Annotated in this window: 47 protein-coding genes and 2 pseudogenes (2 of these 49 cut by a window edge); 17 read left to right on the top strand and 32 right to left on the bottom strand. The window is 57.6% G+C overall.

Translation table 11 applies throughout. The annotated features are described in order from the left end of the window. The 9 genes from M5C01_RS15250 to M5C01_RS15290 all read left to right on the top strand — a co-directional run. Window positions 1-289, top strand: the end of a protein-coding gene (locus M5C01_RS15250) for an SDR family oxidoreductase (protein WP_152739478.1). 725 nt of this gene lie to the left of the window's left edge; the window shows 289 of its 1,014 coding nt (coding positions 726-1,014); its start codon lies off the left edge, out of view; its stop codon occupies window positions 287-289. A gap of 79 nt (window positions 290-368) precedes the next feature. Continuing rightward, window positions 369-1,889, top strand: coding sequence for a class I adenylate-forming enzyme family protein (locus M5C01_RS15255; protein WP_103496054.1), 1,521 nt, complete (start codon window positions 369-371; stop codon window positions 1,887-1,889). Continuing rightward, window positions 1,879-2,490, top strand: a complete 612-nt coding sequence (locus tag M5C01_RS15260) for an HAD-IB family hydrolase (RefSeq protein WP_152739479.1) — start codon at window positions 1,879-1,881, stop codon at window positions 2,488-2,490. Before M5C01_RS15255 ends, M5C01_RS15260 begins: the two co-directional genes overlap by 11 nt. 3 nt (window positions 2,491-2,493) lie before the next feature. Further along, a complete protein-coding gene (locus M5C01_RS15265) occupies window positions 2,494-4,257 on the top strand; it encodes an FAD-dependent monooxygenase (RefSeq protein ID WP_152739480.1) in 1,764 nt (587 codons plus the stop codon). Window positions 4,258-4,374: 117 nt separating this feature from the next. After that, window positions 4,375-5,460 carry an acyl carrier protein gene (locus M5C01_RS15270; RefSeq protein ID WP_152739481.1) on the top strand — a complete coding sequence of 362 codons (1,086 nt, stop codon included), beginning with the start codon at window positions 4,375-4,377 and terminating at the stop codon, window positions 5,458-5,460. 82 nt (window positions 5,461-5,542) lie between these two features. Continuing rightward, complete coding sequence (locus M5C01_RS15275; protein WP_152739482.1) at window positions 5,543-8,971, top strand: beta-ketoacyl synthase N-terminal-like domain-containing protein; 3,429 nt, start codon at window positions 5,543-5,545, stop codon at window positions 8,969-8,971. A 48-nt stretch (window positions 8,972-9,019) separates the two neighbouring features. Beyond that, window positions 9,020-9,496, top strand: a complete 477-nt coding sequence (locus tag M5C01_RS15280; RefSeq protein ID WP_178129842.1) for an SRPBCC family protein — start codon at window positions 9,020-9,022, stop codon at window positions 9,494-9,496. Between the two features lie 84 nt (window positions 9,497-9,580). Further along, window positions 9,581-10,279: an outer membrane beta-barrel protein gene (locus M5C01_RS15285; RefSeq protein WP_103496059.1), complete on the top strand. Its 699-nt coding sequence runs from the start codon at window positions 9,581-9,583 to the stop codon at window positions 10,277-10,279. Window positions 10,280-10,390: 111 nt separating this feature from the next. Continuing rightward, window positions 10,391-10,810, top strand: a complete 420-nt coding sequence (locus M5C01_RS15290; protein WP_152739484.1) for a MarR family transcriptional regulator — start codon at window positions 10,391-10,393, stop codon at window positions 10,808-10,810. A gap of 69 nt (window positions 10,811-10,879) precedes the next feature. Here M5C01_RS15290 and pcaC read toward each other — a convergent pair whose 3' ends face one another. From pcaC to M5C01_RS15320, 6 genes are all read right to left on the bottom strand, one after another. Beyond that, the gene (gene pcaC / locus M5C01_RS15295) at window positions 10,880-11,266 is read right to left on the bottom strand and encodes a 4-carboxymuconolactone decarboxylase (RefSeq protein WP_103496961.1); all 387 of its coding nucleotides are present in this window, start codon (window positions 11,264-11,266) and stop codon (window positions 10,880-10,882) included. A gap of 14 nt (window positions 11,267-11,280) precedes the next feature. Continuing rightward, window positions 11,281-12,642, bottom strand: coding sequence for a 3-carboxy-cis,cis-muconate cycloisomerase (locus M5C01_RS15300; RefSeq protein ID WP_152739485.1), 1,362 nt, complete (start codon window positions 12,640-12,642; stop codon window positions 11,281-11,283). 39 nt (window positions 12,643-12,681) lie between these two features. Further along, the gene (locus M5C01_RS15305; RefSeq protein ID WP_103496963.1) at window positions 12,682-14,031 is read right to left on the bottom strand and encodes an MFS transporter; all 1,350 of its coding nucleotides are present in this window, start codon (window positions 14,029-14,031) and stop codon (window positions 12,682-12,684) included. Between the two features lie 78 nt (window positions 14,032-14,109). Then, complete coding sequence (gene pcaG, locus M5C01_RS15310; RefSeq protein WP_152739486.1) at window positions 14,110-14,712, bottom strand: protocatechuate 3,4-dioxygenase subunit alpha; 603 nt, start codon at window positions 14,710-14,712, stop codon at window positions 14,110-14,112. A 12-nt stretch (window positions 14,713-14,724) separates the two neighbouring features. Further along, complete coding sequence (gene pcaH, locus M5C01_RS15315) at window positions 14,725-15,444, bottom strand: protocatechuate 3,4-dioxygenase subunit beta (protein WP_103496965.1); 720 nt, start codon at window positions 15,442-15,444, stop codon at window positions 14,725-14,727. A 196-nt stretch (window positions 15,445-15,640) separates the two neighbouring features. After that, window positions 15,641-16,510 (bottom strand): helix-turn-helix domain-containing protein, encoded by an 870-nt coding sequence (locus M5C01_RS15320; protein WP_152739487.1) that lies wholly within the window; start codon window positions 16,508-16,510, stop codon window positions 15,641-15,643. A gap of 155 nt (window positions 16,511-16,665) precedes the next feature. On the opposite strand from M5C01_RS15320, the gene pobA reads away from it, so the two are divergent. Both pobA and M5C01_RS15330 read left to right on the top strand, forming a co-directional pair. Then, entirely contained in the window at window positions 16,666-17,850 is a 1,185-nt protein-coding gene (gene pobA / locus M5C01_RS15325) for a 4-hydroxybenzoate 3-monooxygenase (protein WP_152739488.1), read from the top strand. Between the two features lie 398 nt (window positions 17,851-18,248). Then, on the top strand, window positions 18,249-20,981 hold the full coding sequence (locus M5C01_RS15330; protein ID WP_152739489.1) for an AAA domain-containing protein: 2,733 nt from the start codon (window positions 18,249-18,251) through the stop codon (window positions 20,979-20,981). A gap of 204 nt (window positions 20,982-21,185) precedes the next feature. Here the strand turns inward: M5C01_RS15330 and M5C01_RS15335 are convergent. The 11 genes and pseudogenes from M5C01_RS15335 to M5C01_RS15385 form a co-directional block, all read right to left on the bottom strand. Then, a pseudogene (locus M5C01_RS15335) lies at window positions 21,186-21,410 on the bottom strand (RES domain-containing protein); the annotation flags it as partial. Further along, a pseudogene (locus tag M5C01_RS15340) lies at window positions 21,394-21,537 on the bottom strand (late control protein); the annotation flags it as partial. The pseudogenes M5C01_RS15340 and M5C01_RS15335, both read right to left, overlap by 17 nt. 96 nt (window positions 21,538-21,633) lie before the next feature. Continuing rightward, window positions 21,634-21,921: a type II toxin-antitoxin system RelE/ParE family toxin gene (locus M5C01_RS15345; protein WP_152739491.1), complete on the bottom strand. Its 288-nt coding sequence runs from the start codon at window positions 21,919-21,921 to the stop codon at window positions 21,634-21,636. Continuing rightward, on the bottom strand, window positions 21,918-22,175 hold the full coding sequence (locus M5C01_RS15350; protein ID WP_152739492.1) for a type II toxin-antitoxin system ParD family antitoxin: 258 nt from the start codon (window positions 22,173-22,175) through the stop codon (window positions 21,918-21,920). The genes M5C01_RS15345 and M5C01_RS15350 overlap by 4 nt, the downstream gene beginning before the upstream one ends. A 53-nt stretch (window positions 22,176-22,228) precedes the next feature. After that, complete coding sequence (locus M5C01_RS15355; protein WP_152739493.1) at window positions 22,229-22,504, bottom strand: Arm DNA-binding domain-containing protein; 276 nt, start codon at window positions 22,502-22,504, stop codon at window positions 22,229-22,231. Window positions 22,505-22,945: 441 nt separating this feature from the next. Next, on the bottom strand, window positions 22,946-23,272 hold the full coding sequence (locus M5C01_RS15360) for a CopG family transcriptional regulator (protein ID WP_248764342.1): 327 nt from the start codon (window positions 23,270-23,272) through the stop codon (window positions 22,946-22,948). A gap of 95 nt (window positions 23,273-23,367) precedes the next feature. Continuing rightward, window positions 23,368-24,123, bottom strand: coding sequence for a transporter substrate-binding domain-containing protein (locus M5C01_RS15365; RefSeq protein ID WP_178129843.1), 756 nt, complete (start codon window positions 24,121-24,123; stop codon window positions 23,368-23,370). After that, window positions 24,120-24,833: a TerC family protein gene (locus tag M5C01_RS15370; RefSeq protein ID WP_152739494.1), complete on the bottom strand. Its 714-nt coding sequence runs from the start codon at window positions 24,831-24,833 to the stop codon at window positions 24,120-24,122. Before M5C01_RS15370 ends, M5C01_RS15365 begins: the two co-directional genes overlap by 4 nt. 33 nt (window positions 24,834-24,866) lie before the next feature. Then, window positions 24,867-26,093, bottom strand: coding sequence for a lactonase family protein (locus tag M5C01_RS15375; RefSeq protein WP_248764343.1), 1,227 nt, complete (start codon window positions 26,091-26,093; stop codon window positions 24,867-24,869). Between the two features lie 78 nt (window positions 26,094-26,171). Then, complete coding sequence (prpF, locus tag M5C01_RS15380; protein WP_152739495.1) at window positions 26,172-27,320, bottom strand: 2-methylaconitate cis-trans isomerase PrpF; 1,149 nt, start codon at window positions 27,318-27,320, stop codon at window positions 26,172-26,174. 31 nt (window positions 27,321-27,351) lie between these two features. Beyond that, on the bottom strand, window positions 27,352-29,958 hold the full coding sequence (locus tag M5C01_RS15385) for an aconitate hydratase (protein ID WP_152739496.1): 2,607 nt from the start codon (window positions 29,956-29,958) through the stop codon (window positions 27,352-27,354). 348 nt (window positions 29,959-30,306) lie between these two features. Between M5C01_RS15385 and M5C01_RS15390 the strand changes: the two genes are divergently transcribed. The 3 genes from M5C01_RS15390 (at window position 30,307) to M5C01_RS15400 (ending at window position 34,183) form a co-directional block, all read left to right on the top strand. Further along, window positions 30,307-31,623 (top strand): CitMHS family transporter, encoded by a 1,317-nt coding sequence (locus M5C01_RS15390; RefSeq protein ID WP_178129844.1) that lies wholly within the window; start codon window positions 30,307-30,309, stop codon window positions 31,621-31,623. A gap of 118 nt (window positions 31,624-31,741) precedes the next feature. Further along, window positions 31,742-32,629, top strand: a complete 888-nt coding sequence (locus tag M5C01_RS15395; protein WP_152739497.1) for a GntR family transcriptional regulator — start codon at window positions 31,742-31,744, stop codon at window positions 32,627-32,629. 258 nt (window positions 32,630-32,887) lie between these two features. Continuing rightward, window positions 32,888-34,183 (top strand): MFS transporter, encoded by a 1,296-nt coding sequence (locus M5C01_RS15400; protein ID WP_152739498.1) that lies wholly within the window; start codon window positions 32,888-32,890, stop codon window positions 34,181-34,183. A 460-nt stretch (window positions 34,184-34,643) separates the two neighbouring features. Here M5C01_RS15400 and M5C01_RS15405 read toward each other — a convergent pair whose 3' ends face one another. The 8 genes from M5C01_RS15405 to M5C01_RS15440 all read right to left on the bottom strand — a co-directional run bounded on the left by M5C01_RS15405 (window position 34,644) and on the right by M5C01_RS15440 (window position 44,955). Continuing rightward, the gene (locus M5C01_RS15405) at window positions 34,644-35,345 is read right to left on the bottom strand and encodes a hypothetical protein (protein ID WP_152739499.1); all 702 of its coding nucleotides are present in this window, start codon (window positions 35,343-35,345) and stop codon (window positions 34,644-34,646) included. 78 nt (window positions 35,346-35,423) lie between these two features. Further along, window positions 35,424-37,229, bottom strand: coding sequence for a thiamine pyrophosphate-binding protein (locus tag M5C01_RS15410; RefSeq protein ID WP_248764344.1), 1,806 nt, complete (start codon window positions 37,227-37,229; stop codon window positions 35,424-35,426). Between the two features lie 58 nt (window positions 37,230-37,287). Beyond that, window positions 37,288-38,865, bottom strand: a complete 1,578-nt coding sequence (locus tag M5C01_RS15415; protein ID WP_152739500.1) for a GMC family oxidoreductase — start codon at window positions 38,863-38,865, stop codon at window positions 37,288-37,290. Between the two features lie 186 nt (window positions 38,866-39,051). After that, complete coding sequence (locus tag M5C01_RS15420) at window positions 39,052-40,221, bottom strand: Gfo/Idh/MocA family oxidoreductase (protein WP_152739501.1); 1,170 nt, start codon at window positions 40,219-40,221, stop codon at window positions 39,052-39,054. A 66-nt stretch (window positions 40,222-40,287) separates the two neighbouring features. Next, window positions 40,288-41,127: a sugar phosphate isomerase/epimerase family protein gene (locus tag M5C01_RS15425; protein WP_152739502.1), complete on the bottom strand. Its 840-nt coding sequence runs from the start codon at window positions 41,125-41,127 to the stop codon at window positions 40,288-40,290. 165 nt (window positions 41,128-41,292) lie between these two features. Beyond that, window positions 41,293-42,792 carry a CoA-acylating methylmalonate-semialdehyde dehydrogenase gene (locus M5C01_RS15430; protein ID WP_152739503.1) on the bottom strand — a complete coding sequence of 500 codons (1,500 nt, stop codon included), beginning with the start codon at window positions 42,790-42,792 and terminating at the stop codon, window positions 41,293-41,295. A 73-nt stretch (window positions 42,793-42,865) separates the two neighbouring features. Beyond that, window positions 42,866-44,026 carry an iron-containing alcohol dehydrogenase gene (locus M5C01_RS15435; RefSeq protein ID WP_152739504.1) on the bottom strand — a complete coding sequence of 387 codons (1,161 nt, stop codon included), beginning with the start codon at window positions 44,024-44,026 and terminating at the stop codon, window positions 42,866-42,868. 143 nt (window positions 44,027-44,169) lie between these two features. Further along, entirely contained in the window at window positions 44,170-44,955 is a 786-nt protein-coding gene (locus M5C01_RS15440) for an IclR family transcriptional regulator (protein ID WP_152739505.1), read from the bottom strand. Window positions 44,956-45,341: 386 nt separating this feature from the next. On the opposite strand from M5C01_RS15440, the gene M5C01_RS15445 reads away from it, so the two are divergent. Continuing rightward, the gene (locus M5C01_RS15445) at window positions 45,342-46,208 is read left to right on the top strand and encodes a helix-turn-helix transcriptional regulator (protein ID WP_152739506.1); all 867 of its coding nucleotides are present in this window, start codon (window positions 45,342-45,344) and stop codon (window positions 46,206-46,208) included. A gap of 73 nt (window positions 46,209-46,281) precedes the next feature. Here the strand turns inward: M5C01_RS15445 and hisD are convergent, their stop codons facing one another. From hisD to M5C01_RS15480, 7 genes are all read right to left on the bottom strand, one after another. Continuing rightward, window positions 46,282-47,589 carry a histidinol dehydrogenase gene (hisD, locus tag M5C01_RS15450; RefSeq protein WP_152739507.1) on the bottom strand — a complete coding sequence of 436 codons (1,308 nt, stop codon included), beginning with the start codon at window positions 47,587-47,589 and terminating at the stop codon, window positions 46,282-46,284. A 159-nt stretch (window positions 47,590-47,748) separates the two neighbouring features. Beyond that, window positions 47,749-49,413, bottom strand: coding sequence for a GMC family oxidoreductase N-terminal domain-containing protein (locus tag M5C01_RS15455; protein ID WP_152739508.1), 1,665 nt, complete (start codon window positions 49,411-49,413; stop codon window positions 47,749-47,751). Window positions 49,414-49,520: 107 nt separating this feature from the next. Next, window positions 49,521-50,816, bottom strand: coding sequence for an ABC transporter substrate-binding protein (locus tag M5C01_RS15460; protein ID WP_152739509.1), 1,296 nt, complete (start codon window positions 50,814-50,816; stop codon window positions 49,521-49,523). A 162-nt stretch (window positions 50,817-50,978) separates the two neighbouring features. Continuing rightward, the gene (ugpC, locus tag M5C01_RS15465; RefSeq protein ID WP_152739510.1) at window positions 50,979-52,082 is read right to left on the bottom strand and encodes a sn-glycerol-3-phosphate ABC transporter ATP-binding protein UgpC; all 1,104 of its coding nucleotides are present in this window, start codon (window positions 52,080-52,082) and stop codon (window positions 50,979-50,981) included. Window positions 52,083-52,088: 6 nt separating this feature from the next. Then, complete coding sequence (locus tag M5C01_RS15470; protein WP_218586081.1) at window positions 52,089-52,940, bottom strand: carbohydrate ABC transporter permease; 852 nt, start codon at window positions 52,938-52,940, stop codon at window positions 52,089-52,091. Window positions 52,941-52,980: 40 nt separating this feature from the next. After that, a complete protein-coding gene (locus M5C01_RS15475) occupies window positions 52,981-53,928 on the bottom strand; it encodes a sugar ABC transporter permease (RefSeq protein WP_152739511.1) in 948 nt (315 codons plus the stop codon). A gap of 16 nt (window positions 53,929-53,944) precedes the next feature. Beyond that, complete coding sequence (locus tag M5C01_RS15480) at window positions 53,945-55,717, bottom strand: thiamine pyrophosphate-binding protein (protein ID WP_178129845.1); 1,773 nt, start codon at window positions 55,715-55,717, stop codon at window positions 53,945-53,947. A gap of 789 nt (window positions 55,718-56,506) precedes the next feature. Between M5C01_RS15480 and M5C01_RS15485 the strand changes: the two genes are divergently transcribed. After that, complete coding sequence (locus tag M5C01_RS15485; RefSeq protein WP_152739513.1) at window positions 56,507-56,971, top strand: DNA-binding domain-containing protein; 465 nt, start codon at window positions 56,507-56,509, stop codon at window positions 56,969-56,971. Window positions 56,972-57,514: 543 nt separating this feature from the next. Beyond that, a protein-coding gene (locus M5C01_RS15490) for a LasR-specific antiactivator QslA (RefSeq protein WP_152739514.1) crosses the window boundary here: on the top strand, window positions 57,515-57,671 show its beginning. 368 nt of this gene lie beyond the right edge of the window; only the first 157 of its 525 coding nucleotides appear in the window; it begins with the start codon at window positions 57,515-57,517; the stop codon falls past the right edge of the window.

Raw genomic sequence — 57,671 nt, forward strand, 5'->3', positions numbered from 1 at the left:
TATTTTCCAGGTGCTGTCCCGTGTCAGCGGCGTAAAAGCGCCGGAGCGCAAAGTTCCATTGTTCATGCTGCGCTTTATTGCCTTGATGTATGAAGGCTATTATCGGATTACAAAAAAACCGGTACTCATCAGCACCTCCACGGTCAAACTCATGGAGCAAGAGCAAGGGCGGACCCATTTCAGCCATCAGAAAAGCTCAGAGGAACTGGCGTGCAAGTTCCGCCCCGTCGCTGAAACACTGTTCGATACCCTGGACTGGTATCGTAAAAATAACTACATAGATGCCTGACTGAAACAGTTCATCTGTCACCTGCCTCTGCAGTGCTTTTTGTCTAGTTAAAAATTCAAGGATTGAGAGAGGTTGGTCAATGAAAAATCTTTTATGCAAAGAAGGTTTTCTGCATCGCTTCGTCGGTTTTTCAGAGTCTTTTCCCGACCAGATTGCCATCCGTCATCTGGACGCGGAAGAAGATACCGTCACTTACCGTGGCTTGCGAATCAAGGCTGAAGAGTGCAAGGGTGCCCTCAAGGCCCTGGATGTATTGCCGGGCGATAAAGTAGCGCTGGTTCTACCCAATGGCGTGGAATTCATCGCTTATTATCTGGCGATCATCGGCAGCGGGGCAATTCCGGTCATCCTCAACTACAAACTGACGTCATTCGAAATGACCAGCGTCATCAGCAGCGCCAGGCCGACGCTGGTCGTCACCACCGAAACCCTGTTCGAGCAACATCGCGAGCTATTCCAGCCAGCCTACGGCGTTCGTCACTCCTTGGTGTTGAACGCCGGGAGGGAGCCGTCATCGCCCTTGCCCGACAACGCAACGGCCGACTCTCGACTGCCTCGACACGGCGAGCCCTTGTTACTGCCCGAGGGCAATCCGATAGTCTCGGTACAGTTCACTTACCGGGGTATCGGTAGGCCTCTGGCCGTTTCTCACCGCTACCTTGACCTGACGCAATCGAGCGATGGGCTGCATGAGCAGTTTCATCCTCAAGGCATCGGCTCGGTTCATCTGGTGACGCTGCCGCTGTATGCCATCTTCGGACTGTCCGTGATGATGGTTTTTCCATTAAGCGTGGGCGCCACCCTGCTCATGACCAACACCCTGCTCAACAGGGATCTGGCAGAAGTCCTGTCTGAGCATAAGGTCAGCTTTGCCTGCCTGGTGCCCGACGTCATTCGCTACTTCAATACGCGACTGGCCAAACGCAAAGGCGCGCTTTTGCCAATGCACCCTCAACTGATGATTTATTCGGGTGGCAGCCATCTGCCGGCAGACGAAGCCGAGAAACTGGGCAGGCTGCTGGGATGCAATCCGGTACTACAAGGCTATGGATTGACCGAGAGCATGCCGGTGATTGTCCAAAGCTCGATTGGCAAGGTCCACCGCGGCGCCATGGGACAACCGATCAGCGGTGTGGAACTGCGGGTCGTCGATGCCCAGGGCCGGGATGTCGTACCCGGACGTATTGGCGAACTGCTGATACGCGGCTCGATGGTGATCGACGGCTATAACGACGCAGAGGAGGCCAATGCCCGGTTCTTCCGTGAGGGCTGGTTACACACGGGGGATCTGGTCTGGCGGGACGACGATGGACATGTGTTCTTCTATTGCCAACGCCTGCGAATCTCGAAGATCAAAGCGCAAATGGTCGACCTGACGGAAATCGAGTCCGTCGCCCTGAAGCACCCCGGCGTGGTCCGCGCGAAGGCCTTCATCGTCCCTGACAATAAAGAGGTCAACGTATTGCACCTGTGCGTTGAAGGGCACGGCGACCTGACCCAGAACACTGTCTCCACCCTGCTCGCGCGCGACCTCTCGGGCTTCAAGCTGCCCAGAACCATCGAGATTATCTCTCTCAAGGAAGAGACCCATGCAAGCTGATAGCACACAACCGGTACTGGCCGTTTTCGACTTTGACGGCACATTGACCGACAGGCATACCTTCTGGCGCTACATGCGTTTTATCGTTGGAACCCGATCGTTCTGGCTCCGGATCATTCCCCTGCTGCCCAAAATGCTCAGTGTGATCCTGGGAATCACACCGCTGATGCAAGCCCGACTGGCGTTCATTGCCTGTTACCTGGGCGGCTTGTCAGTCGAGCAAGAGCGCGAGCATGCCAAGTATTTCATTACCGAACAGCTACCGCTCTGGCTCAGGCCCGAGGCCCTGCGCCGATTGCAATGGCATCAATCCATGGGGCATGTCACGGCGCTGGTCAGCAATTCGCCGGAGAACTATCTGATTCCCTGGGGCCAGGCGGCGGGTTTCGATTATGTGTGCGGTACCCGCCTGGCGACTGCAAAGAACAAGCTGACCGGTGGGATATCCGGCACCAACTGTGTTGAGAGAGAAAAAGTCACACGGCTGAAAGGCTGTTTGAGCAACCTTGATGACTTTTACATTTATGCCTACGGAGACTCATCAGGTGACGATGCCCTGCTCGGCATTGCCAACTCTCCCTTCTATAGAAACTGGTACTGACAGATGAACACGCTGAGCACTTTGGCCCCCAAGCACTCCAGGCAACCCGATAACACCCCTACCGCCATGATCGTAGGCGCAGGCCCTATCGGTCTGTCCCTGGCTATCATGCTGAAAAAATGGGGTGTCTCTTTTCGCATTATTGAAAAGAATGCCGGCCCTTCGACCGCAACCAAGGCAATGGCCATTCATTCCAGAACCCTGGAAATCTTTCGGGACCTGGGTGTTGCCGATCAAGTCATCGGTGACGGGTTCACGATCAACCAGTTTTCGGTGCAATCGAACAGCAAACGGGTGCTGAACTACAACTTCTCCTACCTGGATGCGACCTATCCCCTGCTCCTCAGCCTGCCACAACCGCAGACAGAGAAGATCCTGCTTGAACGACTGAACGCGTTGGGGGTAGAGGTCGAGTGGAATACCGAACTGGTCGATATAGAAAACCAGCCAGGATCCGTGCGGATGACACTTCATCATGCACAGGGCAGCGATGAAGCCTTTACCTGTCGCTGGGTGGTCGCGTGCGACGGTGCCCGCAGCAACATCAGAAAACGCCTTGACATGACCTTCGAAGGATCGTCCTACGATCGATTCTTCATGCTCGCCGATGCCGATATCGAGTGGTCTGGAAGCAAGGACGAAGGCGCTTTTTTCCTCGGCGCACAGGACGGTTATGTGGCGGTCGCGCCGATCAGCGCACCATCGCGTTATCGACTGTTCATCGAGATGCCCTACAACCTGCCGCCAGAAGGTGAGCGCCCCTCCCTGAGCCTGGAGAGCTTCCAGCGGTTGTGCGAAGGACGCGGGCAAAAAATGACGCTGTCCAATATTTCATCGACCACCATCGCCTCTTTTCAACACCGCCGCGTGCAGTCGCTGCAGCAAGGCTCAGTGTTCCTGGTGGGCGACTCGGCGCATATCGGCAGCCCGATCGGTGGGCAATGGATGAACCTGGGGGTTTCCGAGGCCTATAACCTGGCGTGGAAGATGGCCTATGTCGATCAGGGCCTGGCGGATCCGACATTGCTGGAGAGCTACAACGAAGAGCGCTACCCGGTAGCCCTGGAAGTCGAGAACACGGCACACCGACTGACCGGACTGATTACCGTCAAGCATCGCGCCCTGGTTTGGCTGCGCGACAATGTCCTGCCACTGCTGAGCAACCGGCGCAAGGTTCAGCGCAAGCTGCCCTCGATGATTTCCGGTCATCAGTACCACTATGGCAAAAGTGATTACATTCAAGAAGCGCTGACGAAAAAGCAGCGCAAGAACTGGGACAAAAAAGGGAAAAAACCCGAATTCCAGACATCCGTGCCTCGTGCAGGTCAACTGGCTCCCGATGTTGAGTTATGGCAACTGCAAGGCCGGTCGCCAAAACACTTGATCGACTTGTTCCACGGGACCTTCACGCTGTTGATTTTCAGCGCGGCCGATCAGTTTTCTCCCCTGTTACCGGGCTATTACTCGCTGGCCGAATCGGTGGAAAAAGACTACCCGGGCATCAAGGCTTATTGCGTTATCGATGCCCTCAATAGCGCTGAGCTGCCTGCCTGGCACTCGACGTTGCTGGACCCCGATTGGCGGCTGCACAAGCGTTACCATGCCAAGGCGGGCACGTTGATGCTGATCCGTCCTGATGGCTACATCGCTTTCCAGGGGGTCGATGCAATAACGCTCTTCACGTATCTGAGCGCAAGATCCGGCCTGCTCAAGGGCGCAAAAAAAACAACATCGTCCATGATCGACGCAGTGGAACTCCAACTTTAAGTCTCTCTATGACTACTGTCAGTTTGGTTAATTGATTCACACCAGGCCCAGCCTTGGGTCATGTTTTTTGATTTCTTGCTTATAGAAATATATACCGACTTTGGTTAGGAGAACCTCATGCGCTTGCAACTCAACGATGTTGTGCAGGAATTTATCGTGTCCAATGGAAAAATAGCACACAGCTATTTCTCGCTCTCAGAAAAAATCATTGATTCACTGTGTGAGTCGAACATAGCAAAAGAATCAATATTGATGCGTGTGCTGGAGCAGGCCGAATCCGTCACCGCACATTACTTCAATGCTCATCAACAAGTTCTCGAGGGCGTTTATGCCCATGGGCTTGAAGCCCCTGTCAATAGAAGCCTTCCGGTGCTGGAACCCCTACAGTCGAACTCGGCCATACTGGCCTCGGCCCCCATTGCCGAACATCCCCCGACACTCAGCTACGGGCAATGGTTGCGCGCCGAAATAAGCTCGGTCACTGGTTTCAACAAGGAACACATCGACTTCGATCAGAGTTTCGAAAGCCTGGGCATCGATTCTCTCGGGCTGGTCGATATTTTCGAGTCCCTGGCCCAGCACTTCCCTGAAAAGAAAGACCTCACCTCATTCCTGTTTGATGCCCCGACCCCAACCGCCCTGTTGGCCCGGCTTGAAGCCAATCCGCAGTCCCCTGCCGTGGATGTCGAAGCCTGGGTATTTGAACAACTGGCTCATATCACCGGTTTTGCGGTTGACCAGATCGACCGGAAACAGAGCTATGAAAGCCTGGGCCTGGACTCCCTGGTGCAGTTGGACTTCCTGGAGTCGATCGTCGCCTTGTGGCCGTCACTCAAGGCCAACAGTACCGAGTTGGCCAACGCCAAGTTTCCACAGGACACAATCGCCCTGATACAAGCCGCCCTCGCCAGCCCCGAGTCGACCTCGGCAATACCTTGTGAAGTGCAATCACCTGCCACAACGGACGCTCAAGGGCAGATGAGCCATCTGCTTATCGACGCCCTGTCCCCCCTGATCCCGAACACGCCAGAGTCGATCGACATCGAGGCCCCCTTTACACAGTTGGGACTCAACGGTTTTGCCCGGGAAGCACTCTGCCAATCAATGGCGCAACAGTGCTCTGCCAGCGAGTTTGCCGGTGAAGCGCTGATGTCGCGTCGTACGCCGCAGGAAGCCTTGTCGCTTCTGGCAAGACTGAGCTGAAGCACTGAGCCGCTGGAAAAAAGGCATGGAGTCCGGGTGATCGAGCAGATCAGCCCGCATTTGGGTAATCAGGAGATAGGGTATGAGTGGCGCGGTAACAACAGGGGGCGACTTTTGCTTCAGCGCAATGGCGGGCGAGTTTCCAGGGGCGCCGTCAACGGATGCCCTTTGGCACTTGCTCTCTGAAGGGCGGATAGCACCTATCGATTCGATGCCGGCACGCTGGGAGCTGAAGAAAGCGTCAATCTATTCAGACAAGCCCGGAGAAAAGGATCGCACCTATCTGGATAGTGCTTTTTGCCTGACCGATGACGTATCAATCCCCTCTCGTCATGAGGGACGTCAGGTCGCCATCGGCAAGAAAGTCCTCCAGACGCTCCTCACTCAGCTTGCCGGACAAGGCTCCATGCTGATCAAGGAGCGCACAGCCTTGGTGGTCGCGACGTCCTGGAGTGATGAGAGTTACTTCGTCACGGGCATGTCCGGAAAAGCCGATACACCAAGGAGTTCTTCGTCCCGGGGCTATACGCCGGGTGAACAAGTGGCTGAACTGGCGGCGACTTTTGCCTTGGGCGGCCCGGCGCTATCGGTCGATACCGCCTGCAGTTCGTTCCCCTATGCAATCGATATGGCTCAAGCCCTGATCAACAGTGGACAGGCGGATAACGCGATTGTCATGGCATTGAACACCGTGCTGCCACCGGCGCTGTTCCTGGGGTTCTCGCAGTTGACCGCCTTTTCCTCCCGGGCCCGGATGCAGGCGTTCGGCCAGGACGCTGACGGCATTGTGCCAGGCGAATGTGCGGTCGCCTTTCTGGTCGAGCCCGTAGCGCAGGCCCTGATTGCACAGCGCCGCCCCCTGGGCGTCTTGCGGGCATTGGGGCTTTCCGCCGACGGCGCCGAAGGCTCAGTGTTTGCGCCGGGCAAACAGGCCCAGTACACGGCTTACCAACGGGCCTATAACGGTCTTGATCCCCGCGACGTGGACTACATCGAGACCCATGGCACCGGCACACCCTTGGGTGACGCGACAGAGTTGGACTCATTGAACCGCTTCTTCGCCCCCCATCGCACAGGCGGCAAGAAAATAACCATCGGTTCGATCAAGTCCGTCATTGGTCATCCGTTGGCCGCCGCCGGAGGCGCTTCGCTCGCCAAGGCCCTGATGATATTGCGCCATAAAGGTATTCCACCTCAGCCCAACTACCGACCCAGCGCAAAAGTCGGCGAAACCTGCCTGCAGTTGGCCAGCGGGCAGGTACAGCCCCTTGCTGATCGTCAGTCGGCGCTCCGGATAGGCATCTCCAGCTTTGGTTTTGGCGGCGCCAATGCGCATCTGGTGGTGGATGAATATATTCCTGACAACCGCCCTAGCGCTCCCCAGGTCGCCTCCGGCGTGCTGATGCTGGACCTGGCGATTGTCGAGGCTGAAGCGGCGATCGGCAATCACGGCTCATTGCAGTCATTCAAGCAACAGCTCGATCGGCCAGCAGCCCCCTCAGTCATTTTCCCTTATGGGCGCTTCGTTGATTACATCACGACGCCAGCCCAGCCTTTACTGGGAAAATTCCTGGCGCAGGATCGCATCATCGATATCGACGGTTTCGGCATGGGCCCCAAACCACTGGCCCATGTCGATCCGTTCAAGCTGTTGATCACCGATCGCGTCAACCATTTGCTGCGACGCCTGCCGGGTGTGGCCGGCTCCCCCGGCACGGCGATGGTCATGTGCTGCAACATGGGTGGCGAACGCTTCAGTAACGCGTACAGCAGCGCCCACAACTTCTACTCCCGGGCTCAAGGCAAGCCACCGGGCGTGGAGGTAACAGACGTGGCAACCATGCTGCCGAATATGTTGTCCGGCTACCCGGCGCAGATTTTCGACTTCAAGGGTTTCCATCAGACACTGGTTGGCACCCCGGGCCTGTTCTGGCAAACCCTGCTGGCATCGCAGCAATGGTTCAAGGAAGGCATCAACACCCTCTTGCTCGGTGCAGGGCGCTTTATCAGTGGTGAAATCGAGGTCGAACGCGCCCGACACTCAGCGACCCTGCAAGGTGAAGGATTGGGGCTGCTTGCCCTGCGTCCTTATCGACCAGGCTCCAGCGACAAACCTTTGCTGGTGATTCGCGCCGCGGTCCTGGCCCATGCCGCGAAGTCGCTGGAAGAAGCTTGCCAACGGCTGGGTAAGGAACGCAGTCAATACCAGAACATTGAAGTCTGCGAGCTGCAGCCTGATGCGACTCACGCCGGCGGATCACTGCAGGAGATGACCGGTTTCCTGGCTGAAGCCAGTGGCATTGAAACCCTGTTGGCAGTGATGTTGAGTGCATCGTCTCACACGGTGATCGAGGTGCGCGAAGCCGGCAAGGCCGTGATGTGGCTATTTACGGAAAAGCTTCGGGAGTGGAGCCCGGCGGCCGAACCCAGCCCGGCCATCAAGTATCCCTTCACGTTGCGCTTTGCTCACTCGGCCGCCCACGAACTGCAGCAGGTCATCCCACCTGCCCGCCCTGTCAACCTTGCCCGCGAACGGCAACACGATGGCGTCGATGTGCTGCAACTCAGTGACATGCTGACCAGCACCCTGCTCTCCGGGTTGCGTGTCAGGGTTCGTGCCATGGAGGGCCTGTTCGCCTTGCACCGTGGTGCTGAAGCCCAGCGCCCGACGCACTGGCAACGCGCCCCGGAAAATATCGTGATCGCCAACGTCCGGCGCAGCCCGCAGTCACTGCACGCCCAGCTCGTGGTGAACGAAGCACACCCTTATTTCTTCGATCACCCTCTTGATCACATCCCCGGCATTTTATTGCTTGAGGGTGTGTTGCAACTGATTGAACTGACCATGCCCCCACTGGGTGGGCGAGTCGCCTATGTCAAAACCCTGAATATCAAGTTCCAGCAGTACGTACAAAAAGAGGGTGTGATCGATCTGCATCTGGAACAAGGCAAAGACCCCCACGTATTCAATGCGAAGGTCATGCAAGCCGGAAAACTGATGTGCACCTGCGTACTCGGGATGGCCTACAGCTCGGCGTTCGAGACAGCGCCCGCCGGCGAGTTCACGGCCACCCGCTGCCGCGACAAGGCCTTGCTGCACAAGGCCAGGGAAGAAAACGTCATCGTCAGTGACATCAGCGGCATCGCCCAGGGCTTGAGCGTGGACACGCTCAAGCTGGCGGACGAGCACTTCTTCCAGGAGGGCGACCCCGAGCACTATTCGATGGTGTATTTCCTCGAAGTTGCCCGCCAGTGCTACATGCAGATTGCCCACAGCTATCTGCGGATTCCACTCAACACCCCGATGAACCTGCTGGCCTTGAGTTTCACCCTGGATCGGCCAATCCCCAGGAACAGTCCGTTGTCCTTGGCCCCACAAGCCGGCTTTGACGCGCAGGACCAGCCATTCAAGACCAACCGCGTCTATATCGACCTGTTCAACCGCGGCGAAAAAATCGGCCAAGCCAGTATTACCGCTCAAGTGTTGAGTCGATCAGCGCCCGCTGCCTGAGGCATTGAATTGATCTCAATCTCCACCCCCGACAACCAAGGTGTCGCCGTGAACGATGTGAATGTGCAAGTCCGAGTCAAATCGTCGCCCTCGGAAATATGGAAGATCTGGAGCAATTTTCCAGAAGCCCCGTTATGGGATACCGACGTCAGCCATTGTGAGCTCAATGGTCCGTTCCAACCTGGAACGCGAGGCAAATGCATCCTCAAAAATGGCCTGACCATGCCGCTGAAACTGGAAGCGGTGAAGAAGCATGAAAGCTATCGGAACACGGCAAGGCTGCTTTGGATCGACCTTGAGTTCGATCACCGGATGCACAGGCTTTCCCCGGATGAAACCCAGGTCGTCCATAGCGCGAAGATCTCCGGACGCCTGAGTTTTCTATACCGCGGGCTGCTACGCAAGCTGCTGACCGCGGCCATGACCAGCGCACTGGACAACCTGTGCAGGTTGGCTGAACAACGAGCGAAAGCCAGCAGTCCCCCTGGGCTCGAAAAATCTGGAACGCATTTGCACCCTGTATGAAATATCCCGGGAGAGAGCGTGTTGAACGCTTGCTCCCCAACACGCTGCGCTTACTAATCGATAACGGCACACTTCGGACCGAGCATGAACCTACTAAAAAACACTCAGTATCTTGTGATGGGCGTCATTGGCATGGGCTTTATCGCCCCAGCGTCCAGTTCCGCCGACACGCTCGGCCCCTACATCAGTGCCATGGGCGGCTTGAACTGGGTGGCTCCACAGAACCTTAGCCAGAACCACCTCGACTTTGTCGAGATGGAGTTCAACCAACCGTTACACTCCGGCTACGCCACCGGACTGGCACTGGGCTGGCGATTTCCCGTCGGGCTCCGGCCTGAAGTGGAACTCAGCTACCGCAAAAACACCCTGACCCAGTTCAATCACCGGGTCTACGAAGGCGGCGGGAGCATCAACGGCAAAGGCGAAGAGGAAGCCACCAGCCTGATGGCCAACCTCTGGTATGACGTCTTGAACCTGCCGGCCCCCTTCAGCCGGTTCACCCCCTATATTGGCGGCGGCCTGGGCTACACCACCCTTTCGGTCAGTGGCCTGGAAGCCGGTGGCGTCCAGTTCGGCAACACTCATCGCGACACCGTATCGGCCTATCAACTCGGCGCCGGGGTAGGTTACGAGCTCACCGATCAATGGTCCATGTCCCTGGACTATCGATACCTCAAGACTCGTGATGCGCACTTCGGTGACATTCAAGGCCTGCCCCAAGGCGATGTGCACACTGACTACAGCGCCCAGTCACTGATGCTTGGCCTGCATTACTGGTTCTAAGCGATGGTTGGACTGCGGCCCGTGCCTCGGCAAACTAGATAGTCTTCTTAACCTCCTGCCTGAGGATCCACCCCCGAGTCCCCTGCCGAGAACGCCGAAACCCAAGCGCCACTGGACTCCGCCCTGGACGACCTGATCGGTTATGCCATGCGTCGGGCGCAGTTGAAGCTGTTCCAGAACCTGATCGAGCGACTCTCGGCCCACGATTTGCGGCCGGCGCAGTTCTCGGCCCTGGCGATCATCGACCAGACGCCCGGGCTGATGCAGGCCGACCTGGCCAAGGCACTGGCCATCGAACCACCCCAGGTGGTGCCGCTGCTGAACAAACTGGAAAGCCGGGCGCTGGCGGTGCGGGTGCGCTGCAAGCCGGACAAGCGCTCCTACGGGATTTTTCTCAGCAAGACCGGGGAGACCCTGCTCAAGGAGCTGAAACAGATCGCCACCGAGAGCGATCTGGATTCCACCTCCGCCCTCGACAGTCAGGAGCGCGAAGAACTGCTCAGGCTGCTGAAGAAGGTCTATCAGGCATAAACACCGGCGCCGCGGCTGGCGCCGGGACTGGGCCGGCTCCAGTCGCGCCGGAGATACACAACCACTAGCTTACGCCTGGGCATCCATCTCCGCCCAAACCGCCTCAGCCAGATGAAAGGTGGCGTTGGCCGCGGGAATGCCGCAATAGATCGCGCTCTGCATCAACACCTCCTTGATCTCGTCGCGGCTCACGCCGTTGTTTTTCGCGGCACGCAAGTGCAGGCGCAGCTCCCCTTCGCGGTTCATGCCGATCAGCATGGCGATGGTGATCAGGCTGCGGGTGTGCCGTGGCAACCCGGGGCGGGTCCAGATATCGCCCCAGGCATGTCGGGTAATCATCTCCTGGAACTCGCCATTGAACGGCGTCAGATGTTCCAGACTACGATCCACATGGGCATCGCCGAGCACTTCGCGGCGCACTTTCATGCCGGCTTCATAACGTTGCTGTTCGTCCATTGCAGGATCCTTTTCTAAGGTTTGAAAGCGTGATGTTCGGCCAGCGCGCGTTGGACCCAGCGCTGTGATTGCCCCAGGTAATGAGCCGGGTCCAGCAGGCGGTCCAGCGCCTCGGCGGACAGTTGCGCGGTCACTTGCGGTTCGGCGCCGAGCACCTGGCGCAAGTGCTCGCCCTGCTCCACCGCACGGCGGCAGCATTGTTCGATCAGATGATGCGCCGCATCGCGGCCGATACGCTGGGACAAGGCAATGCTCACGGCTTCCGCCAGCACCAGCCCTTTGGTCAATTCCAGATTCTGCAGCATGCGCCCGGCGTCGACTTCCAACCCTGGCACCACCTGCAAGGCCTGTTGCAGCGAGCCGGACATTAGGCAACAGAGCTCCGGCAGGGTTTCCCATTCGGCATGCCACAGGCCGAGGCTGCGCTCATGTTCCTGCGGCATTGCGCTGAACATCGTCGCCACCAGCCCGGGGGCCCGGGTCGCCGCACCGATCATGACTGCCGCTGCGACCGGATTGCGCTTGTGCGGCATGGTCGAGGAGCCGCCCTTGCCCGGCGCGGCCAGCTCGAACACCTCACCCGCCTCAGTCTGCATCAGCAAACTGAGATCGCGTCCGACTTTGCCCAGGCTGCCGGCGATCAGCCCCAGCAGGCTGGCGAATTCCACCAGGCGATCACGCTGGGTATGCCAAGGCTGGTCAGGCAGGTGCAGACTCAACTCATCGGCCAGGGCTTCGGCCACCGTAAAAGCCTGGTCGCCCAAGGCCGCCAGGCTGCCGGAAGCCCCACCGAACTGCAGGCACAGCAAGCGCGGTTTGACTTCAGCGAGACGCTGGCGATGGCGAGTGATAGCGCCCAGCCAACCGGCGATCTTCATGCCCAGGGTCACGGGTGTCGCCTGTTGCAGCCAGGTACGCCCGGCCAGCGGGGTGTTCGCGTGGCGCGCGGCCTGCTCGGCGAGCGCATCGGCCAAACGCCCCAGATCACCTTCCAACAGCGCGATGGCTGAACGCAGTTGCAGCACCAGGCCACTGTCCATCACATCCTGACTGGTGGCCCCCATATGCACGTAGCGCTCAGCGGTCGGGTTGGCCACGGCAATCTTCCTGCCCAACGCCTTGACCAGCGGAATCGCCGAATTGCCGGCATTACCGATGGCCACGGCCAACGCGTCGACATCGAACAGCTGCGCGCTACAGGCCGCTTCGATATCACCAACGACCTCCTGGGGTATCAACCCGGTGCTGGCTTGCGCGCGCGCCAGGGCGGCTTCGAAATCGAGCATGCCTTGCAACCGGCCTTGATCGGAAAAAATCGCCCGCATCGCCGGCTGGGTGAAATAGGCATCGAAAAGTTGATTCGTCGGTCTGTTCAAACCACAGCTCCAGGATTCATGAAAAACAATAAGGCGCTCTCAGGTCGCGTCTGCATGGCTGACCAGCCCCTTGATCACCACCGCGAGGGTCGCCAAGGCCGCCGGCACTACCAGCGCGGTCAGCACCTGTTCGAAGTTCCAACCCAGGCCCAATAACGTCGCCCCGGCCCAGGCCCCGAGGATCGCACCAAAACGACCGATACCGAGCATCCACGACACGCCGGTGGCGCGACCCTGGGTGGGGTAAAAACGCGCGGCCAGCGATGGCATCGCCGATTGCGCGCCGTTGATGCACATGCCGGCCAACAGCACCAAGGCGGCCAATACACTGACATGGCCCAGGCTCTGCCCCACCAGCCAGGCGAAGACGCCGGCCAACAAGTAAGCAATGCCAATGACCTTGTGCGGGTTGAATTTATCCATCGCCCAGCCCACACCCACCGCACTGAGCACACCGCCGAATTGGAACAGCGCGCCGATAAAGGCCGACTGCTCCATGCTCGCGCCGCTGTCACGCATCAGGGTCGGCAACCAACTGGTCAACAGGTAGACGATCACCAAACCCATGAAATAGGTCAGCCACAGCAGCAAGGTACCGGCGCTATAAGCCCCGGAGAAAATCACCTTCAGCACGTTGCGGCTCTGCACCACCGTCTGTTCCGGCACGCTGAAGCCGGTGGCCGCCGCGACCTCCAGCGGCGCAATCGGTGCCAGCACCTGACGAATCCGCTCCACGCCACGATTGCGCACCACCAGGAAGCGTGCCGACTCCGGCAACCGGAACAACAGCACCACGGCCAGCACCAGGGGCAGGATCCCGCCGAGCATCAGCAGGCTGTGCCAACCCAGCAGCGGAATCAGCTTCGCCGAGACGAACCCACCACAGGCCATGCCCAGATTGAAACCGCAGAACATGCTGGTCACCAGCAACGACTTGAGCCGCTCGGGGGTGTATTCGGAGAGCAGCGTGGTGGCATTGGGCATTGCCGCCCCCAGGCCCAGGCCGGTCAACAGACGCAGGGCCAGGAGTTGGTCGATATTGCTGCTGTAGGCCGACAGTAGACTGAACACGCCAAACAGAAACACCGCCACCACCAGCACCCCCTTGCGCCCGAAACGGTCGGCCAGGGGGCCGGAACCCAGGGCACCGAAGACCATGCCGATCAGCGCGGCACTCATCACCGGCCCCAGGCTGGCGCGATCGATGCCCCAGTCCTGGCTCAAGGCCGGGGCGATAAAGCCCATGGCCGCGGTGTCCAGGCCGTCGAGAAAGACGATCAGGAAACACAGGAGCACCACCCGCCATTGATAGCTGGACAGTGGCTTGGTGTTGATCAACAACTGAACATCAAGCGTGCCCGCCACAGGCACAGGGGCTAATAACGACATACAGACATTTCCTTCTTCTTATTATTATCGGGTCGCTTGTATCGGCAAGCGCCCTGCAACTGCACGCAAGCCACAACCTTAGAAGTCGAAGAACACCGTTTCCGCCTCGCCTTGGACATGAATGTCGAAACGATAGGCCAGCTTGCCGTCGACCGTGCAACGCCTGGCAATCAGGGTTTCACGGCGTTGCGGCTGTTCGATCAGATTCAATACCGGATCAAGCGCATTGGCCTGGGCCTCGTCGTCGAAGTACAGGCGGGTCTGCAAGTGGATATTGATGCCCCGGGCAAACAGCGAAACGTTGATATGGGCCGCCATGGGTACCCCCGCGGCGTTGTTCAACGTGCCGGGCTTGATGGTGTTCAGCGTCCACTCGCCGACATCCGTGGTCGCGGTGCGGCCAAAGCTGTTGAAGGGCTTTTCCAGGTTGTAATCGCTGTCATAGACGCCTTTGTGGTTGGCCTGCCAGAACTCCAGGAACGAATCGCGAATCAGATGGCCATTGCCGTCGTAGACGTGCCCCATCAGCAGAATATGCTCGCCCGGCGCACCGGGTTTGGCCATCTCGTTCCAGATTTCCTGCTCGCGGGGCGGGTTGCCGGCAGCCTCCAGCGCCAGGCCGATATGCACATAAGGCCCGGCGGTTTGCGAAGGGGTTTCAGGCAGAAGTTGAACGGGCATGTGCGTGCCTCCTCAGCGGTTTTCGAAGTGGGTCTTGCGCTGGCCGCGCAGAACGATATCAAAGCGATAAGCCAGGCAATCCATGGGATTGGCCAGGCTCATATCGAGCCTGGCGATCAGGCTCTGCACCGCTTCCGGATTGGCGATCGACTTGACGATCGGGCACATGGGGATAAGCGGATCGCCTTCGAAATACAGCTGGGTGATCAAGCGCGTGGCAATCGACGGGCCGCTGATGGAGAAGTGGATATGCGCCGGACGCCAGTCGTTGGGACCGTTGCGCCACGGGTAGGGACCGGGTTTGACCGTGCGGAAACTGTAATGACCGTCACGGTCGGTCAGGGCCCGGCCAACGCCACCGAAATTCGGGTCGATGGGCGCCAGGTAGCTGTCTTTCTTGTGTCGGTAGCGACCACCGGCATTGGCTTGCCACATCTCCACCAGGGTATGCGGGACCGGCTTGCCGTACTGGTCACAGACGCGACCGGCGACGATGATGCGCTCGCCGATGGGCAGGCCGCCCTGGTTGAAGTTCAACAGCAGATCATTATCGTGCACGCCCATCTTCAAATGGGAGAAATCCGGGCCGCTGGTTTCCGACAGGGACTGGGGAATGCTCACCAGGGCCTGGCGCGGGGAACGCAGGATCGAGGTCTTGTAGTCAGGCGTCAGGGCTTTGGGGTGCCAATTGCGGTCACGAATGACGAAGCGGCTGTTGTCCGCATCAGACATGTCGGGCTCCTTATTGTTAGAGGTAAGAGCTGCTTGGATAGCAGTCTGTCCCTCAGTCTCCTTTGATAGTGCCCCCGCCAAAACTGAAAAAACCAACTTCATCCATATCCAAATGGTTATGGATAATGATCCTCGCGATATTCCAGCCCTACTTCGCGCAACACCTCCACACGCCGCCTTCGAGATCTGGCATCCGCTAACGCTGGATGCGGAATTGTTTCGGTGACTGCCCCGTGCCGCGCTTGAAAAAGCGCGAGAAGTAGGCCGGTTCGGAAAAGCCCAGGCTGTCCGACACCTGGTTGATGGTCATGGCGGTGTAGACCAGATCGCGCTTGGCTTCCAGCAGCAGCCGCTGGTTGATCATCTGCAATGCCGATTGCCCGCAGAGGCGTCGGCACAAGGCATTGAGGTGAGCCGTGCTGATCCCCAGCGTCGTCGCATAGTGCTCGATGGGTAGATGCTCGCGAAAGCGCAGTTCCAGTGTCCGGGTGAACATCTGCAAATGCTCTCGGCCCCGTTCAAGCGGCAAGGCGTCCGGCGGCGTGCGCTCCAGACTGCGGCGACTGAGCCAGATGGACAGTACCGTGATCAACGATTGCAGCATGGGATCACGGCCGGGCTGGTGTTCACCGTATTCCCGGGTGATGGCTGAAAACAGCGTGTCCAGATACGAATGCGCGGCGCCGATCGGGTAACAGGCCGCCGTGGTCAATACCGGACTGTTGAGCGAAGCGCCGAGCTGTTCGGCCAGGGGCTGTGCCAGGCTGAGTACGTGGCCTTGGATATCCTCGGAGAACTTGAAGGTGTGCACACACAGCGCCGGCACGACTTGCAGCGCAGCGGAATCGATGTGGTGGATCTCGTCTTCGACCTTCAGTGTCGCCTGCCCTGCCTGCACGTAGAGCAGCTGCACCAGGTCGCTGTGCCGGTGGGGTTTGATTTCCCAGCCATGCAGTTTGCTGCGCTCGGGGATCGACTCGCAATGGATCAAGTCAGGGGTCGGCCAGGCGCCGGTCTCGCCGTAGAGCTTGAACACCGGAACAGGCACAGCGGATGATTTCGACATCTACCTCCCCTCCACAACGACCCACGAAAAGTCCATGGAATGCATCGGATATTGCCTTCATATCCGCACTTTAGCCACTAAAAATACAGGAGACAAAAACAACAGTGCCCGACAAGGCCCAACGCCTTCAGCGGTACCAGACAGGACTACCCTCCATGAAAACCCAAGTCGCTATCATCGGCTGCGGCCCCTCCGGCCTTTTGCTCGGTCAACTGCTGCATCGTGCCGGCATCGACAACGTCATCGTCGAACGCAAGAATCCCGAATACATCCTCTCGCGAATTCGCGCCGGCGTGCTGGAACAAGGCATGGTCGATCTGTTGCGCGAAGCTGGTGTCAGCGCGCGCATGGATGCCGAAGGCCTGGTGCATGACGGCTTCGAACTGGCCTTCGACGGACGCTGTGAACGCATCGACCTCAAGGCACTGACCGAGGGCAGAACGGTCATGGTCTACGGTCAGACCGAAGTCACCCGTGACTTGATGGACGCACGTGCCGCCGTGGGCGCAACGACTCTTTACGAGGCCGAGAATGTGCAGCCCCACGGCATGCAGAGCGACAATCCTTACGTGACCTTCGAACATCACGGCGAGACCGTGCGCCTGGACTGCGATTACATTGCCGGCTGCGACGGCTTTCACGGTGTATCCCGACAATCGATACCGGCAGAGACGCTGAAGATTTTTGAACGGGTCTACCCCTTTGGCTGGTTGGGAATCCTGGCCGACACCCCGCCGGTCAGCCATGAACTGATCTACTCCAACCATGAGCGAGGCTTCGCCTTGTGCAGCATGCGCTCGCCGACGCGCACCCGTTATTACGTGCAAGTGGGCGCCGAGGAAAAGGTCGAGGACTGGTCGGACGAACGTTTCTGGGAAGAGCTCAAGCGCCGTTTGCCAAGCGCTATCGCCGAGCAATTGGTCACGGGCCCCTCGATTGAAAAGAGCATCGCGCCGTTGCGCAGCTTTGTCGTCGAGCCCATGCAATATGGTCGACTGTTCCTGCTCGGCGATGCGGCCCATATCGTTCCGCCCACCGGCGCCAAAGGCTTGAACCTGGCGGCGAGCGATGTCAGCACGCTGTACCGGATCCTGCTCAAGGTTTATCGCGAGGGTCGCACCGACTTGCTGGAGAAATACTCGCAAATCTGCCTGCGTCGGGTCTGGAAAGCCGAACGCTTCTCCTGGTGGATGACCTCGATCCTCCACCGTTTTCCTGATACCGATACCTTCAGCCAGCGTATCCAGAAGAGCGAACTCGATTACTTCACCGGCTCGGCCGCCGGACGCAAGACGATTGCGGAAAACTATGTCGGGCTGCCGTATGAAGCCATCGAATAACTGAATTGCCCCCCACTCTTTGCGCATCATTCGACGGAACGAAAAAAACCAGCGCTCTACACTCTCGCCTTTCAGCGGCTCGGTTCACCATCATCCTGGCCCATCAGGATTTCCTCGACGCGGCAGGCCGCGAATGACTCAAGCGAAGACCCAACACCATGAGACAAAGACTTTGCCCATGACATTGCCGAGGAGGCTCTAGCGCTGTAAGCGTGTCCGCTTTTGGCCGTTTTCTGCCTGATGCAGATGGGCTGCTCTCGGCCGGAAGCACGGAAGATGACTAAACGCGTGAACCGGCTATCGACCCAGCACGCAATGATGGCAATATGACTCTTCTTAGGAAAAGTAGCATTCGGCGCGAGGCGAAGCCGGATGTCATGCGCACAGGGATAAGGAACATGGCTTCGATTCAGGTGGATGGTGAGGACAAGACCGCAAAGATCAGCGACTGGTCGATTCGCTGGAGCCACAAGTACGAAGCCCTGGAACTGACGTGTCACTTCCCCTCCAAGAAAAAATACACCCGCCCGCTCAGTAACTGCCAGGTCTCGCCCACCCGCGAGTTGACCAATGTATTGCTGCACAAGTCCGGCAGCAAGATCGTCACGCCTATTGCCAAAGCTATGATTTACGGCGAGCGATATGCCGTCGTGCACTACCCGGACGCCGAAAAGCCCTATATCTACAAGATGGACGGTATCGGTTTTACCGCCCCGACATCAATGAAGGAAACGCCGGTCTTCCGCTATTTCACTACCGTGGCGAATGCCCGAAAGGATCACGCTGAGTCGAAGACCAATCGTGAAATTGCCGATAATGTAGTGCGCCAGCTCGGAAAACTGCCCGCCATCGCTGGCACTGCCTTGCAAGCCTATTGTACGGGGCGCAACGGCACGCTGGCGCCGGGTCAGGGGCTCATCTATCCGTTCGGGCTTAACGAGAGTCAGCTTCAGGCGGTCGAGCGGGCGTTCAGCGCGCAAATCAGTGTGATCGAAGGTCCACCAGGGACCGGCAAGACCCAAACGATCCTCAACATCCTCGCCAATATTCTGTTACGTGGGCAGACGGTAGCGGTGCTATCCAACAACAATGCTGCCGTGGAAAACGTCTACGAAAAGCTGGAGAAATACGGCCTGGGCCACTTGGTCGCCAGGCTTGGCAACCATGACAAACGTGAGGCCTTCTTCGCCGACCTGCCTGCGTGGCCATCAAGCGCGCCCGAGTCGGCACCGTCCCTAGATGAGATCCAGGCCTTGCTGACCCGCTTGAAGCAGCACCTGCAAGACCACAACAGGGCGGCACAACTGCAAATCGAGCTGGACGAGCTGGTCATCGAGCGGCGCTACCTGCAGCAGTGGCAGGCAGAAAGCGATGTGCACGCCACAAGCTCGCTCGACAAGTACGGCCTGACACCGCGCAAGACTGCGGACCTCATGGCCTATCTGGCGTACCTCGGCGAGCAGCGCATTCATCTCAAAGACCGCATCGAGCTTCTGTTCAAATTCAGAATCTTTCGCACCAAGCCATTCGCCGAGAGAGAGGCGCGCATGGCCGTTTTCCATGCACTGCAGATGCATTACTACGACAAGTCGCTACGGGACAAGGAAGCGGAGCTGCAGGCGTGCCGTGAATCGTTGGCACGCGCGAATTTCACGGCCCTGCTGAAAGAACTGACAACAGCATCGATGCACCATCTGAAGCAACATCTGCAACTTCAGGTACCACCGTCGGACAGCTTTGATGTCAAAACTTACTGCCGGCATTTCGATGCCTTCGTGCAGCGCTTCCCTATCCTGGGCAGCGGCACGCACTCCATCGTCAATTCGATCGCGCAAGGAGCGGTCCTCGACTACGTGATCATCGATGAAGCCTCTTTGCAGGACATCGTGCCGGGCATCCTGCCACTGGGCTGCGCAAAGAACCTGATCGTCGTTGGAGACAACCGCCAGTTGCCGCATATCCCTGTGGCACTGGGGCTTCAAGCGCCCGCCGAGGTCTACGATTGCGAGCACTACAGCCTGCTGGATTCGTGTATTGCCGTGTTCCAGGACGCGCTGCCCAGAACCCTGCTGAAAGAACATTATCGCTGCCACCCCAGGATCATCCAGTTCTGCAACCAGCAGTTCTACGACAACGCACTGGTGCCGATGACCGAGGACAAGGGCGAAGCCCCTCTGCGCCTGGTGGTGACAGCCAAGGGCAACCACGCCAGGAAGAACACCAACCTTCGGGAATTGGACTCCCTGCTGAAGGTGCTTGAGGACGAGGGGCAGCCTGTCGGAATGGACGGCGAAGGCCGCGGTTACATCGCCCCGTTCCGGGCGCAAGTCAACCTTTCCGACATGCACTTGCCGACGGATTTCATCAAGGACACCGTGCACAAGTTTCAGGGGCGCGAATGCGACGAGATCGTCTTCTCCACCGTGCTGGACAAGAAGCGCTACAACCAGGAGCGGCAACGCCTGGATTTCGTCGATGATCCACGCATGATCAACGTGGCAGTTTCGCGGGCCAAACATCGCTTCACCCTGGTGACCGGCGACGAAGTGTTCGATAACAACGGCCACATCGCCGCGCTGATCCGCTACATCAGCTATTACGCGCAGGACGAGCAGATCGTACGCGCGCCGGTGGTGTCGGCATTCGACTTGCTGTACCGCGAGTACGACCAGTCTCTGGCACGCTTGGACGCCCGCCTGCGGCCCGAGGACTCACGCTACAAGTCCGAGCAGATCGTGGCACAGTTGCTGCGCGAAGCGCTGTCAGCCCCGGCGTGCCAGGCATTGAAGTACCACACACAGATCCAGCTGGATAAGCTTGCATCGCCGGGTAGCCTCGACTGGACGGAGCCCCAGCGGGCGTTCATGAGGCGCGCCAGTTGCGATTTCGTGATCTATTTCAAAGTGGGCAAGAAACCTATAGGGGTGATCGAGGTTGATGGCGGGTACCACGACCGACCCGTGCAGGCAGCTCGGGACGCCATGAAAAATGAGATTTTGGCTAGAAGTGGCATTCCTATTCTGCGGCTGCGGACAGTTGAGAGTGACATTGAGCGCAGAGTTGGCGACTTTATCGGGCAGTGGGCTAGTCCTACGCATGGCGGTATTCGCGATTCCCACATCACGTTGTAAATCAAATCACGCTTGCTACGCGGGAGCTTCTTCACACAGCTCTTCGCCGACGCCCGCACCGCCTCGTCCGTACCATGGATACAACGCCAACACCTCAGCGTAGGCATCTTCGTCCTGTATCAAACTGCGAGGCTCTCCCTGCTGGCGGAGGGCTCCATCTGGTACACGGTCGCCAAACAACATAACGGCTCGGGCCGAATCGGCCTGCCGTGAGACCCAGGACAAACCCTGTATGTCAGGGCATTGGGTATGGATCGCGGCGGCCCACTGACGTGTTGCCGGATACTGGTCCTTCTCGGTATCAATCAGGTGCCGGCGCGGCACGCCCAGTTTACGAAGGGCCACACTGCCTAAATCAGCCAACACCAGATCACGAGTGCTGTGGACTTCAGAATGGACCTGCTCTGTATGCGGCGCGGTCTCGATCATCGATACGCAGCTCGAATTCGTCCGATTCCATGCCGGGCTTGTCCAGCGTTCGGAGCAACAGCAAGCGGTCGTTGATCAGCGCGGTAATGTCGGCACCGTCAGCGACGACACGGAAAGTGGGTTTCATTTTTGCGAACTCCAGAAACAACGAACCCCGCACAAGGCGGGGCTAATAATCCGGCACTACAAGGTTGCACCTTGTCGTTACTCTTTGCTCAGGGAGCTATGTGTCCAGCAAGATCGCCGCGTAATCCATCGCGCCGTGCAGGATGTGAACGACCACGACACGGTTGGCCTCTACTCGATAGAAAATGGCATAGTTTTCATGAACCCGACGCCGGATACCGTAGCGTGGCACCAGCGGGAATGCTTGGTGCATGTCCGCCAGGCTTAGACATTTATCGCGTAGCTCGTTAATGAAGGACAACGCACGTAACGGATTGTCTTGAGCAATGTAATCACCAATGCGCTCGAGATCACCTTCCGCTTCGTCTGTTAGCTGAACGATCATGCAGTCTTATCAGCCATCTCTGCGTATTTTGCAGCCAGTCGGTCGAACACCTCTTCCGCAGGCTTGATGCGACCCGCGTCGATGTCGCCCATACCACGAGCAATGGAAGCGTCCAGCGCGGCCAGGCGGGTTTCCCGATCCTGAACCAGCCGTACACCTTCGCGTAGCACTTCGCTTTTCGAGCCGTAGCGACCAGACTCGATGAGCTGCGTCACATAGTTCTCAAGCGGTTTTCCCAACTCGGCACTAATCATGTTTTATCCTCCAGGTAGCCCCACATCCAGAGTAGCCAATTTAATAACTGTTATCAATCCCACAACTGCACCTGCTCCGCTACCGGATCAGAAGCGTCTGGAAAGGTAATCGTTCGTGCCTGATTCCGCCGTGTGCGAGCGTCTTTCAGGGAGATGTCGGGGTAGATACCCAAGGATATGCGCGGCTGCTGTTCTTGCCACTTGAAGCGGAAGTGCCAGGCCTTCGAGCCATTAGTCGCCACGAACAATGAAAGTCCGGCGCTGTCGCTGAGGCTGTATCCTTTGTCTTCAGGCTTTGCCTGCCTGACGGCGGTGTCTGTGAGCGGCATTTAGTACATCACCCAAAAATCGAACTCAGGATGTACTAAAAAATGTACTAAAAATGTGGGGTTGGGGTGAAGATCCACGAAAGATCTTGAAAACAAAAAACCTGCGCAAGGCAGGTTTTATAAGGGTTTCAGAGATCTCGTCGGATGCCCTGAAAAGCAAAGATGGTGCCGAAGCCGGAATCGAACCTTTCCCTTTGTCACTGAAAATAAAGGAAAAGTTTTAGTCCGAAAATTTTTCTACCTCTAGGTGTATCCTCTTCCTCCGAGCAGCCTCGGGACATGACAAGGTAGGAAAACCTTCAAGCCCTCGGGCTTGCTTTTGACCATCGCAGTTGCTGATCAAAAAAACCGTGAGTGTACTGGGTAGCGGTATCGAGCGGAGCATTTCCACCCGTAAACGACGGCAACTCTCCAGCCCTTCACCAGCCCCCGCCGCGACAATCACTCGTGGTACGAGGGAAGCTCATACTCTTCCATGGTGCCCCAGGATTTCAGCCTGTCACGGACCTCGGCCCCGGTCAAATGCCGGCCCGTGTCCTGGTAGGCCTTCCATGACGCGAGCGCCTCTTGCTTGAAGCTTTCCCGGGCCTCTTCGCGCTCCACAGACTGAGACGTCAAGTCCTCATCGAGATGCTCCGGCAGCTTTGCCGCCTTGGCCTCAATATCGTCTTTCAGACGTTGGACAGCGTCGGGATTGTCGTCGGAGACATAATCGACAGTCGCCAGCAGATCAGCACGAGCTGCCTGCAACCATTCAAGAACGGGCACGACGCTTCCTGTCGATCAACGCTTGCCTCGTCCATGACTTGCTACCACGACCTCTCATATCGAAAATGCATACCCATCACGTAGATAATGCCTGCTCATGAAATGGGAGCTTCGGGGACAATTGGTAGTGCGACTCGCGCATCACTTTGGCCGCTATCCGCGAGAGCTTTGGCCACGAAACCACTTCGTAAGCGTCGACTGATAAAGTCCTGAATATATTCAGCTGCGATTTTCTGCGTCTTCGGGACAGCCATTGCCTGGCGAATTTCTGTGAAATTGTCTGCCAGCACTCTTACTCCTAGAGCAGACTTTGCAAATCGCTCCAATGGCTGTCGAACCCCCGCTGCCGCATCCAACTGCAGCTCAAGAAAGCCGTCAACAGCATTCGCCGAGGTCTCAACTCTAACGAGTTCAGCTTGCTGCAGGGTGCGTGAGAGGTACAGGTCGTACGCGGCTCCACGACCTACTGAAATCCTGTGACCTTGAGCATCCAGATCAGACGCACTTTGGAACGGACTTTCCTTTCGTACGAGGTAGGTGCCATCGATACTCACATAGGGAGTTGAGAAGGCGATCTTCTCCGCACGTACTGGCTCGATAGCCAGAAACGCCAAGTCCCAGAGCCCCTCTCCCAATGCAGTAAACACCTTCCCAGCGGCATCGTAGGGAGTCAGACTAATAACGAGCCCCAACTCCACAGCCAACGCGTTCGCCAGTGCTACTGATACCCCTCCCAAGCTCCCAGTACTTTCATCGCGCTGCGCCAGGACTTGGTTACCCAGATTGATGGCTACCCGAAGCTCGCCAAAGGGGGCCAAATCTTTACACACAGCGTCAATGTCGAACTTCACAGCTGCTCACCTCTTTCAGATTTTGGAGATGCAATGCAATCAATTTCCTGACGACGCCTCACAAATTTTCCAACAGCCAAGACCAACATCGTGCCGACCAATCCAGCTATGTAGTGCGACCACGACGGGAGACTGGGCAGGCTTATGTCATCGACAGCCATGCTTGCGGCGATCCAACCGAGCAATGCCGCTCCAAGCGTGATGACCAACGGAAACCGATCCATAAAGTGAAGCACCAGCTTGCTGCCCCAAATGATGATTGGAATGCTGATGACGATGCCGAAAATCACCAGCTCCAGGCTTCCATTAGAGGCGCCCGCGACCGCAACGACGTTATCCAGGCTCATGACCGCATCAGCGACAATGATCGTTTTGATTGCGCCCCATAGCCGCGGGCTGGCCGTGAGATTGTCATGCGCATCCTCCTTCTCTGGAACAAGCAGCTTGATGCCGATCAAGAGAAGCAGTGCTGCACCGATGATCTTGAGATACGGTAACTCCAACAATTGCAGCGCAAAGAAAATCATCACAATGCGGAGCACTATGGCGCACAGCGCGCCACCTATAATGGCGCGATTACGCTGAGACTCCGGGAGCTTGCGGCACGCCAATGCAATCACAACGGCATTGTCTCCCCCTAGCAAAATGTCGATGGCGATGATTTGCGCTACAGCTAGCCAAAACACCGATGAGTTTAAGAGTTCGATCAAGGTAAGCACTCCCGGCCTCGGCTAATCAACCGGTCAGGTCGTTTTGAAAATCATACAAACCGGGCTGCCGGTTTTAATCACCTGGCCATTCGCGGTAAGGCCACCCGAATGGCGGTCAACGTCAAAAGCGATGATGTTGTCGCTCTCTTCGTTGGCAACAAAAAGACGAGCACCATCGGGGGTCAAATTCATGAAGCGTGGTTTACTCCCTTGTGATGGTATGTGTCCCTTGGCCGAAAACGCGCCACTTTCATCGAGCGCAAAGGTAGCCACGCTGTCGTGACCACGATTCGACACGTACAAATATTTGCCAGAAGGCGCCATGACAATGGCCGCTGCCCGGCTGTTTCCTGTGAAGGTGGCTGGCAATGTGGGCAGAATTTCCTTGGCGATCAACGACCCTTGATCTGCCTCGTAGACGTAACCCGTCACACTGCTATCGAGCTCATTGACGACATAGGCGTACCGGGTATCAGGCGTGAAGACGATATGACGCGGACCTGATCCCTCTCTCGTCTTAACCACGCTGACTTGCGTTGCATCAAGCCTCGCGTTGTTGTTTCGAACGCGATAAACAAAAATCCTATCGAGACCTTTATCGGGCATCACCAGGAAACGACCTGATGGATCAAACGGAATCATGTGGGGGTGAGAACTGCTTTGCTCGACCTTGTGAGGCCCAGCCTCACCCGGAAGCGGCTCGACGTGAGATAAAGCCTCCAAGCTGCCGTCATCCAGAATAGGAAACAAAGCAAAGCTGCCCGTCGCGTAGTTGGCGACTGCCAAAAATTTACTGGTGGGATCAACACTAAGGTGAACAGGATTCTTGCCCTGGGTACCGACGGTATTGAGCTTGGTTAGCTCACCAGACTTTGAATCGATAGAGAAAGCACTGACCTCACTCAGATCACCGTGAACGCAGTAAAGATGAGTCTGGGAATGATCAAATGTTAGAAATGAGGGATTAGCCAAATCATCAAGCGTTTGAACCAGCGTACAGGCTCCGGTCTCTTGGGCATACCGGTAAACAGTGATACCTGCACCGCGTGCGTTACGCTCTTTGGTTGTCCGAGATCCGACATAGGCAAATCGAGGCGTCTGAGCGGCCTTGTTATTAACCATTTTTTCTTCATCACTCGTAGAAGCTGCGCTTGCAGGAATATTGAAGTTTCCTGCCATGATCCCTCCTGCCGCAATAGCGGAGAGTTGAACGAATCGACGGCGAGGCATGAGGTGACCAGGGAAATCGGATGAACTCATGGTGTGACTCTCCTTTGTTTTTATTATTGAATTCAGATGTGCTCATGCCGAGTTTGGCTCGGCACGACACAGGCAAAATCACACCACTTCGGGGATACGTATCCAGCCTTCCATCAGTCGACGAGCACTACGGCTCATGACTGCTTTTTCAACTGTCCATGCACCATTTTCCAAGATGGTTTTTGCACCTACAGCGACGCTACCTGCGGTGTGTCCCATCCGTACCTGCCGGTCTCCGATGTCACCGACAATTTGATTGACCAACGTGCCATCCAGCGCAGCGGCGACCGCCACAGCCACAGCGCCGGTACCTGTAATCGCATGATGAAGCTTGCCCATCGAAAGAATTCGAGCGATCACATCAATGTCACCCGGCTCAACCTGTTTGCCGCCCGCAGCCTGATAGGCCTGAGGCTTGGCTACCATGCAAAGCTTCGGAGTGTGAGGACGTAAACGCGTAGCCTCCTCCGCACTATCAGCCAGCCCCATGACTACCGTGCAATGAGCGCGAATGGTCTCAAGCCGCGTAAGCAATTGCACATCGCCGTTAACTTGGTCTTGGGTTTCGGTGCCCTTCAGACCCACCTTATCTGCCTCGACAAAGATGGTCGGGTTACCAGCATTCAGCAGTGTCACTGGAAGATTGCCGACGCCTGGAATATCCAACTCGTCAATGGCATTTCCGGTCGGCAGAATGCTTCCGTCTGAACCACCGGGGTTCAGAAACTCCAGGACGACTTCGGCTGCTGGAAAAGCGACTCCATCGAGCACGAAGTCACCCTCCTCCTGAACCTCACCATTACGCATTGGAACGTGGGCGATGATCCGCTTCTGAATGTTGGCCTGCCAGATGCGAACAACTGCCGTACCTTCGTGCGGTGCGTCCACCAAGCCTTCAGAGATCGCATAAGGCCCAACCGCTGAGCTCAGATTCCCGCAGTTACCTGACCAGTCGATCACAGGGGTCTCGATCGCCGGCGCCCCGAACAGGTAATCCACGTCGCAGTCATCACGGCTCGACTTTCCGATGATCACGACCTTACTGGTACTGGAAGTGGCGCCTCCCATACCGTCAATCTGCTTGCCGTATACATCGGGACTTCCGATCACACGCAGCAAGATTGCATCGCGCTCTGTACCTGCTGCAGGCAAGTTTTCGTCAAGGAAGAATACGCCCTTGCTGGAACCACCACGCATGTAAACGGCAGGAATACGTCTTTGAGTCATTGGGTTTCTCCTACAACGGATCAGCGTCGCATCAGTTAACAGATGCGTTCTTCATGCTTTCGATAAGAAGCTGTGGCAGCAGGCCACCGCTGCGGAAGTAACGAACATCTTCAAAGGTGTCCAAACGACTCACGACTGTGACGCGCGCCTTCTCACCCGTCTCACGCTCGATGACCAACGTGATTTTTGCGCCTGGCTCGAAGTTATCGGAGATCCCCTCAACGCTAAATGTTTCACGCCCAGTCAGGCCTAGGCTCTGGCGAGAGACGCCTTCCTCGAATTGCAAAGGAAGGATGCCGAGGCCCGCAAGATTGGTGCGATGGATGCGTTCGAAACTTTCAGCCACGACTACACGAACACCTAGAAGACGGGGGCCTTTAGCAGCCCAATCGCGCGAGGAACCGCTTCCGTACTCCTTGCCGGCAACGACAATCAGCGACTGCTTACGCTTCGCATAAATCTCGGCGGCCTGGAAAATCGTGGTGACTTCCTTCTCGGGCAGAAGCAAAGTCCACGGCCCCTCACGACCATCTTCAAGCAATTCGTTTTTCAGACGAGGGCTTGCGAAGGTCGCACGCTGAGCTGCTTCATGGTTGCCGCGACGCGTGCCATAGGAGTTGAACTCTGGCACGGTGATTCCGTGCGATTGCAGGTACTGACCCGCATCGCTTTCAGGAAGAATCGCGCCAGACGGCGAGATGTGGTCGGTGGTGATGTTGTCCGACAGCATGACCAACACACGCATGTTGCTCAAGTCTTTGCGAGTGTCGGTAGCCGTTACCGCATCGCTCCAGTAGGGAGGTTTACGGATGTAGGTGCTGCTCGCTTGCCAGGCATATTGGTCGCTAACGCCCACGCGCAGATCGCTAGCTATCAAGCCCGCTTCACGCGGAACATCCTCGTACGCCTTGTCGAACAAATCGGCTGTCAGGTTATCCGCTTCGATGCGGGTCAGCTCTTCATCGCTCGGCCACAACTCATGCAGATAGACCGGTATCCCTTTGTCATCGAGACCCAAGGCATCTTTTTCTGGGTCAATCAGATATGTGCCGGCAATCGCATAGGCCACGATCAAAGGCGGCGACATGATGAAAACCTCGCGCGCCAGTGGGTGGACTCGGCCTTCAAAGTTACGATTGCCCGACGTCGCAGCCACGGTCTCTAGCTTGCGAGCACGAATTTCGTCCTCGATTTCGGTACTGAGCAGCGGGCCGGACATACCATTACAGGTGGTGCAGCCGTAGCCAACCAGGTTGAAACCTAAAGCGTCCAGATCTTCATTGAGGCCTGACCGTTCAAGATAGTCAGACACCACCCTGGAGCCAGGAGCAAACGAGGTTTTCACCCACGCGGCTCTCTTCAGTCCACGCCTAAGTGCGTTTCGCGCCACCAGGCCCGCAGCGATAACTCCACGGGGGTTGGAAGTATTAGTGCAACTGGTAATGGCCGCGAGAACTACCGAGCCATTGTCCAAGCCGGTAGGAAGATTGGTAGCAGGGGCCTTATGTCCCAACACAATGCGCTGGTGTGGCTGCTTAGGCCCTGCAATTGATCGCGCAACAGAACTGAGATCAAGTGTCACGACACGGTTGTATTCAGCATCGGCAAGACTGTCATGCCAGAGACCTTGTGCGCGTGCGTACGCTTCCGTCAGGCCCGAGATCTGACCACCACGCCCCGTCATTCGGAGATAGTGCAGCGTGCGATCATCAATAGCGAACATCGCCGCTGTCGCACCGAATTCCGGTGCCATGTTCGACAAGGTTCCACGGTCTGCCAGCGACAGCTGTGGCACGCCCGGGCCGAAGAACTCCAGGAAGGAGCCGATAACACCCGTTTTACGAAGCTGCTCAGTCAATGCCAGCGCGATATCGGTAGCGAGATAGCCCTGAGGCAAGGTGCCTTCCAGGCACACCCCAACGATTTCAGGCAAACGCAGCATCAGTGATTTACCCAGCATCGCGGCTTCGGCTTCGATACCTCCGACGCCCCAGCCCAGTACACCGATGGCATTGATCATGGTGGTGTGGCTGTCAGTGCCTACCAGAGTGTCAGGGAATGCCCACAGCTCATCGCAACAACGCTGAGTGCCCACGACAGTAGTCAGACGCTCGAGGTTGATCTGGTGAAGGATGCCTTTACCAGAAGGAATAATCGAAAGATTGCTGAATGCTTTGTTGCACCAGTCCAAAAATTGGAATCGCTCCGCATTACGCTCACGTTCGATCGCTTCGTTGTCAGCAAGAGCGCTTGCGTTACCCCAGCGCTCAACATTGAGTGAGTGATCCACCACCAGATGGGTTGGAGTGACGGGATTGACCAAGCGCGGGTTGCCGCCATTTGCTGCAACGGCGTCTCTTAATCCAGCAAGGTCTACAAGCGCTGGAGTACCGAGCAAATCCTGAAGCACAACCCGAGCCGGGCGAAACGGGATGTCGAACTCTTTTGAACGGGCACAGATCACTTTAAGTGCGGCTTCCGGATCCGACTCACCGCGCAAAACGTTCTCGGCGAGAATTCGCAAGCTGTAAGGCAGCTTAGCGTAATCACCGCCCAGGTCGGTCACGACCCCGCGAACATCACTGACACGATACTCGACGCCGTTGGCGAAAACGGTTCGACCCTTTGACTTAGGCATTGGCTAATCCTCACAGGCAGCACGGGTAACGTTTTTTGTGAGAGCAATATTGCACTTTATCATTATATAGGTCAATGTTGATTCGTCCGACTCATTTCAACCCTGACATCGGACGCCCCCAACCAACGATTTCTACCGTACACAGTCGCTCCCGAGGCGTAGCGCCCAGGTAGGTACGGTAGAAAAAATAAACATAAGAAAATCGAGGTTCATCATGATCAAACTCCCATGCTCCAGCACCGTCCTCATCCTCCTCTCTGTCGAGCCCGCCTCGACCTGAGAACCATGGTTCCAGAACAGCCAAGTGGCTGATGAGAGTGACATACGTCTAAAAAAGGGAATTCGACTGTGCTGACAATCCTTGGCTTTTCAATGGTCATCTGTTTCATGTACCTGATCATGACAAGGCGCCTATCTGCGCTTATTGCATTGATCCTGATACCTATCATTTTCGCGCTGATTGGCGGTCATTACGTGGGCCTCGGCGTCATGATGCTCGATGGTGTCAAAACCCTTGCACCAACGGGAGTGATGCTGACGTTCTCGATTCTCTACTTCGGTATCATGATTGACGCGGGACTCTTCGACGGGCTCGTGCGCTTCATCCTGAAGCTGGTGAAAGGAGATCCGCTAAAGGTTCTGGTAGGGACAGCAGTACTGACGATGCTGGTCTCCCTGGACGGTGATAGTTCAACTACCTACATGATTGCCTGCGCAGCCTTCTTGCCGCTCTATCAGAGGCTGGGAATGAGCGTGCTGGGCATGACATGCCTAGTCAACATCGCCAGCGGCATCATGAATATCTCGCCGTGGGGTGGACCTACGGCCCGCGCAGCTGCAGCGCTGCAGGTCGACGCGATGGAGATATTCCTGCCCATGATTCCCGGAATGCTGATCGGGGCCGGCTGTCTTGTATTTACCGCCGTTATCTTGGGCCGCAAAGAACGTGCACGGCTTGGCATCATCCACCTGGATGACTTTCACATCGGCTCCATGGCGCTGGGTCATGGCTCAGCAGAGGAGTGCGAAGGGAACCGTCGCCCTAAGATGTTTTGGCCGAACCTGATCCTGACTCTGGCTCTGATCGCATGCCTGATAGTAGGTGCAATGCCAATCCAGATACTCTTCATGGTCGGTTTTGCCATTGCCATCATGCTCAACTACCCAAAAATCGAGGAGCAAAAAGCACGCATTGCAGCTCACGCCTCCAACGTACTAGCGGTTACGGCTGTCATTTTCGCCGCAGGCATTTTTACTGGGATACTCTCGGGAACCGGCATGGTGGACTCCATGGCCAAGAGTCTGCTGCATGTCATCCCGCCTAGCTTCGGCCCGTTCCTGGCGGTATTTACAGCCCTTGTTAGCATGCCCTTCACGTTCTTCATGTCCAACGATGCCTTCTACTTCGGGATACTGCCAGTGATTGCGCAGACTGCCGCCCAATACGGCATCACCCCTCTGGAAATCGCTCGCGCATCGGTAGTCGGCCAGCCTGTACACTTGCTCAGCCCGCTGGTTCCCTCTCTCTATCTGCTGGTTGCGCTAGCCGGGGTAGAGCTTGGGGATCACCAACGTTTTGCACTGAAATGGGCCATCCTCGCGAGCTTCGGCCTGCTGGTCGGCGGGCTTCTGTTCGGGGCTTTTCCCTTCTACCAAGTTCGCTAACGTAAACTGTCAACGCAGCACACATCTCGGCAGGGGCAAAAAAATTGTCTCTGCCGTTGAGCTAGCCGACACGCTAAAATGGCAATTCTATGGTCAGCTCTTTCTGGTTCTCGATCCGATGCCTCTAAGCCCTCTGCAAGCACGCATTGCGCGTGACATTGTTTCTCATGTACGTCGTGAACGCTTCGATGTAGGGCATCACCTAGTCGAATCACAACTGGCGGCAACGCTTAATGTTTCACGGACTCCGGTCAAGTTTGCCATGGGGTATTTGGTCGAAAAAGGCATGCTGACATACGACCGGAACCGAGGTTTTTTTCTAGCCTGTTCCAGCGATGACCTGATTGACCTTGCCTCGGAAGTCATGGAAAGCAGCGACGATCCGCTTTACCTGAAATTTGCCGAATTGCGCCTCAGTAAACAGCTTCCCGAGCTGTTTACCGAGATCGAATTTATGCGCCAATTTGACGTCTCCAGAGCCGCCCTGAGGGCGGTTCTTTCACGTATTCAACAGGAGGGATGGGTCGAACAACGTGCGAGCCAGGGATGGCGCCTCCTGCCAATGATCGACTCAGTGGAGGCCTACGAAGAAAGCTATTCGTTCCGCGCCACCATCGAGCCCTCTGGGTTGCTTTCACCTTCGTTCCAGATTGACCGAGCGACACTCAATTCCTGCCGCCGACAGCAAGAATTCATCGCTAACGGCGGCTACCTGACCATGACACCTCAGGAGCTATTCGAGGCAAACTCACAGTTTCACGAGACGTTGGCGGCTTGCTCAGGTAATCGCTTCCTGCAGCAGACCGTTCGCCGCCTCGACCAACTACGGAGGCTTGTGGAGTACCGTCAAGCCGGCGCTCGCGCGCCTCGCAAAGGCCAAGCGGAAGAACATCTTGCGATCCTCGACTGCCTGGAACGAGGAGACCGTTTGGGTGCGGCGGATCAAATGCGCAAGCATTTGGAACAAGCCCGCCGCAACAAAGTAAACCCCACGCTGTTCGAGTAGTCCTCCCCCCCCTCTCTTGACGCCTAGCGCGACCCTATGGGTCGCGTTCGCCTCTCCCTGCCCAATCATTTCCAAGCGACGGCTTCGAGCTAGTCGTCGCCCGAGGCTGATTTTCAAAAATTACAAATTGACTTATATCATCATAAAGTTCATTTTAACCCAAAGCAAAGTGAACCTTGTCCTGCGTGTCTGCCCGACACAACTCCAGTGCCAAAGTCTCGACTGAGCAACCACCACAATCACAATAACGGTGATCACATGTCGTACCGTAGAGGCTGGATAGCCGTCTTCTTGTTTTCGTTAGCCATGATCAATTACATGGATCGCATTGCCTTATCCATTGCGGCTAAGCCTATCGCTGAAGAGTTTCACCTGACGTCCATAGGGATGGGCTACCTGTTTTCATCCTTTATCTGGAGCTATGCGTTGTTCCTGATTCCCGTCGGCCTGCTGATCGACAAATTCGGAGTCAAGCGAGTAGGTGGGATGGGCATTTTCATTTGGTCGTTGGCGACAGCACTCACCGGCGCAGCCTCAAGCTTCGCCAGCCTGCTAACCGCGCGACTGGTAATGGGGGCCGGTGAGTCGGTGAGCAATCCTGTCGGCGCCAAGGTGATTCGTGAGTGGATACCAAGCACTGAACGCGGCACGATCACTGCGATTTTTAATAGTGGGTCGTATGCTGGCCCGGCAATTTGTTCTGTTGTCCTCGCTGCCCTGGTCGCTATGTTTGGATGGCGCATGTCATTCGTCATCGCAGGCTCCATCGGATTTGCGTGGTTGGTGGCCTGGTGCTTTTTTTATGACAAACCTGAAAAAGTGAAATGGCTGTCAAACAACGAACGCGAGCACATCGTGCAAACCCGCACGTCGAGCGGAGGAAAAGACACCTCCACAACGACCTACGGGCTCAAGCGGCTGCTGAAGACCCCCACCATTTGGGGTTTGGCTATCACCCAAGGCTGCAACGTTTACACCCAGTATCTTTTCCTGACCTGGCTGCCAAGCTACCTTCAAGAAGTACGTCACCTGACTATTGCCAAGAGTGGACTCTTCACTGCTATTCCGTATGCAACAGCAGTAATACTTTGTATTGTCATCGGGAAGCTTAGTGATCAGTACCTCAAAAATGGTAGCGGCGCCGCCTCCGGTAAACGCCGGAATGTCATCGCGCTAACAATGCTTATCGCCAGTTGCATCCTACTTATTCCCTTCGCAGACGATATCGCTCTTCTGGCGTTGATCTTCTCCCTTACCCTTGCAGGCATCGCATCTACCACATCGCTGAATTTTTCGTTGCTCAATGACCTGCTTCCCAGCTCTGGAGACGTGGGTAGGGCAATGGCATTTGTGGTAGTCGGCGGGAACATTTTCGGCATGTTGGCCCCCGTGGTAACTGGCTACGTCATCAGTGCGACTGGTAGCTATAACTGGGCGTTTGGTATCGCAGGAGCGCTGTTGGTGATTGGGGCTATCGTCATCATGACCATGACCAGAAAGCCAATGATCTCTCAGCAGCAGTCTGCGGATGGGCTTGTATCCAATATGGTCTGAGCGAGGCTCGTGAGAGCGGAATGTAGAGTCGTAAATCCGGCCCGTCAGGATTTTCCGTCTGATTGCAGCAGGCTGAATGAAGCTCAGGGTGAGGGTTATCCGGACGAGGCTCGGTTCATCGTCCAGTCCCCACTCGAGTCACTATGCAGCTGGGATTTTGACAGCCTCCTGCGGCGTTGCTCATTGTGTCTGGGCGTACCGCTGAGGTTGTCAGCACCATACCCATGTAGCTTGGATCCGGGAAGCTACGATACGCTATTGCGCATTGATCCACTCCCCCAGGTCGCAACGCTTTCAGTAGCGCGACCGCCCTTGGCGTGCGCTAGGTAATCCCTTGGATTGAAATGTGTAACGTGGCTGATATTTTCGACCGGCCGCTCCTACAAAGGGTTTACATTTCCGTGTAGGGGCGAACAGTCCGGTGCTCTGGTTATCCGCGAAAAGAACGCCGCAAAATGAATCAAGCCATAGGATGAAACTCGATCGCCAACCAGATGGCATCCGAGTCAGACCAGTAGCGGTGCCACGGAAAGGTCGGTTTCCCATCGGCCTGCACATGGGTAAACGGATCATGGGTATAACCCGGCGCCATGCTGATCTGTTCGTAAAGGGTTGAGTCATCACGCTCCAGGAATTTTTGGATGCGCCCTGTCCCGTGAATCTGAGTGTGAATTTCAAGGAACGGATGCTCGTTGTGCAGGTAGCAGTCGGTATTCGCTGATGCCCACCACAAGTTGAGGCGAATGCCGTACTCACGCAGGTCAGTCACCTCCTTGCGCTGATTAGCAAAGGCAAACGGATCAAGCATGACATTGCCGATTTCGTCATACCGGGAAATGTACAGTGGCGTGGTGCGCGGAAACTTGGCAAAACGATTGCCGAACCAGTCCCACTTACCCAACACCAAGCCCCCGAGATTGACCTCACTGCGAACCCTGAAGATCGCGACGCGGCTCGCCTCGATAATCACGGCATTGAACAACCAGGTGGATTTCCAGCCTGGTACCACGCTGGGAATCGGCCCACCAATGTGCATGGGCGCGTGGTCCAGATTCACGACAACCCCGCCAGACACGACAAAGTCCTTCACATTCTCGACGAGGTAGCATTCCACGAACTCGTCGGAAAACTGCAGTTCACGTTTTTGGTTACTCGCTGACATGGCCCTCTCCTGCCTGGGAATTTTCTGACTCGACGAGTCATGCCGCCACGAAAGGCGGCACAACTCAATGAGCCGTTATCAGAAACCGCGCTTTTCGACGTAGTCGTCACGCAGGTCGCCCAGGTAAGCCGGCACGGTGATGTCCCACCAACCGGTCGGGTGCATGTTGCTCCATGGACGCTCAAGGGAGGTGATTGCCTCAATGACGTATGGACGGCCCGATGCCAGCGCACGCTCCACCGCCGCGCAGATCTGCAGTGGGTCGGTCACGCGTTCCGATGCAGCGCCCAGCGACTTGGCGAAGTCGGCAATGTGAGCTTCCCACGAGGCACCGTCCGGGGTGCGGAAATCGGTAATCATTTCCCGGTCTTCGCCGAACATGTTCAACTGCAGGTTGCGAATGGCCGCCCAACCGCCGTTGTTCATGATCAGGAAAATGGCCGGCACGCCCATCATCACCGCAGTGGCAAGTTCCTGGCCTGTCTGCAAAAAAGCACCGTCGCCGCAGATAGCCACCACTGGCTGACTCGGAGCACCCATCTTGGCGCCAATGGCCGCCGGCACCGCGAATCCGATTCCCGAGAAGCCGCCTGGGGTAATGTGCTGCTTGGGTCCGTACACCGGGAATTCGTTGAATACCTGGTTCTGCGGGTTGCTCGAGTCAGTGACCACGATGGTGTTGCGTGGCAGTACCTTGCGCGCTTCGAACAGCACCTGAGACACAGTCATCGGTGATTCATTGCAGGTACGCAACGGATGGAGGTGCTCTTCCCACTTGGCTTTGAGGGTTTGCAGCCGCTGGAACATCTGCGACTGGGAATAGTCGCGAGCAGGGGAATGCGCACGCAACTGCGCCAGTAGCGCGGCCAGGATCGGCCCCGCGTCGCCGACGATGCCCACTTCGGCCGGGTAGTTTTTGCCGATTTCAAAGCCGTCGATGTCGATCTGAATCAGCTTGGTTTTCGGGATATCGAAGGTCACGCCCGGACGGTAGGACGAGGTGATGCGGTCGCTGAAGCGGCAACCGATTGCGAGGATTACATCTGCTTCCCGGGTCATGGCGTTGCCTGGGATCGAGCCCAGGTCACCGCATGGCCAGGCATACAGAGGGTGGTCTTCGGGAATCGAGCCTTTGCCCATGAAGGAGGTCGTGACGGCCGCACCCACATGCTCGGCGATCGCGACGAGTTCGGCACTGGCATTGGCAGCGATCACGCCGCCACCAGCCATAATTACCGGACGCTCGGCCGACAACAACAGCTCGACGGCGCGGGCGATGTCGGCCGGGTCACCATGCAGGCGGCCATGGGACCGGTGGGTCTGCGGGGCAGGCAATGCCACCTCTGCGTACTCGGCTTGTAGGTCTTGCGGCAGATTGATCAGCGCCGGGCCACGACGACCTTCAAGCATCACATTGAAGGCCTGGGTCATAACACTTGGCAGTTGCTCGACATGGCTCGGTTGCCACCAACGCTTCACCACAGGCTCGGCCATGCGCGGAAAATTGTCGCCGTGGGGGCGGTCCAGCTCCTGCAGCACGCCCTTGCCCATCATGTAGGTGTGTACGCCACCACTGATCACTAGTTGCGGAATCGAGTCGGCGAATGCGGTAGCGATGCCGGTCAGGGTGTTCGTGGCGCCAGGGCCGATGGAAGCACAGACTGCGGCGATCTGCCCGCTGGCCCGATAGAAGCCGTCGGCCATGTGCGAAGCGCCTTGCTCATGCATCGCGGGGACGAGGGTGATCTCGTCCTTGCGATCGACGAATGCATCGAGCAATGCGGTGTTGCCGTGGCCCGGAATACCGAAGACATAAGGCACTTTTTCGCGGATCAGGTACTCGACCACGATCTGCCCGCCCGTCATTTTTTTTGTATCAGCCATGTCCTGCTCCGTTTGTTCTGTAATGGGAAGGTGTGTATTGCCACGCAGATCGTGGCCTTCAAGTTCGAGACAGCCCTGTCGAGTCAACCAATGTCGTCCGTGTCACCGTGTTGGCTCTTTTCACCGCGGCAATACCGAAGTCTTGCTCCAGAATATGGTCTGCCGCGCGCAGTGCCTGCGCAGCAATCGTGAGGGCCGGGTTCACGGCAGCCGAGGACGGCATGAATGAGGCGTCGATCACGAAAAGGTTGCAATGGTCGTGGCTGCGGCAGAACGTATCCAATGCGCTGGTGCGCGGATCGGTGCCGAACTTTACGGTGCCGCACTGGTGCGAAGTGGAATGCTTGAGCAGCGGCTTGGTCAGCACGATCGGATAACCGCAGGCACGCAGTAGTGCCGCGAGCTTTTTGACTAACACCCGATGCGGCGCCAGGTTGTTACGACGGATCGCCAACTGAATTTTGCCGTCCTTGAGCACCACTCGGCTCTGTGGGTCGGGTAAGTCTTCAGAAAAGGCAATCCAGTCGATGCTGTGACGAGCCATGCTCGAGCCCACCGCCTTGGGCAGGAACGGCACGTTGGCAGACAGCATTCCGCCTTGAAGCTTGCCGAGCATTTGCGCATGCCCCAGTGGAAATGGGTAATCCGACGCACCGAAGTAGAACTCGTTCATCGCCAGGGTTTTCTGAAAGGTGGTGGTGTTTTTGCCCATGGAAAGCCCCATCAACGCCGTCTGGTTATGGGCCATGTAATTGCGCCCTACCACGTCGGAACTGTTGGCCACCCCGTTCGGTGCCGCATCGCAGGCCGAACGCAACAACAACGCCGCACTATTGACTGCCCCACAGGCAACAACGATCAGTTTCGCGGTGAGGATTTCGGTCTTACCGGCACTCTCCACCTCCACCCCGCTGACCGTTTTGCCGTCAACCGAGAGGATCAAGCGTTTGACCAGAGTCTGGGTGCGCAATGTGACGCACCCGGTGGCCAAAGCAGGCTTCACTAGTGCGGTTTCGGCCTCCATCTTCGCGCTGACCTTGCACGGGAAACCATCGCAGGTTTTGCAGAGGATGCAGCGGCCCTTGCTGGAGTAATTGACGGCCAGAGGCAAAGCAGAAGTGCGCGCGCCCAGTCGGCTCATCATCGTCCCCATCTGCGCAACGATCGGCTCGCTGGCCACTCTCGGGAATGGATACGCATTGCTGCGCCAAGGGGCCGAGGGGTCATCGGTGTCGTCGCCGTGCACCTCAAAGATCGCTTCGGCTTCGGCGTAATAGGGCTCAAGTTGCGCATAGGAAATCGGCCAGGCTGGAGAAACCCCGGCTTCGTGGTGCAATTCCTCGAAATCACGTTCACGGAGGCGGATCATCGAAGCGCCGTAGAACTTGGTACAGCCGCCCACGTTGTAGTAGATGCTGGGGCGAAACGCTGTGCCGTTCGCATCCAGCCAAGAGTCATGTGCGGTGTATTTTTTGTCGAAGAACACTGAAGCGACGCTCCAGTTCTGGTCTTCCTGAGGCACCCAGTCACCGCGCTCGAGCATGAGCACGTTCACGCCGCTCTCAGCGAGACGACGGGCCGTGGCCCCACCGCCTACTCCGCTGCCGATGACAATGACTTCGGGTAATTGCTTCATCTACGCATTCGCCTCTTTATCGCCTTAAACCAGGCTGGGGTCTTAAGTGCAACGTGTGGGCACCCGACGCAGCCGCCGGGTGCCATTAAAGTATTTGCCTTTGGCCGCTTTCACTCAATTTCGCAATCCAGACAAAGCCGACGCACACTGACGCACTGCATGACATTAAGGGCGCAGGCGCACCGATCAGACTTGCGGGAAAGGCACCCAGCCACGCCTGCGATTGGACTCCACACACGCCTGCGACAACGCCACACCCCGTGCGCCCTCCTGAATATCGGGAATCGGCACAACGGTTGCGCTGCGCCAGGCAGACCCTGCCTCCAGCGCCTGGGCGAAATCGGCGTAAAGCACCGCCAGCGCTTCCAGATAGCCCTCCGAGTTGCCGGCGGGCAGGCTGGTGAACGCCAGCGTCTGGGCACAATTGTCGGACTGCCCACGCCGATAGATCCGCTCCGCTTCGCCTGTGGGCGTGAAGCGCAGGGTCTCGGGCGCCTCCTGGCACCATTCGATCGAGGCTTTGCTGCCGATAACCTTGAATCGCAGGCCATTTCGGTGGCCGGGCGCCGCCAGGCTTGCCCACAACAAACCATCCACGCCGCCTTCGAACTCCAGTTGCACCACGTTGGTATCGTCCATTGCCCAACCCGGTACGGTACTGGTCAGCTTGGCGTTAACCCCGGTGCAACGTCGCCCCGAAAGGAACTCAAGCATGTTGAAGGCATGGGTACCCACATCGCCCAGCGCAGCAGTAGGGCCCGCCTTGGCCGGCTCGCCGCGCCAGGCCAGGCTTTTGCCGAGGTGCTCGACACCTGGCGCTAGCCACTCCAGCAGATACTCGACATACAGGAAGCGGATCTCGCCCAGCTCCCCGCCCTGGATACGGCTGCGCGCGTCCCGAACCATGGGATAACCCAGGTAGGTGTAGGTCATGGCCAGGAAGGTATCGCGCTGCCGGGCGATCCTCAGCAGTTCAAGCGCCTCGTCCAGGCTGTTGACCAGGGGTTTGTCACAGATGACCGGTATGCCCGCCTCAAGGAACAGGCGGCACGGCTCAAAGTGCAAAAAGTTGGGCGTGACAATGACCACCGCTTCAATGGGGTCAGGACGCGCTTTCTCGCCGAGCGCCATGAGTTCAAACGTCGAGTAGATCCGGGTAGCATCCACACCCAGCGCCTCGCCCGCTTCACGCCCTGTGGCCGGATCAGAAGAGAATGCGCCGGCGACGATTTCGAAACGATCGCACAGGCGCATGGCCGCTCGGTGGTAACTGGCGAAAAAAGCGCCTTTGCCACCACCGACCATGCCGACCTTGAGTTTTCTTTTTGCAGGAATATCGCCCGTCAAAATTGCCATGTTGAAACACCTCGTGAGAAAGGCCGATATCGGCCCTTGATTGTTATTGCAGGGCCGCCTTACTGCTCACGTCTCACCTGCCCAGACGGAATCAAAGAACGCCCGACACTTTTTCAGGTTCTGCAGCGGGTCCGCGTGCCATACCTCTTCACTAAACACTTCGACATCAAAGAACCCGCGGTATCCGCTTTGATGCAGCTTGGTCAATATGGACTTGAGCGGTAGCACACCCTCCCCCGGCAACAGGCGATCATCGTGGTAGCGCGTTGGCTCTCGCCAGTCCGAAAAATGCACCAAGGCGATTCGTGAAGCCGTTTCTTCGATACGCCTGTCCAGTTCCGGCTCATGGCACAGATGCCAGACATCGAACAGAATGCCGACCGAAGTGCTGTCGACAGCCGTCACGATCCTCTCTGCATCGACCAGTGTGTTGAGATAATCCAGATAGGGTTCATGCACGGGCTCCAGCGCCAGGGTCACACCCCGTTGCCGCGCTTCTTCGCCCAGGCGTACCAGCACGTCGATGGTTGCCTCGTCCTGCTGCTCGCGGGTACGACCTTCGTGATTGCCCGGAACCACGCCCATCACGCCCACGCCAAGAGTCGCGCAATCATCCAGCGCGCCACGCAACAGGTCGAAAACCTGTCGGTTCTGCTGCGTCCCCGCCGTCAGCATGCACGGCAGGCCGACCATGCTCACCGCCGCAAGCGGTGTATCCCTCAGCACCTTTGCGCCCTGGACTGCCCCACAGGCCTTTATCTTGTCCCACCACAGGCTGATCCCGTTCATGCCGGCTTCGGAACAGACTCGAACGTCCTCCTCGAAGGACAAGTAACGGGTAGTGATCCCGCAAACGGAAAGTGCTCGTGCAGGCGAACCCTTCACCGCCTTGATGATATGAGGCATGTGCTTGTCGACCCTGTTGTGCTGTTATTTCGCAGGTATCGACCACCCTGCACGCTTCGCCAGGCCAGCATTTTTTTCGGGCCTCCTTCAAACTTGCAGTCGCCCGCGACACCCAAAAGAGCCACTGCCCTGAGCAGGGACAGTGGCTCGGTTGCAAGCCTGCGATTACTTCATCGTGGGCATCGAAAACTCGGCACCTTCGCGAATATTGGCCGAAGGCCAGCGCTGAGTGATGGTCTTGCGGCGGGTGTAAAAGCGCACGCCATCGGGGCCATAGGCATGCAAGTCGCCAAACAGCGAGCGCTTCCAGCCACCGAAGCTGTGAGAAGCCACCGGCACGGGCAATGGCACGTTGATCCCGACCATTCCCACCTGGATATGATCACTGAAATATCGCGCAGCCTCGCCATCACGGGTGTAGATGCAAGTACCGTTGCCGTATTCGTGGTCATTGATCAACTTCATGGCTTCGCCCATGGTGGCAACACGAATGACTTGCAGCACCGGGCCAAAGATTTCGGCTTGATAACTCTCCATCTCGGGAGTGACCCTGTCGATCAACGTGGCCCCCACGAAGAAGCCGTTCTCATAGCCCGCAACCCTGGCATCACGGCCGTCCACGACCAAGCGCGCGCCCTGGCGTTCGGCGCTGGTGATGTAACCGACGACCTTGTCCTTGTGCTGGCGAGTGATCAAGGGGCCGAAATCATTGCTACGCTCGCTGTGCACGCCGAACGTGAGACCGCTGATCGCCACCTGCAATTTTTCGACCAGCGCGTCGGCCACCGCATCACCCACTGCAACTGCGACGGACAATGCCATGCAGCGTTCGCCGGAGGAGCCGAATGCTGCTCCCAACAGCGAATTCACCGCGTTGTCCAGATCGGCATCGGGCAACACGATCGCGTGGTTCTTGGCACCACCCAACGCCTGACAGCGCTTGCCGTTGGCTGTGGCGGTGCGGTAGATGTACTCGGCAATCGGTGTCGAGCCGACAAAACTGACTGCCTGAATCCGTGGGTCATGCAGCAGTGTATCGACTGCTTCCTTGTCGCCATTGACCACGTTCAGGACGCCGGCTGGCAACCCCGCCTCGTACAGCAGCTCGGCGATGAACAGAGTCGCGCTTGGATCACGCTCGGAAGGTTTGAGGACGAAGCAGTTCCCGCAGACCAGCGCCATGGGGATCATCCACATCGGCACCATCACAGGGAAGTTGAACGGCGTGATACCGGCCACCACACCAAGTGGCTGAAATTCGCTCCACGAATCGATATTGGGGCCCACGTTACGGCTGTGCTCGCCCTTGAGCAATTCAGGGGCACCACAGGCGTACTCGACGTTTTCAATGCCGCGTTGCAGTTCACCCGCCGCGTCATGACAGATCTTGCCGTGCTCTTCACCGATGAGTTGGCAGATGCGCTCGGCGTTTTGCTCCAGCAGTTCCTTGAAGCGGAACATGATGCGGGCACGTTTGGCCGGCGGGGTATCGCGCCAGTCCGGGAACGCGTCCTGTGCAGCGGTGATGGCGGCCTCGACCGTGGCCTTGTCGGCCAAGCTAACGCGCTTTTCAGCCTGGCCGGTCGCCGGGTTGAACACCTCCTGGGAACGGCCCGGAAGGTTCACGTACTCACCGTTGATCAAGTGTCCGATGGTGGTGCTCATATCTACTCTCCAAAAATCGTGGGGCCCTGCTGTAGGGCTGAAATACCGGTAAGGGGCGGGTGAACGACAGGGGTTATTGCCAGAGCGAGGTGTACAGTTCGATCACTTCATCTGCGCTCGGCACGCGCGGGTTGTTACCCGGCGAGCCCGAAGCCAGTGCCTGTTGCGCCATGACCGCCATGGATTGCTCGAAGCGTTCACGGTCAACGCCGAACTGACGCAACGTGGGTACGGCCAGCTCGTCATTCACGGTCTCAAGAAAAGCGATCAGCTTTTCATTGGCCAGCGCATCGCTGTCCGCTGCATTGGCAGAACCGATAGCACGAGCACAGTCGGCGTAACGCTCGACGGCGGCCGGAATCGACCAGGCCGTCACGGCTGGCAGCAGCATGGCGTTGGACAAACCATGGGGAACATGGAAGAACGCACCGATGGGCCGGCTCATGCCATGCACCAGCGCCACCGATGCATTGGAAAAGGCGATACCCGCCAGCGTGGCGCCGATCATCATGGCTTCGCGAGCAACCTGGTCCTGACCATCACGGTAGACACGGCGCAGGTTCGGCCCAATCAGTTTCATGGCCGCCAACGCCTGAGTGTCGCTGTATGGGTTGGCCTTGCGGCTGACATAGGCTTCGATGGCATGAGTGAGCGCATCGATGCCGGTATCCGCAGTCGTGCGCGCAGGCAGGCTGAGGGTCAGCTTGAAGTCGATCAGTGCCGCCACCGGCATAAAGCCAATCCCGGCGCACAGGAGTTTTTCATCGTTGGTTTCATCGGTAATGATCGTGAAACGCGTCACCTCCGAACCGGTACCGGCCGTGGTGGGTATGGCAATGATCGGAAGTCCGGCTTCATTGACCTGGCGCGGAAAGCGGTAATCACGAATGTTCCCACCGTGCTTGCCGAGGATGGCAATGGCCTTGGCGCTATCGATGGGGCTGCCGCCGCCCAGGGCGACTATCGAATCGAAGCTGCCGTCGCGCACACGCGCCACCCCGGCCTGAATCGACTGAGCCGTCGGCTCCGGCACGGTGTCGTCGAACACTTCACAGACAATATTGCGCTCGGCCAGCACCGCGACCAGTCGCTCAGCCTGCCCCAATTTGACCATGACCTTATCCGTGACGATCAACGGGCGGCTGCATCCCAGCGTCGCCAGTACGTCGGGCAGTTTTCGGCTGGCGTCGGCGCCGATTTCCATGATGCGGGGAAGAATGGCTTGTACAGACATCAGAGCACCTCAAGAGCGTTAAGGCTGATTATTTTTATATAACGAGACAAAATGTATCGTTATATAAAAATAAAGTCGACTGAAAGCACAAAAAAAAGCCACCGGCTGTCGACCGATGGCTTGGAGTGAGGCGTGACGCGGGGTTATGTCTCTAACGGAGGCTCCTCTACCAGCTCACCTAACCTGGACGCCGCGCGTCTGAGCTGCGGCTCGAGAGCCAGTAGTTCTTCAAGACTTTTGCGTATGGTCGGGGCATGGGTGTACAGACAGGCGAAGAGTCGTCCGCTGCGGTCCTTGATCGGCACGGAACAGGCCACCATACCGTCGACGAACTCTTCATTGTCGACCGCCAGTTCGCTCTTGCGGATGACCTTGAGCGCGGCCTCCAAATCTTCGGGCTGGGTGATGGTGTTGCGGGCCATGCGCTTGAGCGACAGGCTTTCGATGATCTGCTTTCGGCGGCTCTCGGAGAAGGTGCTCAAGTAAAGCTTGCCACTCGCGGTGCACCACATCGGTACATGGGCGCCCACCGGCAAGTGCAGTTGCAGGGGCCAACTGCTCTGGACCCGATCGTGGTAGACCATGTCGATACCGTCGGGCATGGCGATGCCGCAGGTCTCATCCAGCTCCTCGGCCAACTGCCTGAGAATGGCCTGGCGCTGGGCCTTGTAGCGGCTGGCATAGATCACGCCCATGGCGATGTGATGCAAGCGCTCGCTCGGCACAATTGCCCCGCGCAGATTGGTTTGCAGGAAACCTTCGGCCTGGATCTGTTGAAGCAGCCGATGGAGGCTGGGCTTGGGAATATCCAGCATGAACGCCAGATCCGCTGGCGAAGGGGCACTGCTGGCCTGAGCGACCGCTTCGATGATTTCCATCACGCGCGTGATGGAGGAGCCTTTGTTCCGCGAACCGGCACTGTCTTTCATGGGGATGCCTGAATACTGAAGTCGCGCTGATTCTTGCGCAGTGGCGCCAGGATGTCTAACCCGAAGGGTGTTACGGCAACCACCCGGCCCTCACCCACCTGGGTGCGCCGGTAACGGATGCCCGTTGATACGCCTGCTTTTTCTATTCCGTTGCCTGCAAAGAGGGCTATGGTGCGTCATGTCGCGTCACTACTGGGCATCGCCACAACGCCCCTTAGGGTTTTCACCGGCCTTGCGGGCAGCACTGATGGCATGGCATGTGCTGTGAAATCGAATACCGTGTGCCTCACCCGCTGCAAAGGCGCTCACCGGCCATCATCGGTGGCCGCTTGATCGTCGCCTTGATCCTGCCCACGGGGTTCGTATTACTTTGTTGAGGAGGCAAAATGTCTGTTGCTAGCAACCTGTCACACGGCGAGCGTCATCAAGCTCGTAGCGACCAACAGGGCAACGTGCAAAAAAACTTGGCCACACTGGTAGAGTCCTGCCGCTCGGTGGCTGATCTGTGCCGTAAGGTCGACGTCAACCGCCAGCAGTTCAACAAGTACCTGGCCGGCCAGCACTTGCCGTCGCAGAAGATCCTGCAGAAGATCGCACGCTATTTCATGATGGAGAGCGAGGATCTGTTTCGGCCACCTGTCGACTTCAAGAAATTCTACGAGGGTTTCGAGAACGAACTGCCGATCGGTCTGCGAGCCTCGGCGCAATTCACACACTTCCTGCCACTGGCAAAAAACTCCGCCGATCTGCTCGAAGACTACCTGGGGGTGTACTACCGCTACCACAATTCGTCTATCTACAAAGGACGAATCCTGCGTTCTATCACCTGCCTGTACCGCGCCGACTCCATGGTTCAGTACGTCACCGTAGAACGTTTTCCGCTGCTCGATGGCAGTGGCAAGATCGGTTACTCCTTCACCTATCACGGTTTTTGCCTGCTGCTGGGTGATCGTCTCTTCATGGTCGACTTCGAAGGCAAGCAACGCAACGAAATCACTTTTTCGATTCTCACCCCGCAACACCGTCGCCCTATCCGCTTTCTCTACGGCCTGATCACCGGAGTAGCTTCTTCGTCCTTTCGCCAGCCGTTTTCGACGCGAATGGCCCTGGGCTATGCCGGTAAGGGCATGATCCGTAAAGAGCACTTGCGTAACGGCACCGTGCTGCTGCCCAGCGACCTGTCGTTACCCCTTGAAGTGCGCGAGTACATGACCGGCGACAACTCATCGATCATCTGGGGCGGTCAGGACTGACCCATCCCTGTGCACATAAAAAAACGCCATCGATCATGACCTGATCAATGGCGTTTTTTGTGAGCCTGCCGACTTACTCGACCGCAGTACCAAACGGCACTTCGCGGTGCCCGTAACGGCGCACACGGATGTTGGCTTGCTCGGCGTGACCGGTGAACTTCTCAAGTACGCACAGGCGTGAGCAGTACTCACCGATCATCGCCGAAGCTTCATCGGTGAGGATGCGCTGATAGGTGCAAGTCTTGAGGAACTTGCCCACCCACAGGCCACCGGTATAACGCGCAGCCCCGGAGGTCGGCAAGGTGTGGTTGGTGCCGATCACCTTGTCACCGTAGGCGACATTGGTTCGCGCGCCGAGAAACAACGCGCCGTAGTTCTGTAGGTGCTTGAGGAAGTAATCCGGATCACGGGTCATGACCTGAACGTGCTCGGAAGCCACCTTATCCGCTTCGATGACCATTTCCTCATCGCTTTCGCAAATGATGATCTCGCCATGGTTGTCCCAGGCCTTGCGGGCGATCTCAGCCGTATCGAGCAACCCCAGCAGGCGCTCGATTTCAGACAGGGTGTCCTCGCCCAACTGACGAGACGTGGTGATCAGCACCGCTGGCGAAGTGGGCCCATGCTCGGCTTGACCCAACAGATCGGTGGCCACCAGTTCGCCGTCGACACTGTCGTCGGCAATCACCATGGTTTCGGTGGGGCCAGCAATCAAATCGATACCAATCTTGCCGAACAGTTGGCGCTTGGCTTCCGCCACATAGGCGTTGCCAGGCCCGACGATCATGTCCACGGCGGGGAACTCGCCGATGCCCAGAGCCATTGAAGCCACCGCCTGTACACCGCCAAGACAATAGATTTCATCGGCGCCAGCCAGGTAGATGGCGGCAATCACCGGTGCGCTTGGGCGCCCCTCGAAAGGTGGCGAAGTGGCAATGACTTTTTTCACGCCGGCCACCTTGGCCGTGATGATGCCCATGTGCGCCGACGCCAGCAGCGGGTATTTGCCGCTAGGAATGTAGCAGCCGACGGTTTCCACCGGGACGTGTTTATGGCCCAGGATAATACCGGGCAAGGTTTCCACTTCGACATCGCACATCGAGTTGCGCTGATGCTGGGCGAAGTTGCGCACTTGTTGCTGAGCGAACTTGATGTCGTTGATCTGCCGCGGCGTCAGTTCGGCCAGGCAGGCATCGATCTGTTCCTGACTCAGGCGAAAACTGGCGGGGCTCCACTTGTCGAACTTGTCCGAATACTCGTGTACCGCAGCGTCGCCACGAGTGCTGATGTCGGAAATCATTTGCTCGACAATACGACGCACCTGGTGGGTATCGGCTTCGCCGGATGGTTGCGTGGTGGAAGATTTCAGGTAGTACGCCATGGGGGTTCCTTCGTTCTCGGAAAATGACTTCGCTTCAGGCGATCACATGGGCCAACCGGCCCACCATATTCACAGCGTCACTGCGCAAGAACTGGGCGAAGCGTCTGATGTAGCGAGTATCGGTATGGGGTCTTCAGTACTCAATTTCGCAAGCCGGGCCTATGTGACGCACTTCGACGCAGGTTCGGCGCCAAGACCACGCAGCTGTTGCGATGGGAGTCGCGGTGCCAGCGCCGCAACGCCGAGAATGATGTCTGCCGCCCGCTCACCGATCATGGTGCAGGCCGCGTTGGTGTTGCCTGACACGATGTTGGGCATGATTGAGGCATCCGCCACCCGCAGGTTTTCGATCCCCACGACACGCAGCTGCGGGTCTACCACGCTCATCGCGTCGGTGCCCATCTTGCAGGTGCCCACCGGGTGCAATGCAGCGCGTGCATTGCGACGCAAGTAGGCGGCCAGCGCAGCCCGGTCGCTGAAGGTCACGCCGGGGTAGTGCTGGCGAGCCACGTACTGGCTGAAGGCAGGCTGGGACATGATGTCCTGCCCAATCAGGTAGCCCTCGGACAACCGGTCGACGTCGTACTGTTCGGCCATGTAGTTGGGCATGATTCGCGGGAACTCGCCGGGGTCTGCACTGCGCAGCGAAACGTGCCCCCGAGAGCGAGGCCGTACATGTTCGAAATTGAGGGTGCAGCCGGTCCCGCCCGGGACACTGTCAGTGCCCTCCTCGATGCCGGCACCGACAATAAAAAAGTACTGCAAGTCTGCTGGCCGATTCGTGTTCGAACCTCGTGCAAACAGACCGCCTTCGATGAGGTTCGACGCAATCGGCCCACTGCGCGCGACCAGGTATTGCAGCGCTGCCCAGGCTTTCCATTGGGGTTTCTTGAACTTGTCGTAGCTGTCGACGCCCTTCAACTGGTAAACCAGCGACATCTCCAGGTGGTCCTGCAGATTGCGCCCTACCCCAGGCAGGTCGGCGTGTACCGGCAAACCCAGCGAGGTCAGTTCATCCGCCGCACCGACACCCGACAACATCAACAGTTTCGGCGAGTTGATCGTACCCGCAGACACAATGACCTCACTGTCTGCCGCGACCGTGAAGCCCACGCCACCCTGCAGGTACTCCACGCCCGTCGCACGGCCATGCTCAATGAGAATGCGAGTGGCCCTGGCGCCGGTAATGACTTTTAGATTCTTGCGCTGCATAACCGGGTGCAGGTAGGCACTGGCAGAGCTTGAGCGTCGGCCATTGCTACTTGCAATCTGATAGTACCCGCAACCGTCCGGCGTACCCGAGTTGAAGTCAGGGTTGAAGGGAAAACCAGCCTGCTGACATGCCTGCAGCCATTTGCGTGTCAGGGGGTGGACGTTACCGTTGAACGACACACCGAGGGGCCCGCCGACACCGTGGGCCTCATTGCAGAAATCGGAGTTGTCTTCGGAGCGGACGTAATAGGGCAACACATCGTCGTATGCCCAGCCCGTCGCGCCCGACTGCGCCCATTCGTCATAGTCCTTGGGGTTGCCACGGGCGTAGACCATGCCGTTGACGGAGCTTCCTCCCCCCAGCACACAGGCCTGAATCATCGTATCCCCAGGGGCACGGCCGAACTCGGCTGGCGAATCCCATGGGTAACGCTTGAGTAGCGGCCCCTGGCATGTCTTGTAGTAGGTGCCGGGAAAACGAATGTAGGGGTTGGAATCGCGTGGCCCTTCTTCGAGCAGCACCACCGAGACCTCTGGGTTTTTCGACAGCTTTGCAGCCAGGATACAGCCGGTGGTTCCCCCACCGACAATGACGCAGGTTGCGCTAAACATCGTGCCATTCCCTTCGTGATGCCGCCACGCGCCAGCGTGGTGCCTGATGGATGCCGTCGGGGCAGACCGCTGGCTGGACGACTCAAGTCCGCCCAGCCAGCAGTTACCTAGATGTTTTTCAGATCGGCGACGAGGCGGTCAGCCGCCTGCCGCGAGGTCATGGCAGGGGTATTGGCAAAGTGCGTGATCACGTCCAGGAACACTCCGCGCACATCGCGGTCCTGGCCAATGTTCTCGACAAACGAGGGCAACATCCCGCCATCGGTCTGATTGGCCTTGCGGTCGGCCAGGTTGATCTGGGCACAGCTGTCGAACTTGTCGGCCGGCACATCGACGACGGTTGGAATGGAGCCCTTGCGGGCGTTGAACTCGACCTGCACTGTAGGATCGAGTACCAGGCTGGCAAAGGTTTTCTGGATCTGCTGGTGCTCGGCACTGCTTTGCTTGAAGAAAGCCAACTGGTCGGTAATAAATACAAACGCACGGCCATTGCCTGGAGACGCGGCACACAAGAAGTCTTCACCCGGCTTCATGTTGGCCCGCAAAAACTCGCCTTTAGCAAAGTCACCGATAAACTGAAAACCGGCCTTTCCGTCAATGACCATTTGCGTGGCGGCATTCCAGTCGCGGCCGATACGGTTCTTGTCCGTGAAGTTGATGACCTTGCGGAACTGATCGAAGACCTTGATCATCGTGTCGCTCTTGATGGCCACCGGATCGTGCTCAAGAATCGCCTTGGTGTAAAAGTCCTTGCCAGCGATGCCAAGGATCACCGAGCTGAACATCTGGCCTTCCTGCCAGTCTTCCCCGCCCAACGCCACCGGGATGACCCCGTCCTTTTGCATCCGTTCGGCGATGGCATTGAACTGGTCCCAGTTCTCGGGCAACTTGCCGCCGTACTTGGCCAGCAACGCCTTGTTGGCCCACATCATGTTTTCACGATGCTCATCCAACGGGATGGCGTAGTAGGACCCCTTATACATTGCCCATTTGCGCATTTCCGGCGAGAGCTTGGCATCCCAGTTCTGCTCCTTGGCGTACTCATCGAGGTTGGTCAGTACGCCTTGGTCGACATAGGCATGCATCAGGTTCGGCACCGTTTGCGTCACGTCTGGGGCCGTCCCTGCGGACAGGCGTGCTTGCAGGGCCTGCTGCTGATTATTGCCATCGTTGCCGGCGATGGCCGAGTCCTTCCAGCTAATGCCGGCCTTTTTCACAGCATCCTTGAGGGCATCCAGGGCGTACGCCTCCCCCGCAGAGGACCAGGGGTGAACCACCTCGACTTCCTTCTGCTCTGCCGATGCCATGCCTGAACCCAACAGCACAGCCAATGCGACGGCACTGAGCGCGCCACATTTGAAACCCAATTGCCCTGTGCTCCGAACGTTTTTATTGCTTTTCATAACGTTTCTCTTCTATTGCGGGGTGGGAGATACCGCCTTTTCGAGGCAGTTTTTGCAAAGGTGCTGTCGCGCCCGTCTTGCAAACAGCGGGTACAGGCTCTCGCAACCGGTCCAGGTAGAACGGCGTGAGGGGTGTTCTTCAGTCAGTTATGGTGTTCAACGCTACCGGGCGATGCGCTGCTCGGTAGCGGCGTCGAACAGCAGCGCCTTGCTCAAATCGACCGCCAGGCCAACCCGCTGGCCGGTCTCTCCGACCCCCGGGGCGAACCGTGCCATCAGGGTTTCACCGCAGGCCAGCAGAATCACGAAGTTGTCGGAGCCGGTGGGCTCTACTACATCGACAACGGCCTGAATCAACTCAGGCGAGGTGATGTCTGCTGAGTGAGCCAGCCATTCAGGCCTCACGCCCAGCACGACGTTCTTCCCTACATACGGCCGGTAACCTGCGCTGATCTCACCCAGGTTGACACGCATGCCAGCGGAGGCTTGGGCACCGCCCACGAACACCGCATCAGCGCCTTCGAGCTTGAGCGTGCCGCTGATGCAGTTCATCGCCGGGGAGCCGATGAAGCGCGCCACAAAGAGGTTCTCCGGGTGCTCGTAAATGGTCTGCGGCGAACCGATCTGTTGAACTTCACCGCCCTGCATCACCACAATTTTGGTCGCCAGGGTCATGGCTTCGATCTGGTCATGGGTGACGTAGACCGTGGTGGTCTTTTCCCGTTGGTGAAGTTTCTTGATCTCGGCGCGCATGTCGGTGCGCAGCTTGGCATCCAGGTTCGACAAGGGTTCGTCGAACAGGAAAATCTTCGGCTGACGGACCATGGCCCGGCCCATCGCCACCCGCTGGCGCTGACCGCCGGAGAGTTGCGACGGTTTGCGGTCGAGCAACTGATCGAGTTGCAGAATACCGGCGACCCGCTTGACCGCCTCGTCCTGCTGCTGGCGCGAGGCACCCCGTACACGCATGCCAAAGGTGAGATTGCGGCGCACTGTCATCGTCGGATACAGAGCATAGGACTGGAACACCATGGCGATGTCACGCTCAGCCGATTCGATGTCATTGACCACCACGCCATCGATCACGATCTGCCCACTGCTCACCGGCGCAAGCCCGGCGATCGCACTGAGCAAGGTTGATTTGCCGCAGCCAGAAGGCCCGAGCAACACCAGGAACTCGCCATCGTCCACGTCGATGTTGACGCCCTTGAGCGTCCTCAACTCACCGTAGTGTTTTTCTACATTGCGAATGTTCAAAGATGCCATTTGTGCTTACCCCTTGACCGCGCCGGCCATCAGACCGCGCACGAAATATTTGCCCGCCAGGACGTATACGACCAAGGTCGGCAGCGCCGACAGCAGCGCACCCGCCATATGGATGTTGTAGGGCCGCTCGCCGGCACTGGTGCTGACCAAATTGTTGAGCGCGACCATGATCGGCGTGCTGGAGCCACTGGTGAAGGAGACGCCGAACAGAAAGTCGTTCCAGATCCCGGTGAACTGCCAGATCACCGTGACCACGATCATCGGCGTGGACATGGGTAGGATGATCAGCAGGAACGTCGTCCAGAATCCCGCGCCATCGACCTGCGCGGCCTTGATCAAATCCTGCGGAACCGTCATGAAATAGTTGCGGAAGAACATCGTGGTCATCGGCAAGCCATAGAGGGTGTGCAGCAGAATCAGACCGCCGATACCATTGGACAGACCGAACAATGCGAGCATCTTGGCGATCGGGATCAGCATCACCTGATAAGGGGCGAAGGTGCCGAACAGAATCAGTCCATACACCAGATTGGCTCCGCGAAAATGGAATTTCGACAAGGCATAGCCATTTACCGCGCCAATCAGAGAGGAGATCACCACGGCCGGAACAACCATCAGAATGGTGTTCCAGTAAAACCCGCGCAAACCGACGCAACTGGTGCCCACACAGGCTCTGGACCAGGCATCGACCCAAGGTTGGACCGTGGGATGAGTGGGGAACGACAGGATCGAGGTGTGTGCAATCGCGCTCATGTCCTTGAACGAGGCAAACACCATGACCACCAACGGCATTAGGAAGAACGCCGCGAAGCCAATGAGCGCGACATACAAGGCCAGGCGCCGTACCAGGGCAATCATGTTGCGACGCAAGGCTCGAGTATCAATGCCAGTGGCGCGTTCAGTGATGGTTGTCATTGTGTTCACGTTTGAACTCCCCATACAGGTAAGGCACGACGATAGCGACAACAACCAGCAGGATCATTACGGCGCTCGCCGAGCCCTGTGCCATCTGCCCGCGCAGAAAGGTGGAGTTGTACATGAAGGTGGTCGGCAGATCGCTGGAGTAGCCAGGCCCGCCATTGGTCAAGGCCACAACCAGGTCGAACGAGCGCACGGCCTGATAGACCAGGATCACGATCGCGGAAAACATCGAATTGCGCAGCATCGGAATAATGATCTGGGTGTAGATCCGGAAGGCCCCCGCTCCTTCCAACTGCGCCGCCTTGACGATCTCCGCATCCACCCCTCGCAACCCGGCCAGGAAGATCGCCATGACGAAGCCCGCCGTTTGCCACACCGCCGCAATGACCAGTGTATAAACCGCCATGTTCGGATCGACCAGCCAGTTAAAACTGGCATTCTCGAAGCCCCAGCCCTTGAGCAGATGCTCGATGCCGGTGCCAGGGTTGAGAATCCATTTCCAGGCGATACCGGTCACGATCAGAGAGATGGCCATGGGGTAGAGATAGATCATTCGCAACGCGCCTTCGGCACGTACTTTCTGGTCCAGGAAGATCGCGATGATCAAGCCCAGCAACAGCGAAATCACTGAAAACCCCACGGAGAACAGCACCAGATTGATCACTGCGGTGTTCCAGCGGTCAGACTCCCACAGCCGGTAATACTGGGTCAGCCCCACAAAGTCATACTTGGGGAAGAACTTGGAATCGGTGAACGAAATCACCGTCGACCAACCGATGAAGCCGTAGACGCTGATCGCGACCAGGATGAAGGTAGGGGTGATTGTCAGCGCTGCTGGACTCAAGCGAAAACGCTTCGGTTTGGGTGGAGAAGCTGCCGGGTCAGGCGGTGTTATTGTTTTTGTGCTCACGATGATTATCCTCATACAAAACCAGTCAGTTTTATCGACTCGCGGTGCTACCGGCACCGGCCGACTCACCGTCATACACAGGCGCAGGAAAATGCAGGCCGCCCTGATGGACCGCCCCTGCGCTGCCTCTTGTTGTCATGATTTCTACTAGTGCCGGGCCCTTGCTATTCACAGCTTTTTGTAAGGCCGGTTGCAACTGGGAGGCATGCTCGACTCGCCAAGCCTCAAGACCAAAATGCTTGGCCACTTCGGCGAAATCCGGAGAATAGGGTTTACCATCCGGCAGGTTGAACTCACTGCCCAGGTGACGGCCGAAGACCTCGGCCTGACCGTCTCTAAGTGATACGTAGCCACTATTGTTGAACACCACAAACACCACAGGAATGGTGTGCATCACACACACTGCCATCTCCTGCATGGACTGCAAGAAGTCACCGTCCCCCACTACGCAAACCACCTGACGTGCCGGCATGGCCAGCTTCGCACCGATGGCCGCGGGCACAGCCCAGCCCAAGGAGCCGAAGCTGCCGGAGCACAGGTGGCTACGCGGCATATACACCGCAAACATTTGCCTCACGGCGATCTGGACACTGCCGGCACCGACCACCACGATTGCGTCGCGCTCAAGCACTCGGCGCAACTCGGCCAGCGGGCGCTGCACAATAAAAGGTGACGCATCGTTGTTGCGGTCCAGCCCCAAGCGGGCTTCCCAGACCTCACGTAGGGCGCCTAATTCCTCCAAGTACGTTGTACGGGCCTGGGAGAAACCTTGGCACTGCTGCGGGGAAAGCTCTGCCAACAGGTCCGCCAGCACATTGCACGCATCGGCAGTGATACCCACTTCCACCCGATGGTTGCGACCGATTTCATGAGCATCCACGTCAACCTGAATCAACTGAACATGGGCCAATGCCGACACCACCCCGCCCTCCCAACCTTCTTGCAGGGTATTGGCCAATCGACTGCCCACCGCCAATACCACATCTGCCGTAGCCAGCAACTGATTGGCACATGGGCTGCCCGATTGGCCGATCGGGCCGGCGCTGAGTTGGTGATCCTCAGCAATGGCGCCCTTGCCGTTGGTGGTGGTGACCACTGGCGCAAAGAGGCGCTCGGCCAGTGCCGTCAGTTCCTGAGAGGCCTCGGCCGCGATCACCCCACCGCCAGCAAGAATCACCGGGCGCCGGGCCTTGACCAACAATTGCAAGGCGCGCTTGATCTGGCCTTTTTGCGCGGCGATTCGACCGGTAGGCATGCGGGTGTTTGGGGGATCGAAACAGACCTGTGCACTCGCCACCTGAATCGCGATCGGCACCTCGACACTCACCGGGCCAGGACGCCCACTGAGCATGGTATTGAACGCTTGATACATGAGCGCCGGCAGGTTTCCGATGGTCGATGCTTGTAGCTGAGCCTTGATTACACCAAGCGAATGGCCGCTATGGGGGCTCCGAACGGAAGTATCTGCCGAGAGAGACTGTGGCAGATGAGATAGCTGCCCACCACTTATGACCAGTACGGCCGTCGAATCTGCAAAGGCCGTGGCTATGCTGCCGAGCGCCTTGGAGACACCGATCGCCGTTGGCAACAATGCTGCCATTGGCCGGCCGCAGGCTCGAAAGTAACCATCGGCCATATGGACCGCGCTTTGCTCCTGCATCACCTGAATAAACGGAATTTCCGTCCCCGGTGCTAGTAATGCATCGACCATCGCCCACGAACCGTATCCTGGGATGCCCGCGACGTAGTGCACGCCATGTGCCTTGAGGGCTTTCGCTACGATTTGGCCGCCGGTGAGCTTCACAGTGAACTCCAATCAGACGAAGGCTGCAGCCGATGATGAAAGGCTCATGGTCGACTGGCTTGCCGTTGGGCTTGAGTATTCGCTTCAGGTACCTGGCACTCAATTTCGCAGGGTCGCGAAAAGCGACGCACTTTGACGCATATCTGGCGCATCACTGACTGAGGCCCCCGACAAACATCCAGTTGTATTGTTGGGGCCAACTGTTCCCGGACACGACATTAAGTATTTTCTCGGAACTCACCGATGCCAGCTTGTCGCCTCTCACAGGGGGGGCTATCTCATCTATGAATGGATGAAATCATTGACCAAGCCGCCAAGAAAAAACCTACGAAACAACCAGACACATACATGGATTGCATAGGTCAGGTCTGACTACTAGATTTGCAACCCTACCGCTAGCCTAGTCGCGCCACAGTCAATCCTGTGGTCGGGTGTCGCAACCTGATGTGTGTCTGAGGCGCGGTTTCGCGCCATAGTTCTCTAGCTGGCGCTTTTAGCGTTCGGCTAGCGTATTTCTATGGCGGACCGTGCGGGGCAGGCTTCGGTCTGGCCGGTTTCCTCAGACGCCGGTTTGCGACCCTCGTACGGTCTGCCACCCTTTGTCCGTGTCGCAACGGTGGATGGCAGTTCCTTAACCCGTCTGACCAGACTTTCACCCTGCTCAAGCTAGCCCCGGCACTGATCTGGGAGTCGGATCAACGGCCAGCTACTTTTTCGGGCACAATCCAAGTCGAACCTTGGCAACAGGAAGGCCATGAAGCTGATGCCATAGAAACACAACCCGAGACCGTGCCCTCCAACGAAGGTGCGGCACAAACCACAGACCACCAGGCAGCATTCAAGTCATCCGCGGGTATGCAGTTTGTGGGCTGGATACGGGAGGGACTGAAAAGCGAACGGCTGCGGCTCAACGAAGCCAAGGCTCTGCTGCATACGGTCGATGGCACGGTATTTCTGGTAAGTCCTGGTTTGTTTCAGCGCTATGCCCAGGAACACCCAGCCATTGCCCGCGAAGCGAAACGTGAAGGCACCACGGATTGGCAGTGGATACAGAAACGCTTTGAGCAGCTGAATCTACACCGCAAACAACCCAGTGATCTGAACATCTGGACCTGTGAAGTACTGGGTCCAAACAAGGGGCGTCGACTACATGGTTATCTGATGATTGATCCGCGAAACTTGGTCGTAGAGGTGACTTTCAACAATCCGTATCTGAAGCTTTTACAGTATTCAGAAAGAGAAAAAATCATTTAGCGTCCCTAATCTGTACAGCACGCGGAGCGCCATAAATGTGAGTCCCGATGAGTACCAAGGTTCGCTCACAGCTCAACGGCACCTGCAAAGAAACAAAATGCGACAAATAGGCAGCAGCCTACCAGCAGGACACCCCCATCAAATTATCGGATACTTCGCACGCTTTCTTGGTCTATGACTGACTGAGCAACCCTCCCCCTTCGTAATAGGCTTGTCGAGTCACAAGTATACCTGTGACCGGGTGTCGCAACCTGTACTCACACGAAGGCGCGGTAGCTCCGTAACGATGTAGTCAACGCTTCTGGCGTATGGCTGCTGCGTTCTATGGTGGACCGCGCGAGGCAGGTTTCGGCCTGGCCGGTGTTCCTTCGTGTACCGGTTTGCGACCCTCGCGTGGTCTGCCACCCTCATCGTGTCGCAACGGCGGATGGCAGTTCCTTAACCTCACGAAGGAGATAAGGAGAATGGTCTATCCCCCTTTCATGCCCGGGCACCGCCTGTCACGTCGGGTGTTACTACGATCTGGCCATGGAGCCCCAGTCCATGATTGATCGCTCATTGCTCTCTCGCTTGCCCACACCCACCCTGATCAAACTTGCCTCGCTGACACCCAGCGAAGCGGTCGATCATTTACGCCATGCCGCCCGGCTTTGTCTGGACGGTGCCCGAACCCTGGCCTTTCAGGATGACCAACAGCAGG

The organism is Pseudomonas sp. MWU12-2319, assembly GCF_023242525.1.
GTDB classification, from domain to species: Bacteria; Pseudomonadota; Gammaproteobacteria; order Pseudomonadales; family Pseudomonadaceae; genus Aquipseudomonas; species Aquipseudomonas gingeri_D.

Bases quoted from the DNA above. Each gene is read 5' to 3' on its own strand.
- M5C01_RS15265 (WP_152739480.1), top strand. From the start codon at position 2,494: ATGAACACGCTGAGCACTTTGGCCCCCAAGCACTCCAGGCAACCCGAT.
- M5C01_RS15420 (WP_152739501.1), bottom strand. From the start codon at position 40,221: ATGGCAATTTTGACGGGCGATATTCCTGCAAAAAGAAAACTCAAGGTC.
- M5C01_RS15415 (WP_152739500.1), bottom strand. From the start codon at position 38,865: ATGAAGCAATTACCCGAAGTCATTGTCATCGGCAGCGGAGTAGGCGGT.
- ugpC (WP_152739510.1), bottom strand. From the start codon at position 52,082: ATGGCATCTTTGAACATTCGCAATGTAGAAAAACACTACGGTGAGTTG.
- pcaG (WP_152739486.1), bottom strand. From the start codon at position 14,712: ATGCCCGTTCAACTTCTGCCTGAAACCCCTTCGCAAACCGCCGGGCCT.
- M5C01_RS15385 (WP_152739496.1), bottom strand. From the start codon at position 29,958: ATGCCTAAGTCAAAGGGTCGAACCGTTTTCGCCAACGGCGTCGAGTAT.
- M5C01_RS15350 (WP_152739492.1), bottom strand. From the start codon at position 22,175: ATGATTAGTGCCGAGTTGGGAAAACCGCTTGAGAACTATGTGACGCAG.
- M5C01_RS15305 (WP_103496963.1), bottom strand. From the start codon at position 14,031: ATGTCGTTATTAGCCCCTGTGCCTGTGGCGGGCACGCTTGATGTTCAG.
- M5C01_RS15255 (WP_103496054.1), top strand. From the start codon at position 369: ATGAAAAATCTTTTATGCAAAGAAGGTTTTCTGCATCGCTTCGTCGGT.
- M5C01_RS15430 (WP_152739503.1), bottom strand. From the start codon at position 42,792: ATGAGCACCACCATCGGACACTTGATCAACGGTGAGTACGTGAACCTT.
- M5C01_RS15435 (WP_152739504.1), bottom strand. From the start codon at position 44,026: ATGTCTGTACAAGCCATTCTTCCCCGCATCATGGAAATCGGCGCCGAC.
- M5C01_RS15395 (WP_152739497.1), top strand. From the start codon at position 31,742: ATGCCTCTAAGCCCTCTGCAAGCACGCATTGCGCGTGACATTGTTTCT.
- M5C01_RS15460 (WP_152739509.1), bottom strand. From the start codon at position 50,816: ATGAAAAGCAATAAAAACGTTCGGAGCACAGGGCAATTGGGTTTCAAA.
- M5C01_RS15285 (WP_103496059.1), top strand. From the start codon at position 9,581: ATGAACCTACTAAAAAACACTCAGTATCTTGTGATGGGCGTCATTGGC.
- pobA (WP_152739488.1), top strand. From the start codon at position 16,666: ATGAAAACCCAAGTCGCTATCATCGGCTGCGGCCCCTCCGGCCTTTTG.
- pcaC (WP_103496961.1), bottom strand. From the start codon at position 11,266: ATGGACGAACAGCAACGTTATGAAGCCGGCATGAAAGTGCGCCGCGAA.
- M5C01_RS15440 (WP_152739505.1), bottom strand. From the start codon at position 44,955: ATGAAAGACAGTGCCGGTTCGCGGAACAAAGGCTCCTCCATCACGCGC.
- M5C01_RS15260 (WP_152739479.1), top strand. From the start codon at position 1,879: ATGCAAGCTGATAGCACACAACCGGTACTGGCCGTTTTCGACTTTGAC.
- M5C01_RS15320 (WP_152739487.1), bottom strand. From the start codon at position 16,510: ATGTCGAAATCATCCGCTGTGCCTGTTCCGGTGTTCAAGCTCTACGGC.
- hisD (WP_152739507.1), bottom strand. From the start codon at position 47,589: ATGGCGTACTACCTGAAATCTTCCACCACGCAACCATCCGGCGAAGCC.
- M5C01_RS15475 (WP_152739511.1), bottom strand. From the start codon at position 53,928: ATGAGGATAATCATCGTGAGCACAAAAACAATAACACCGCCTGACCCG.
- M5C01_RS15375 (WP_248764343.1), bottom strand. From the start codon at position 26,093: ATGAGTTCATCCGATTTCCCTGGTCACCTCATGCCTCGCCGTCGATTC.
- M5C01_RS15405 (WP_152739499.1), bottom strand. From the start codon at position 35,345: ATGTCAGCGAGTAACCAAAAACGTGAACTGCAGTTTTCCGACGAGTTC.
- M5C01_RS15445 (WP_152739506.1), top strand. From the start codon at position 45,342: ATGTCTGTTGCTAGCAACCTGTCACACGGCGAGCGTCATCAAGCTCGT.
- M5C01_RS15355 (WP_152739493.1), bottom strand. From the start codon at position 22,504: ATGCCGCTCACAGACACCGCCGTCAGGCAGGCAAAGCCTGAAGACAAA.
- M5C01_RS15345 (WP_152739491.1), bottom strand. From the start codon at position 21,921: ATGATCGTTCAGCTAACAGACGAAGCGGAAGGTGATCTCGAGCGCATT.
- M5C01_RS15400 (WP_152739498.1), top strand. From the start codon at position 32,888: ATGTCGTACCGTAGAGGCTGGATAGCCGTCTTCTTGTTTTCGTTAGCC.
- M5C01_RS15270 (WP_152739481.1), top strand. From the start codon at position 4,375: ATGCGCTTGCAACTCAACGATGTTGTGCAGGAATTTATCGTGTCCAAT.
- M5C01_RS15330 (WP_152739489.1), top strand. From the start codon at position 18,249: ATGGCTTCGATTCAGGTGGATGGTGAGGACAAGACCGCAAAGATCAGC.
- M5C01_RS15275 (WP_152739482.1), top strand. From the start codon at position 5,543: ATGAGTGGCGCGGTAACAACAGGGGGCGACTTTTGCTTCAGCGCAATG.
- M5C01_RS15455 (WP_152739508.1), bottom strand. From the start codon at position 49,413: ATGTTTAGCGCAACCTGCGTCATTGTCGGTGGGGGAACCACCGGCTGT.
- M5C01_RS15410 (WP_248764344.1), bottom strand. From the start codon at position 37,229: ATGGCTGATACAAAAAAAATGACGGGCGGGCAGATCGTGGTCGAGTAC.
- pcaH (WP_103496965.1), bottom strand. From the start codon at position 15,444: ATGTCTGATGCGGACAACAGCCGCTTCGTCATTCGTGACCGCAATTGG.
- M5C01_RS15470 (WP_218586081.1), bottom strand. From the start codon at position 52,940: ATGATTGCCCTGGTACGGCGCCTGGCCTTGTATGTCGCGCTCATTGGC.
- M5C01_RS15425 (WP_152739502.1), bottom strand. From the start codon at position 41,127: ATGCCTCATATCATCAAGGCGGTGAAGGGTTCGCCTGCACGAGCACTT.
- prpF (WP_152739495.1), bottom strand. From the start codon at position 27,320: ATGACTCAAAGACGTATTCCTGCCGTTTACATGCGTGGTGGTTCCAGC.